We start from the raw sequence: 57,671 nt of genomic DNA on the forward strand, positions 1-57,671 counted from the left end.
GAATGGATAAGAAGACTACCATAGATTGGCAGTTCTCATGCGAGTCTGCCAGAAATACGCTCAATCGGCACTATTCGCACGTTAATCCAAATAATATAAAATATAAAAAAACTAATTAAACAAGGTACTAAGTTTGTATTGCTATTTTTTAGCTTTTCTATAATATTGCCCTTGAAATTGCATAAATCTATGAGCATTGTAAAGTATCTAATGGGCAGCTGGCTACTATGGGGACTGATGAGCTGCCATTTGAATGATGTTACGCCCTCTACTATTGATGAAGAAATTACTGACTACCAAGGTGATTTCAATCAATCCTATGGCTCCGACCCAAGCCAACGATACGATATTTATTATCCTTATAGCACCAATCAACAACCTTCTGAAGTTTTGATATTGCTCCATGGTGGGGCTTGGGGAGCAGGCGACAAATCTTTTTTACTCCCAACGGTCAGGGCTTTGATGGCGCAGAAAAAAAACCTGACAATCGTTAATGCCAACTACCGACTCACCTCTTCCAAGGGAATCCGTTTGGAGCAGCAGCTCAACGATATAAAACTGCTTATAAACCATTTACACCAAAAAGCAACCAATTTTAATATTACGACAGGCGCTTTTGCAATTGGTGGAGTAAGTGCTGGTGGGCATTTAGCCTTAGAATACGCCTATGCGAGAGATACAACACGCCAAATCAAAGGCGTTGTTGGGATTGTGGCTCCTACTGATTTGTCTTCAGAGCCCCTACGTCAAACAGGGCTTGATTTATCAATTCAACAATTATTGGGAACTACATTTGAGCAAAATCCAGACGCCTACTACAAAGCGAGTCCTTTTTATGCGGCTAAAAGCACCGCGCCTACCACTTTGCTTTTTTACGGTGGCAAAGATGCGGTCGTACCCAGAGAGCAAGGCGAACTTCTAAAGTTCAAACTGACTGCTATGGGAGTCAAACACAGATACTATTTCTATCCCGACGAAACCCACGATTTCACCGCCGAGCTGCTCGCTGATAAAATTATCGCCCTTTTTGCGATGTAATTTATTTAACTACGGTCAGTGTGCCTTTAATGGTTTTATCGGTGAATCTTAATCCATAAAAATACGTCCCTGTAGTTACTCCGTCAGCACACCATTTGAATTTTTTATCGGTAGACGAAAACACCAGCTTACCCCAGCGATTGTAGATATCTACTTGCAAAAATTGGGGTCCACAAGCTACATCCGAAATACCGTCAACGGTAAAACAGTCATTTTTACCATCGTTGTTGGGAGTAATTACATTAGGAATCTTGGATTCTACAATTTGTATATCGGGAATATTGGCCATGCGTAGTGTAACGGCCATAGTATCGGTTTTGACGGGTCCACAACTATTGTCTTCACAAATAAAATTAATGACGAGGTCTTTGCCCGCTAAATCCGCAAATTGGCTGCAAGTAAGCGTCCAATCAAAGCGTGATGTCAAGCGAGGTAAGCCATTTTTAGCATCAAATTTTAAGGAATATTGACTCAAGTTAAATCCTTTCCCTTGGGCGTATAGCTTGAGTTGGTCGGCTTTGTCAAGGTCATCCCCATACACTTCAAAACTGATGGTATTGTCTCCTTCGCTGGTCGGATAAGGTACATTGATAAGTTGATTGGCGGGAAGATTGGTCGATACAGATGGTTTATTATTAGCCCGAGCAAAAGCTTGCAATCGCACTGTTACGGTATCTTTTACTTGCCGGTTACAGCCTACATCTGTTACTATAAAATCGACAACATACTCACGGTCAAGGGCATTACAAGGAGGGTTCCAATTAAAAGGTTGAGTAACGGTTCCTTTTCCAGTACCGTTGCTAAACGACATTCCTACCTGATTCAGCTCAAACCCTCTTCCTTTGGCTTCCAATATCAAATCATCGTTATCCTTATCAGCACCTGTGACTTTGAAAGCCAGATTAGTTCCTTGGGGTATACTAGCTCGATTGTTGGCTAAATCTGTAGAAGCTTCGGGGTTATTGTTGGCGTTTCCTTCAATAAACACCCTCAAACTCAGCGTATCCGTACGTGGTTGAGGGCAGCCGTCATCACTCACCACGATAGCTACAACAAGAGGCGTATTGTTTCGACTTTCAAGACATTTTTCGAAGCATATCTGGGCTTTAAGGGTATCTGTGGTAGATTTGGTAGTATAAGTTACGGGATTGACGGTGACACTTTTATCATCAAAATTCACCCCTATCGTTTTGATAGAGAGGCGTTGATTCGCATCACCATCGGTTATCATGATATCCAAGCACTTAGATTGATCGCGTTTGATAGTCAAAAGCTCACCCTTTTTATAAAAGTTTATCTTTCCAGCTTCTCGAAACAATGCCACAGGACTAGCATTTTGGGGACAATCCACCACTTTCAACTGAAACTCTCGCCTCACTGCCCCAATCCGTACTCCTTTGCGGTATTCTTCAATCAGCACCGCAAATACATATAATCCAAGACGCGAGGCCGTGACACCTAGCATTCCCGTTTGGGGATTGATGTACAAAGAGGGGTCTCCAGGAATCATATTTTGATTATTAATCCCTGCCACCCATTCTACCTCAGGGTAAGCACTGCTTCCACGAGCCACTGGCTCAGGATTGCTTGAGCTACTGTAGCCTGCCCAAGGCTTAGTAAGCGAATAAACGAGGCTATCGCCATCGGCATCTTTACCACTAAAATCAAAAGTGAAGGGACGATTGAGACAAATATAATCTCCTTTGAGCTCTTCAAATTTAGGAGAAGAGTTGGTGTAAGGTTGCCCGTTTTGAATCAAAGCCGGAAATTCTGTGTAAAAAGTTTCACCAGTATTTGCAGGATTCTGAATATTGGAAATGACACGATTACGACAACACCTCTCCCAAACAATATAATATCCTCGAGCATCATCAAAATTTTGAGCATTTAATATTACTTCCGACGAATAACGTATTAATAAAGTTTGTAAATCGCCGCTATTGTTACCACATACAGGATTACTGTAACTGATAAGTTTGCGAGTGGTTTTCGGCAATTCGATGCCTCCCATCGCTTGGTTGTCTGATTTTCTAAAAAAGTAAAGGCGAATGGTATTGGTTTCGGCGGCAGCATTGGCATTGGCTTGATCAAAGTAAAGATTAAGCCCTAAATAAAAACGGTTGGTAGAACGGTTGGTGGGATAAAACTCTATTTCCCCTCCTACTATGTGCGAAGCATTACTTATCAAAGGAATCAAAAACAAAATCCATAATACTCCAAGTATAATTTTTTTCATAAGGTTTTAGGGCTAAAGTTCTCGTTGTATTTTTGTCGCTTCACTTATCTTACGCCTCATCTACTTTACGCAACAATCCAGCTTCACGTTGCTTACAGTATGAGAACAAGAGATTGGTTGGGCATGGGATAACGGTATACACAAAATTCGGATGAAAAATTACAAAAAAAATAAACAAGTAGTTGAGAATCTTCTCATAGAAGATTTTGCAGCAGAGGGAAAATGTATCGGACGCCACAATGGCGCGGTGGTTTTTATCGAAGGCAATGCCGCCCCCGGTGACGTAGTAGATGTAGAAATTCTCAATTTTAAAAAGAAGAAATTTTACGAAGCAAAGGTCATTCAAACCCACTCGTATTCAGACAAAAGAGCGGAAGCATTTTGTGATTATTTCGGGACTTGTGGTGGCTGCAAATGGCAGCATATCAAATATGAAGAACAACTTCAATTCAAATGGCAGCAAGTAAGCGATCATTTACACCGTATTGCGAAGGTAGCTCTTCCTCCTATTGAGCCGATTTTACCTTCCGAAAAAACTACTTTTTACCGTAATAAATTAGAGTTTACTTTCTCTAATCTGCGCTGGTTTACGCTTGATGAAATCAATTCGGGAACTGAGCTGGAGCGTAATGCCTTGGGCTTTCATATCCCTAAACGCTTCGACCGCATTCTCGATATTGAAAAATGCTATCTCCAACCCGACCCTTCCAACGAAATCCGTAATCAATTGAGAAATTTTGCCCTCCAAAAGGGATTTCGGTTTTATGACCAAAAAAATAACGTAGGCTTTGTAAGAAACGTAATCTTGCGAACCGCCAATACGGGCGACGTAATGGTAATTGTACAATTTGCCGAACCTAATCAGTCTGATATAGACGCCACAATGGCATTTTTGGCCGAGAATTTTCCACAAATCTCTTCTCTACAATACATCATCAATACCAAAGGAAACGACTCCTATTATGATCAAGAGGTGGTTTTGTACGCTGGCAAACCCTACATTGAGGAGCGTATGGAAGATTTAGTTTTTAGGGTAGGGCCCAAATCATTTTACCAAACCAACTCCGACCAAGCCTACGAATTGTACAAAGTAGCGCGGGAGTTTGCCCAATTGACAGGCCAAGAACACGTATATGACCTTTATACTGGGACGGGGACAATTGCCAATTTTGTGGCCAAACAAGCCAAAGCCGTAGTCGGCGTAGAATACGTTCCTGAAGCGATTGAAGATGCCAAAATCAATTCCGAAATCAACGGCATTCATAATACGAAGTTTTATGCGGGTGATATGAAAAATGTCCTGAATGAAGCATTTATTACCCAAAACGGCCACCCAGATGTCGTGATTACCGACCCGCCACGCGCAGGTATGGATGAGCCTGTAGTGCGTACACTTCTGCGTATGGAACCTACGAAGATTGTATATGTGAGCTGCAATTCGGCCACTCAGGCGCGCGATTTGGCATGGTTAGATGAAAAATACGCCGTGAAGCGTGTGCGTCCAGTAGATATGTTTCCGCATACGCACCACGTCGAAAATGTGGTGATGCTGGAGAAAAAATAAACATAACCCCGGCAACGTTTAGAACGTTGCCGGGGTTGAACGTGGGTTTGGCATGGCTAGATGAAAAATATGCCGTGAAGCGCGTGCGCCCCGTAGATATGTTTCCGCATACGCACCACGTCGAAAATATGGTGGTGCTGGAGAAAAAATAAACTAAACCCCGGCAACGTTCTAAACGTTGCCGGGGTTTAGTTTCCACTACTGATACATCAACCAAGCCGTAGCTTCGCAAGCCTTATTAGCTTTGAAACGAATCCAGCGGGCTTGAAAATCTTTGCCAAAAGTATGCTCAAAGGTTTCACCAGGTTTTACCGTTACTTCTTTGTACGTCATCCAAGGACCATGACCAATCGGCTCTACTTCTATGGTGAAAGTGATTGCGTCGGTAGCTTTATGCGAAAGCTTGAGGCTTTTTTTATCATAAAAACCAATCAAATAAGGATCAGAAGGTGTATTGGCTGTCACTTGGCTATTTTTCCAAGGCCCACCTTGTCCAGTAGGTTTGCCCAATTTCCAAAGATCATCGATAGTTCCTGCCCATACTTTGGCTTTACCATCAGCCGAGGCAATGATATGATTGCTGTTGGGGGTTTGGGCATCCAAACCCGTCAAAACAAACAATCCACGGTAAGAAGCATAATCATGGATAGTCAATGAATGAGAAGCAACAGGTCTCATTTTAGCAAAGCCATCGGCATTTTCGGCGGGAAGTTCATAAAAAGTGCCGTGTACATTCATCAAGTCCCGCTCGGTAGCTACTTCCCGACAAATCCGCAAAGAAGCACTATTTGTCTTAGCCGTGAAAGCGTCGTTTCCTTTGGGTAAACGCCAGCGACGCCCTGCATCATCTACTATCAACACAGAAGCCTCATCTATGGTGACTACGTCTTTGGGAATCGCAAATTCTTTGCGGATAACCTGAGCCGTAGTAGCGTCATCTTTACGGATCAGGTTAAGCGCACTATCCAATTCATAATAGCCGCTTTCGCTAAATTGTCCATTCACAAAATCTCCGGCCAAAACGCCCAATTGACGACGATTTTTTCCCAAACCATACAAAAGCCCCGCTTTATAATTGGTAGTATTGATATTGCTTAGTCCGTCAAATATTTTGTCTTTAGCAGTAGTAAAACGGCTTTCATCCGTGTAATTAAAATTGATAGTAGCCGTGGTAGCTTTGTTGGTTTTTACCCGAATCCACTCCCCTACTTCAGAAGCCGCAAAAGAAACAGAAGCTGCTTGTCCTGCTTTTACGGAAGCTGTTTTTAAAGATTTCCAGCTTCCTTTGCCGTTGGTATCTACTTCAAAAGTAAAAGTCACATCTTCAGCCCCCGCATTGTTTATCCAAGCGATGCGCTGCTTCCAGCCTGCAAACAAAAACGGATCAGAAGCCACATTTGCCTCTACTTTGTCATTGAGCCAAATCGCACCTTGGGCAGTATTAGGACCCAATTGATCAGGCATATTAATAGATGTAAACCAAAGATTTGAATTTGATTGTCCTGGTCCTTCGATATTGCCTTTCGCTTTGCGTTTGTTCAAAAACTCTTTTTGGGCTGAGTCATCACAACCAAATACGAGGCCATTTTGCCAACGAGTGTAGTCGCCGATTACTTTCAAATAAGCCGAACGGGGGCGAATACCAGCGGTATTTTTAGAAGAAAATGTCTGAGGAAAACGCCAAAACATACCGTGCATAGTCATCAAGTAGTCAGGGGCTTGGGCTGTGCCAATATCTCTGATACGTGGCCATTCGGTATTCCACCCATGCGCCCCATCATAGCTATGACTTGCCTTAGGAAGCCTAAAAAATGACCATTTCCCACTATCACGTACCGCTAAAAGTACCGAGCGATGATCCCAGCCTGTAGCCCAAATAGGATCAGTTTCAGGGTTTTTGTTGCCATAAATGCCCCCTGGCCCTGTTACTTCCACAAACTGATTACGACGAACTACCTTCCAATCTTTACCGTTCCATTCGGCCAAAACACCTGCTTCAATGTCAAATTGTTTCAATGCCTGTGGGCCAGATTCACCGTTATTGGAATACACCATTACACCTTGCCCTGAGTACAGCCCCTTTCCATGTGCACCGGGCAAAAGCATGCCGTTGTGATTGTTGGCGACGTCGTTTTCTTTTTTGTTTTTAACGTTTCCGTCTTGGTACAAAAGCTTCGATTCTAAGGTTTTGACATCTACCTCATAAAAACCTTCTTCCATAGTTCCGTAATAAATCTTGGAAGCAGGCGAAAAAAGGTGACGAGCATTGCCAGTATGACGCCCCGGCATCTGAGTATAAGGAATCGTCCTGACATTTCCGTTGCTTCCAATAGCATAAGGGCCAATAAAAAGTTGATTGCTTTCGGCATGAACCATGCGATTGGCAGGCGTCCCGCCGATGCTTTCCGAACGAATGGTTTTGTGCAAATCAGGAGTGATTTCGTAAAGCTTATCCGAAGACCCAAAGGGTAAATGCGGCCCATAGGTAATGACCCAAAGTTTTCCTGCCCAAGGTACTACCGCGCCCGTGCCGCATTCTCCTTCGTTGTTATAATAAGCAAGGTGTGGATAGATGCCGCTGATTTGTTGGTAGGATGATTTGGGCTGGGCTTGGGCCAAGCCACAAGCCAAAACGGCCGTTGCCATTCCTACCGTAAGAGATTTGAAGTCTAATGTGTACATATTAAAGATGAGTTATTTAAAAGTAAAATAAGCGGTCCCAACACAATCTTTATCGGCCACTAATCTTATCCATTTAGGATTAAAGGATTCTGGGAAATCGATACTTTTACTTTCTTTTGGATTGACTGTGATGGTCTGGAATTTTCGATAATTTCCGTCTCCAACGATATCCGCTTCGAGGTCAAATTTGACTGAAATGCTGCTATTGTGCCACAAATTCAGCGATTTGTTGTTGAAGTTAAAAGTAAAAAATGGATCCGAAGGTTGTCCTTTTTTGATTTCCGAATCTAGCCACACACCGCCTTCTCCCTGCAATTTGCCAAAACTCCACAGGTCGTCTGTTTTGCCAAACCATAGACCCGCTTGAGGTTGACCCGCCAAAGGATTGTTGTCGATGCCACTATTAAAACGCATCGGAGTAGCTTGATTTCCCCCTAATACGAGCATTCCACGCCAACTGCAAAAATCAGGAATGATACGAAGGTGGGAAGAAATAGGCTTGATAGCCCAAAGCTGATTGCCGTAAGTGTGGTATCCAATTTCGTAAAACAAACCGTGGCAATCCATCAAGGCGCGTTCGGTCTCTACTTCGCGGATTCGCATCCATTCGGTACAACTCGTTTCGTCAAAAGTACGGCTGCCTTTGGGCAGTCGGTAGCGCTTCCATTCTTTAGTAGAAGGGAAATAGACATTCATCAACACCGAGGCTTTGTCCCAGCCCGTTGCAATCATAGGTTGACCAAAAGAGCCAGCACTCCATACTTCCGTAAAAGCCGTTTTTTCAAGGATTTTCCAAGTGTTTCCGTCCCATTCGGCCAGCCGCCCCGCCGACCAAGAGCCATTGTAGTCTTTTTCGTTGTAGCTATTGTTGGTTACTACCACTCTTCCGTGTTTGGTAAAACCCGACTTAAAATGCGGTTTTGACCCGACAGGTTCGTCCAGTTCTTTCATAAGATTGAAAAGCTGTTTTGTTTCTAAGGTAGTCACATCCGTTTCAAAAAACTCGCCTTCCATCGACAAAAAATAAACCTTTTTGGTGGGTTCTGTCAAGTGGGCCATAGTAGCAGCCAAGCGGTATTTTTTTACTCCTTCAATGAGCCTCACATTGCCGAGCGTATCAACCACATACGGCCCAATAATCAACTGATGCGTAGAAGCATGAATGAAACGATTGGCATACGTCCCTACGATACTCTCGGCTCGTTTTTTCAGCTCCATTTTATCATTGATTTCATACAATCCTGTCCCTGAACCCGTTGGCGTCATGTGGGCTACATAAGTAATAATCCACAATCGATTGGCCCAAGGCATCAGGCCGCCCGTACCTGCCTCAGTACGAGGGCTATGATTGGCAACCATCGCCAAGTTTGGAAAGACTCCACTTACCGAAGGCGCATTTTGGGCGTAAGATTGCAAGGCACAAAACAGCCCCACAACAAAATATTTTAAAAAATTTTGTTTCATTTTCTTAAACGATATGGAGAAGGAATAGATAATTAAAGCGAGCCTGCTAAAAGCAGAGGCAGGCTCGCTAAAAAGCAAAATCAATAGCCGTCGTTTTGCTTCATGTTGGAATTGATTTGAATCTCAGCCGTAGGAATAGGCCATAAATACTGCCGGTCGTTCCAAGTAGTAGGTACTAGATTTTTGATAAGACCCGTTTTTTCCATTTCACTAAAGTCAGGAGTACCGTCTTCATCAATTCTAGGCGTACCCGGAAAAAACCAGAGATTTTTGTCCACCACTTTACTACGTAAATCTACGGGGTCGAGCATGCCATAAATAGGGCGATTGAGGACTTTGCCCGCAATTCGCCAACGCACAATATCCATATAGCGAAGCCCTTCGAAGGCCAACTCCATACGGCGCTCCATGCGCAATTCTCGCCGTAGTTCGGCTTGGTTGGTAGTGGTGATAGCAGGGTAAGATGTAGTAGCCGTAAGCGCCACTTTGTAGGCTCTCGCTCTTACTGAGTTGATAGCATCCAATACTGATTTATCTATTTGATTTTGTTCAATTTTGGCCTCTGCATACATCAACAATACATCGGCATAACGAACGATAATCTGCTCAGGTTCTATCAAACGGCCATTGAGCAACCAAGAATCATCGACTCCTTTTTTCCAAATCAACCCATTGAAAGAAGCAAATTGAGCATTGGCGCGGTTGTCGTTGTTGGTGACTTTGGTATTGGTACTTAGGCGGGTAACTTGCAGTGCATTGGGATGTGGATCATATATAAATCCTAAGTGAGGCTGCCCAAACTCAACAATGGTAGCCGTGCAACGAGGGTCGCGGTTTTTGAAGGGGTTACGTGGTTCATAAAGCGGCGACTTATCAATGGTTTTACCATCGGTACATAGATACGAACAAAACAAATCCCATGAAGGGTTGGCTGCGGCAAAGCCGCCCGAATTACGGCTAATGATATCGGACGTAACTCCTGTAGTTACTTTCAATTCGAGCGAACGAGGCAATGAAAAGATAACCTCTCTTGAATTTTTGGTGCTTTGCAAAAACAAATTGGCATAGTCAGAATGCAAAACGTATTGATTCAAGTCCATGCAAGCTTTGGCGGCGTCGCTAGCTATTGCGTAATCTTTTTCGTAGAGAGCAAAACGCGCTTTCAGAGCCATTGCGACACCTTTGGTAGCACGCTTTACAGCCGAAGCAGCATAACTCGTCGGCAAATTGGCAATAGCATAATCAAAATCTTCGTAGATTTTGGCACTCACCGTTTTCTTATCGGTACGGCCTTTGGTATAGGCATCTTCGATACTGATAACCTCATCACTATACACTACATCGCCAAACTTATTAACCAATTTGGCATATTGACCTGCCCGATGCAGACGAGCTTCAGCTAAGTATACATCCAACTTTGCTTGGTTTACTTTAGCCTTGGTTTCAGCGCTATTCAAAGCCGCAATCGCTCTGTTAGCACGAGCAATGGCCTTATAAGAGTTGCGCCAAAGTGTGGTCGAAAAAGCCCATTGGCTCGTCACTGTGCCAGATTTGATAGGCGTTAGCGTTTGACGATAAAAACCATCATCCGAAAGATAATTGACACCTGTACCGTCTTCGTCCCATTGCCAAAAATCAATGCGATAGAGGTCATTGAGAGCTAGTTGTATTTCGGTTTCGTTGGAATACCACTTTTCAGCCGACGGCTCCGCAAGTGGATAAAGGTCAAGGGAATTTTGGCAGGAAGCTAGCAATAGTAAGCTAAGGGCTGCGATATATATATATTTTTTCATTGCAAATCAAAGGGTTACATTAAAAACCAATCGTAAATCCACCCAATACGGTTGTCACTATCCCAAAACCTTCGGGGTCCCAACCTTTAGGGTATTTGTTGAGGGTAAACACGTCGGTAGCATTGAGATATACCCGAATGTTGTTTGAGAGAATCTTACGCGAAATTCGCTGCGGAATGGTATAGCCTAAGGTGATGTTTTTCAAACGGAAATAACCTCCATTAAACAACCAAAAATCAGACATGGCACGGTTTAGTCCCTTGTTGGTCTCTGTAAATCTTGGGTATTTGGCAGCTAAATTTTGTTCAGTTGTATTGTTAGCACTCCAAGTATTTCCGTCTAAATATACAGGGAATACGCCCCAGTTTTCGGCATTATAATCAGTATAAGGCAATAGCGAGGTGTTTTGGTAACCTATGCCTTGGAAAGTTACTCCCAAATCAAACCCACTATAATCTAGCTTAATATTGCCGCCATACATCCATTGTGGTTGGGAATTACCTAACAATACACGGTCATACTCTGGCGAAATTTTGCCATCAGGTACACCGTTAGGGCCGCTGATGTCGGTGTATTTCATATCACCTACTTTTACGTTGGTGTTGATTTTGGGAGAATTATTGACATCTTCTTGGGTTTGGTAAATTCCTTCTGAACGATAACCGTACCACTCGTCAAATTGACTTCCCAACTTTTTGATACGGTCGCCTAAAAATTCAGTTCCACCCAAATCTCCCATGATAGATTTAAACTGAGACAAGTTGAAAGAAGCCGAGTAACGTAGCTTGCCGATGTTATCGGTCCAACCCAAATCCAAATCAATGCCTTTGGTAGTCATGATTCCCGTATTTTGGTTAGGATTTTCGAATCCTACGAAAATCGGAATCTGTAATGCCAACAACATATCTTTGGTTTGTTTGTAATACACATCGGTGGTGAAGCGCAAACGATTTTTCAAGAAATAAGCATCCAACCCCAAATCGGTAGAGGTGGTTTTTTCCCATGAAATATCCTGAATAGCATACTGCACTTGCGCAGCTGTTTGTTGAGCTACGGCTACGTTGTTTTGGTAAAACAGTGCATTGCTAAAGTTCATGATACCTACCGACGGGTAGTTTCCGATACGTTCGTTGCCAAGATTCCCCCAAGATGCCCGCAGCTTCATAAACGACACCACGTTTTGTCTTTTGAAGAAATCTTCTTCGCTCACTACCCAGCCTGCCGATATCGACGGGAAAGTACCCCAACGGTAGTTGGCATTGAAGCGCGACGAACCGTCGCGGCGTACATTGGCCTGAATCAAGTATTTATCTTTGAAACTATACGTCAAACGTCCAAAATAAGAGCGATAAGCCGTTTCGAAGGCCGACCCAAAGTTGTCTCTAAAAGCAGCGGGGCCTTGGTTGAGATAAGGATAAGTATCAAACAAATATTGGTCGCGCGAAGCCCCCATCGACTCCCCTTTGAAGTAATAGTTTTCGTAACCAAGCAAAGCTGTAAAATCATGATTACCAATGGTTTTTAGGTAATTACCCAAAAACTGCGTGGTAATGCTGTAGTTAGTTGTGCGGTTTTCGTCCAAACGAGTAGTGATACCACCTCCAATCAGCGATACGATGTATTGATTAGGGTCGTTGGCGGCATATACATCTACTTGACGATTGAAGCGTTTTTGAACGTTAAAATCAAAAATAGGTGCAATGATTCCTGAGAACTTCAATCCTTCAATTGGCTTTAAATCAAGGGCTAAACGACCCCCAATTTGATTATAATTGAGGCGATCAGTTCCTCCATATTTAATTTTAGCATACACATTTTCACCCGCTTTGCCGTCGGCAATCCGCCCATCGGCCCAGATAGCAGGATAAATAGGTGATGAAATCAGTATACGTTGTAACGGAGTAGTTGAAGGAGGGTTGTTTCTAGAATCACCACCAATCAGACTCATATCTGTCTGACTATTACTTGCTGTGGGAGACAGTGAGTTGGTTCTCTTAAAGTTAAAATCGACGGTTCCGCCGATGAATTTATTAATAGTAAAATCGTTGTTTGAGCGAACAAAAATCCGATTGTAGTTTTTATTGTCATAGAAGCCACCCACTTTCTCAAAACGAACTGAGGCATTTGATTTTACAAATTTTGAGCCACCCACCACGCTAATACTGTGAGCTTCTCTAGGCGCTATTTTATTGAGGGTCAACGCCATCCAGTCAGTATCGGGATATTTATCAGGGTCTGACAGGTGTTTTTGATTATAGTCTGTCAACAAATCTTGGCTGAAGGTGGGAAAGCGATTGGCACCGTTTCCGGCATCATTCCAACGAAGTTCGTTGACAAGCTCCATATAGCGTTGCGACCGCATATAGTCGGGAAGCTGCGTAGGTGTATCAAAGCCGTTTTCGTAACTATATTGAATAGAAGCTTGGTCGGTTTTGGCGCGCTTGGTCGTAATCAAAATTACCCCTGCTGCTGCTCGCGATCCGTAAATAGAGGCCGAGGCTGCATCTTTCAATACGGTAAGGTTTTCAATATCATTGGGGTTTACTTGGTTAACATCACTCACAGGTACACCATCTACAATCACCAGCGGGTCAGAGCTACCAATCGTCGTAATCCCCCGAATCCGAATCGTGGCGCCGCCCATCGCACCATTGGCACCACTTCGTGACACCATTACGCCCGACATTGCCCCTTGCAGTGCTTGTGCTACCTGCGTTTCTTTGCGCTCCTTAAACATCTCCGCGTTGATGGTGGACACGGCACCCGTGAGGTCTTTTTTTCTTTGAACGCCATAACCTACCACCACCACTTCTTCGAGTGATTTGGTATCGGGCTTGAGCGAAATATTCAGGGAAGTTTGATTGGCGATACTTACTTCTTGACTTAAATATCCCACAAAAGAAAAAACAAGGATGATATTGTCGTCAGGAATCGAAAGGCGGAAGTTTCCATTTCCGTCGGTGTTAGCGCCTCTCTGCGTACCTTTTACCAAAATACTCACTCCAGGCAATCCTACGCCTTTTTCGTCCACAACTGTGCCCGTAATATTTCTATCAACATTTCGGAACAATTCAAGACTTGACGCTTCGCCGTTTGGGAGTACTTCTTTTTCATTTTTTACTTTTTTGAGGAGTATCCGATTTTCTATTACTTCATAAGTGACCTCAATCGGCTTGAGGATTTGGTCCAACACCGTCGAAAGACGGCGATTGTTGAGGCTGACATTGAGGCGTTGGTTAGATTTGATTTTGGTGCTATACACAAACTTAACGTGGGCCTGTTTTTCAATTTCATTGAGAATTTTTGTTAGCTCCATCCCCTCTCCCGATACCGAAATAGGGCGATTAAGTACTTCTTGAGCTTGACTATCGTAAGCCCAAGCAATACTGCTGCACAACACAAACAGGAGCAGTTGTGAAAAAGTAATTTTCATGAGCTTCCACCAGATTTTGGGAATTGGTAACGGTTTTTGCATACATTTACTTGTTTTTTGATTGGACAAATTAGAAAACACTCCCCTCCCACAGATTGGCGTTTGTAGAGGGGTTACTCAATGGCCGAAAATGTTCGCAGCATTTTCGGCTTTTTTTTAGCATCCGTCTCCATTAATGAAGACTACGGTACCGCGTTTTTCGTAGGTAGCATCGATTGACTTACAGATAAGTTCGAGCTGCGTAAACATAGATAACCCGTTGAGGTCGGCCGTGATTTTACAATCCTTGGCGCTAGGATTGGCAATCACAAACTCTACCCCGTACCGTAATGAAAGCGCATCTAGCACCTCTTGCAAACAGGTTTCTTTAAAAACAAAAGGAAGGTTTACTACCTCAGGCGCTACAATAGGAACTGGATTTTCGACAATGCCAGGTACGATATTTTTGGAAACTACATCGTACAAAACTTTTTGATTGGGAGTCAGAATCACCCCATTTTTCTCCGCTTTTTGGTTTGGTTTTTCGGTATAAACTGACACTTTTCCGGTAGTAACGGACACCTCTATGGTATTGGATTTTTCGTGGTGGCTTATCCAAAAGCTAGTCCCTAGCACTTCGGTTGTCAAGTCCCCCGAGTGAACTATAAAGGGCTTCTTTACATCTCGTTTTACTTTGAAGAAGGCCTGTCCTTTGAGATAAACAGTCCGCTTGGTGCGGTTGAAAGTTTTGTCATAAACAATACTGCTATTTTGTTTGAGCAGCACCACCGTGCCATCTTCAAGGCGTACTTCTTGTTCTAGTTCTGTCGTATTTTTTACTTCAATACCTGTGTTTTCTACCTTAACTGGTAGAGAGGGCTCTACTGTGCTTGCCACTTGAGGCGGTGGCTCCAACGAATGCCACCATAGCACTCCTGCTAGTAAACAAGCCGCCGCTCCCGAAACCCACGTCAGAGGCATTTGAATGATATGACCCAAGGGGCGAATTTGGGCATGAATTTGTCGCCATATCCGCTTTTCAAGGTTTTTACGCTGATTTTCGGGTACATTCACAGGATATTGAATGGGTTGGCTTTGAAACCATTCTTCCAAAAAACGCTCTTCTTCCTCGGTCGTTTTTCCTTCCAAGTACCGCTTAGATATATCGTTAAATTCTTGCTGAGTCATTTCTGTATGGGTGTGTTTATAGTCTAGTTGTAAGATTGATAAGACTTCAAGTTTTCTTTTAAAAACTTCAGGGATTTTGTAATATGGTACTCCACGGCTTTTTCGCTAAGATTAAGGCTAGTGGCGATTTCCCTGACCGATTGGTTTTCGAAACGGCTCCGTTTGAAAACCTCCGCGCTTTTTTCGGGCAAAAGATTAAGAATCTTATCTACAGCTTCGGCTAGTTCTACAAAATTGACAATCTCATCGGTCGCATAGTTTTGGTGGATTTCTTGAAATATGAGGTATTCTTGGTACTTACGATAGCTCACTTGCGACTTGATATAATCATACACTTGGTTTTTGATAGCAATGGTAAGATACAAATCCAAATGCCGAATCACGACTTCCGCACGCCGATTCCAGACGTTTAAAAACACCTCCTGCACTAGTTCTTCGGCTTCTTCACGCACGCCTGTTTGATGGTACGCAATACCAAAAAGCTTATACCAATACCTACGGTATATCTCCTCAAAGGCAGAAATTTTCCCTTCTCTCAAAAACTCCACCAAGCGTGCATCATCCCATTGCTTAATACCCATGCGTTTTCGCTATTTACATGTACAGTAGAACAACTACCTCAAATCCCTAAATAATTTTGAAAAATATTTGAATAATATTGTTTTAGAAGAAACAAAACTCATTTGTATAGTATTAGTAAACACAAATAAACAACTAATTTCTAGGAGAATTAGCTAGACAACCTCTTATAAAGAGGTTATAAAAAAGCCACCGGCCGCAAAACCGATGGCTTTTTTTATACCAAAAAGCTACATCATTTTACTGATAAACCCTTACATAATCCACTTCCATTTTGGCAGGAAATACAGTCTCATCAATGCCTTTTGCGCCACCCCAATTGCCCCCTACGGCAATATTGAGCAACAAATAATGCGGCTTATCAAAAGGCCATTCATTCGTTGTTTTATGTTCGTTTGGAATACTTAAATACACCTTACCGTCGAGCAAGAAATCCATTTTTTCGGGAGTCCAGTCGATGGCATAAATGTGAAACTCAGTGTATGGGTTTTTGATAAAAATCTTTTTTGACTTTTGGGTACCCTTCACGTGGTTGTAGGCTTGGGTATGAATCGTCCCCACCAAAGTATCAGGGTCATAGCCTACGTGCTCCATGATGTCGATTTCACCACACTTAGGCCAACCTACCTGCTTGATATCATTGCCAAGCATCCAAATAGCCGGCCAAGTTCCCCGCCCTTTGGGAAGTTTGGCTTTTATCTCAATGCGCCCGTATTTCCATTCGCCTTTGTCGCGCGTGACCAAACGAGCAGAAGTATAGTCTCGATTTTCGTGTTTTTGTTTACGAGCTGTAATAGTCAATATCCCATTTTTCACGACAGCATTGCTCGTATCGGCTTCGGTATAAAACTGTAGTTCATTATTCCCCCAGCCATTACCGCCTACATCATAGCCCCACTTGGCGGCATTGGGCAATCCTGCATAATTAAACTCATCCCCTCCTACCAATTTCCACTTTGTTTTGGCAAAAAGTGCATCATGTTTGAGGGCTTTTTCGGGTTCGTCGGTAGTGATATAGTCTATCCCTCTTGCCAAGAAGTAATCAATAAGCGTAGTATCATTGACCGTCCAAGCATTGGTCGTAATCCCTTCTTGTTGGGCTTTGGTAAGCCATTCTTCATCTTTCTGAAATACACTAAAATGATAATCAGCACCGCCGATATTATCAGCTTTGAGCTGCGCTGCCGAAATATTTCCATTCAAATACTGAAGCTTAGCCTTGGCATCTAGCTCTCTTACTTTTTTCAGAATATCATAATCAAAACTGATATAGACTACCCATTTTTGGACTTTGAGCTTGTGGATGGTTTTTACCACTTTTTCGGCCAAAAGCGCGGCTCGTTCTTTCCCAGCCGGCGAAGGTTTGATTTCGGCCACAAGCATGGTTTTTTTTTGCTTTTTACCTTCTTTCAAATATTCGTCCAAAGTAGGTAGCAATTCGCCATTTTTGAGTGGCTTTTTGCGCAATTCCGCAAAATCGGTCTGCTCAATGTCCATGCCTTCATAATGAGCGTCATGGTTGATGACAAGTACTTCGTCTTTGGTCATTCGGATATCAAACTCCGAGCCTACACAACCAAGCTTAATAGCCTCTCGAAGTGAGGCGAGGGAGTTTTGAGGGGCACCAGTGTGTTTCCATGCTCCTCGATGCGCCACAATTTTGTTGGAATGAAAGGATTGGGTCCAAGCGGTATTGAGGCCCAGCATGCTCCACAAAAGGAAAAGAAAAGAAGTTGTTTGTTTATTCATTGACAAGTATTGTTTTTCAAAAATTAGCTTCGTTACGCAATTGACGTTGTATTGCTTTAAAAGGCACATAGCGGCACTTTTTCCCCCTACAAACTTTCACAAAAGTAATATTCAATTATGTTTATAGTTTTTCCCAAATATTTTCTATCCAAACTATAAAGTAACTTTTAAATAATATCATCTTTGTAATTACAAACAAAATACCTTAATTGCTAGCGAAAGCCACGTGAGTACAATTTACTAATGAATATACCCACAAAATATCTTCTTCTTTGCCAGAGAAATTCTGCCTATCTCTCCCTCAGATGGTAAATGCTCTGACTTATTTGCATTACTAGCTATTCAAATTTTACCTCCTTGAAACCGACAGACATTCAAAATCCCGAGTACTTCCACAAGGTAGTGGATTGTCAGTACGCATGTCCTGCGCATACTCCTGTGCCCGAATACATCCGTCTGATAGCAGCCGAGCGCTACACTGAAGCGTATATGGTAAACTGGGAATCAAACGTATTTCCAGGTGTACTAGGTCGTACTTGCGACCGCCCTTGCGAACCCGCCTGCCGACGTGGCCGCGTAGAAGAAGAGCCGGTGGCTATCTGCCGCCTCAAGCGCGTTGCTGCCGACAACAAAGGCGATGTAAAAAGCATGATGCCCCAAGGCCCTTTTGCGCCCAATGGAAAAAAAATAGCGCTCATTGGTGGAGGCCCTGCTGCGCTCACCGTGGCACGTGATTTAGCACCACTGGGCTATGAGGTTCATCTTTATGACGACCAAACCAAAGGTGGTGGAATGATGCGTAGCCAAATCCCTTCTTTCCGCTTGCCCGACAGCGTGCTTTCGGAAGAAGTAGGCTTTATCCTTGATTTGGGTATTCATACGCATTTCAATACCCGTGTTGAAAGCTTGAAAGACATCCTGAACCAAGGATACGATGCGGTTTTTGTGGGTACAGGAGCCCCTAAAGGTAAAGATTTGGCCGATTTGCCAGGTCGTTGGGACGCCCAAGCCAATATTCACATCGGAATTGAATGGCTTGCCAATGTAGCCTTTGAGCATACTAGCAAAATCGGCAAAAAAGTAATTGTACTAGGTGGTGGAAATACCGCTATGGACTGTTGCCGTACTTCTCGCCGCTTGGGTGGTGAGGAGGTAAAAGTAGTGGTCAGAAGCCCTCGCAAAGAAATGAAAGCTTCGCCGTGGGAAATCGAAGACGCGCTTCATGAAGATATTCCTATTTTAGAAAATCACGTCCCCAAATCGTTTGTATCCGAAAACGGCGTTCTTAAAGGAATGTATTTCGAAAAAGTAGAAGCTATCTACGACAACGGAAAACGGAAACTCGTGCCTACTGGTGAGCCAGATATATTCATAGAAGCGGATGATGTGCTTGTGGCGATTGGTCAAGAAAACTCTTTCCCGTGGATTGAACGTGATTTAGGGCTTGAATTCAACAAATGGGGCTTACCCGTTTTGGATGAAAAAACCTTCCAATCTACCCTTTCTAAGGTATTTTTTGGAGGAGATGCTGCTTTAGGCCCCAAAAACGTTATTACAGCCGTGGCCCAAGGTCATCAAGCTGCGGTATCGATTGATTTGTATTGCAACCAACAATCCCTCTACGAACGTCCTTCGCCGTATACCAACCTGATTAGTCAAAAGATGGGTATCCATGAGTGGATTTATGACAGCGATGTCACGACTGACATTCGTTATAAAGTACCTCATGCCGACAAAAGCCTAACGCTGAAAGACCGTAAAAAAGAGGTTGAGCTAGGTTTTAGTCAAGATACGGGTTTTAAAGAAGCCCAACGCTGCCTCAATTGCGATGTACAGACGGTATTTACCGAAGATAAATGTATTGAGTGCGATGCTTGTGCTGACATCTGCCCTACTACTTGTATCACATTTACGGTCAATGGCGAAGAAGACGACCTCCGCTCCCGACTCAATGCCCCCGCTCATAATGTGGAGCAGGATTTGTACGTATCTGATACCTTGAAAACAGGCCGAGTGATGGTCAAAGACGAAAACGTGTGTCTACACTGTGGACTTTGTGCGGAGCGTTGTCCAACTTCGGCTTGGGATATGCAAAAATATTTGTACTCAGTAACAAAAGCTGGCTGCCAAACCAGTGTATTAGAAACCATTTAATCTCTTTGTTTAGAGCATTTTCAACAAAAAAGAGGTTTAACCAAGTCTATCAATGCAACAACTTACCGCAATTAACGACTTAGTAGTACGATTTGCCAATGTCAACGGAACTGGTTCGGCAAGTGCCAACAATATGTTTGCCATGTCTATTTTTAGAATGGGCATCCCTGTTACTGCCAAAAATATTTTCCCTTCCAATATCCAAGGTTTACCTACGTGGTACGAAGTAAGAGTAAGCGAGAAAGGCTACCTTGGTCGCCGCGAAGGAGTGGACTTACTCGTGTGTGTCAATCCTCAAAGCATGAAGCAAGACATAGCTTCTGTGAAATCAGGAGGGTATTTTATTTATGACAACACCAAAAATCTCCACAAAGACTTTATCCGAGAAGATATCAATTATATCGGCATTCCGATGATTGGTATCTGTATGCGCTTGTATCAAGATGCTCGCCAACGTCAATTGTTCAAAAACATGATTTATGTAGGGGCATTGGCAGCTTTGCTTGATATTGAACTCGAAGTGGTAAAGGGAATCATTGCCGACGAATTCAAGAAAAAACCCAAACTCATCGAGCCCAACGTCCAAGCGATGATGGAAGGGGTCAAATATGTGCAAGAAAACTACGAAAGCCCGCTAGGTCTCCGCGTTGAGCGCCGCGACCTTGTAGGAGATAGTATTGTGATCGACGGCAATACCGCTTGTGGATTAGGAGCGGTATATGCCGGTGCCACCGTAGCTGGATGGTATCCTATTACGCCATCTACATCGCTAGTAGAAGCCTTTGCCAAATACGCCAACCGTCTCCGCACCGACCCCGAAACGGGCCTTAAAAAAGTAGCGATTGTACAAGCAGAAGACGAGCTAGCCGCCCTTGGTATGGTATTAGGCGCAAGCTGGAATGGTGCGCGCGCTTTTACGGCAACCAGTGGTCCGGGGGTATCGCTCATGAATGAGTTTTTGGGATTGGCTTATTTTGCCGAAATCCCGGCGGTACTCGTGGATGTGCAACGAGGTGGCCCTTCGACAGGGATGCCTACCCGCACTCAGCAATCAGATTTGCTGTTGGCAGCTTATGCCTCGCATGGCGATACCAAGCATGTTTTGCTGATTCCGAGCACGCCTACCGAGTGTTTTAATTTTATGGCAGATGCCTTCGATTTAGCCGAGCGTCTCCAAACTCCTGTCATCGTAATGACCGACTTGGACTTAGGCATGAACGACCACCTCTCAGCTCCTCTCAAATGGGATGATTCTCGTCGCTACGACCGAGGTAAGGTCTATACTGCACAAGATTTAGATGCGTTAAGCGCGATGGGCAAACAATTTGGTCGCTATCTTGATGTAGACGGAGATGGGATTCCATACCGTACCCTTCCCGCAACTCACCCTACCAAAGGGTCGTTTTTTACGCGTGGTACATCGCACGACGAATACGCTCGCTATACCGAAGATGGGGTTAAAAACGCTGAAGTACTTAATCGTCTGCTCAAGAAATGGGACACTGCCAAAGACATTACGCCTAAGCCAGAGTTTTACCAAACTGCCAACCAAAGTAATATCGGTGTGGTGTTTTTTGGTACTACCACTTACGCCGCCCTCGAAGCACTAGATTTATTAAAACAAGAGGAAGATATAGTAATCGATGCTATGCGGGCAACGGCCTTTCCGTTTCATGAGTCGGTAGAGCAGTTTATCGAAGCTCACGACCAAGTATTTGTGATTGAGCAAAACCGTGATGCACAGTTCCGTACGTTGTTGATTAATGAATTGGAAATCAACCCAAAAAAATTAATCAAAATCCTCAACTATGACGGAATGCCTATTACAGCCGAAGCGATCCGCCGCCAAATTGTGGGCGTCTTGGCTACGGTTTAAGAATGATTTTGGTTGGTTTGCCCTGAAATATTCAAGTCAAACCAACCAAAAATTTGCTTAACGTGAGATAACAATTTTAACTTTTATAACTCAATGACAAAAAAACAAGTAATCAAATACTCACTTCTTTTTGTAGTTTACATTGTTTTATTTGTTTTGATAGTTGTGGGCGACATAGTACCTTCTCGTATTTCAAGGTTTCTGATACCAATCATGTTTGCAATACCAATGATAAGCGTCATCATACTCACAATCACTGCAAAAAACAAATAAGTCAATACTTTTGTATTTAAGATATGGTGAAAGTAGGATGTAAATTCTTCAATATCAAAAATATCCGTAACCTCCCAACCATAATTTAGACATCACACATTTAAAATGACTTACATAAAACCCAAATTCCGTCACCCCGAAATGCCCAAAAATCGCGTGGGATATGCCAAAAGCGATTATGAAGGGGTGATTTCGACCTTGTGCGCTGGCTGCGGCCACGATTCTATCAGCGGTGCTATTGTGCAAGCTTGTTATGAAATGGATATTGAGCCGCACCGAGTTGCTAAGCTATCGGGTATTGGATGCTCGTCCAAAACGCCCAATTATTTCCTCAACAACTCCCACGGCTTCAACTCCGTGCATGGACGGATGCCTTCAGTAGCTACCGGTGCCAACATGGCCAATCGCGACTTGATTTATTTAGGAGTATCGGGCGATGGCGATACTGCTTCGATTGGGATGGGGCAGTTTGTACACGCGATTCGTCGCAATCTCAATATGCTTTATATTGTGATGAACAACGGCTGTTATGGTCTTACCAAAGGCCAAGACTCCGCCACTGCCGATGCGGGCTCCGTCAGCAAAAGTGGGTCTGTCAACCCTTTTGAAGGCATTGATTTGGTCGGAATGGCACTTGAATTGGGCGCAAGTTTTGTAGCAAGAAGCTTCTCTGGCGACAAAACTCAACTCGTACCACTTATCAAAGCCGCCCTCTCTCACAGTGGGTTTGCCCTGATTGATGTACTTTCACCTTGTGTGACATTCAACAATAATCCGGGTTCTACCAAATCTTATGACTATGTACGCGACCATATCGAAGCACTTGCTCAGATTGGTTATGTACCAGAAAAAGAAGAGATTACTGTATCTTACGAAGAAGGAAGTACCGTAGGCGTCGAACTTCATGATGGCTCAGTGGTACACCTTCAAAAGTTAGCCGATGGCTGGGATCCACGCGACCGCCAAGCAGCAATGCGGCGCTTGCAACAGGCCAAAGCCGAAGGTGAAATCTTAACGGGGCTAGTGTATGTCAACCCAGAAAGCAAAGACCTGCACGAAGTAATCAAATCTGACCTTCGTCCTCTCAATAGTCTTAAAGAAGAAGACCTTTGTCCGGGGGCTAATACATTAGAAATGTTAAACGAAGAGTTTAGATAACGTATTATTCCCTACAAAAAAGCCTTCTAATGTACATTAGAAGGCTTTTTTGTTAGTGACACACTCTCACAAATTTACGCTCGTTGATTTCTCCTTCTTTTCCAAACATAATGCTAAGTATCAATTCTCGGGTAGTGAGGCTACGCACTTTAACATTTTTATACCACGTAGCTCCGCCCAAAATTTGCTCATCCAGTTTGACCTCTTTTCCGTCAAAATTATACCGAGTGGCTAGCTGAGCTGGTGAAGAAGGCGCCACTCCATTGCTTCCCGACAACGCATTTCTAACTTTTACTTCCCCATTAGAAGTAAATTCTACAAAATAAGAATCAGCAGCGGCTTTTTTCCAAGTAGTATCTGTAATAGGTGGGCAACAACCTCCCAAATAACGAAACTCCGTCAATGTCCATTTTCCCACGAGTGTGGGCTGATCTGAAACACAGCTTTCAAGGCTCAACAACTCCTCGCTTGAAGATTTGCATTGCATCCCAATCAGGGCAATTAATCCGTATAAAATCAGCTTTTTCATAAATATCAATCTCTAAACTTACTGATATTATGACGCCCGCTCTTTCCAAAAGGTTGGAAACCTCTACTCCACAATCCACTTATTTTGGGTATTGTATTTGCCTTCAAACACAATTTTGTAAAGTTGAGAAGGAAGCTTACTTACATCAATAGATACCCTTTCTTGTTCGACGGGTACTTCGTCCATCAATAAATAAGAATCTCTTTTTCCCTCTTCAAAGTGATTGGTAGTAGTCAACCAAATTTTGACTTTTCCTTCTTTCTCCAACGCTTTCCAAGTCGCCTCTATGGTGTTGCCACTTTTTTTGACATTGGTATTTATCAACGACAACTTCCCCGTAAGTGCAGTACCATCTATTTCAAAGGCTTGCTCCTTGGGAATATTGATTTGTAAGTGCTGTGCCATGGTAGGCATAATATCTACAATAGCGGGCAAAATTTCCACACCTGTTTTTCCCATAAAATAAGAATTCAGCTGAGGCGTATTGGTGATTATCCATGTGCTTCTTTCTCGATCCGACTGCCCACCGTGGTTTTTACCCATAGAAGCATCTCTGCCGTGATCGGTCGTAATAAAAAGTTGCCATTTTTCGCCAAAATTCTTCTCGCGATATTGAATAGCCTTCCACAATCGCCCCATTTGAGCATCCATCATCTCTACAGCCCGAACGAATTGATCGCTATCGCCATACCGATGCCCCATATCATCGGTATACTCCAGATATACCCACGACAAATCGGGGCTTTCTTCTTGAATATAACGAGCTGCTTCATCCACTACTTTTTCATCAATCTTATGAATATATTCTTTCTCAGCATCGTGCGGAAAATGCAGCGTATCAAGTTCGAAGCCATCAAAAAAATAATCTAGCTTAAGATCTCTTGTTTGAGGCAACCTTTCTCCAATAAGCTTGGTACGGTTGTCGAGCCAAGTCGAAAAAACAGCCGTTCTTTTATGAGGATATTGTTCTGCAAAAAAACGAAAAATGGTCCAATAATGATAATTGGGGTCTTTGATTTTATTGTCCCACACATTGTGCTTATTGACCCAAGTGCCCGTCAAGAGGCTGTTATAGCCTACTGCTGAGATAGTGGGCGTTTGCGAATAAGTATTTTTCTTTCCTCCTACATACGCTCTGGTATAGCCTCCTACTTTAGCAATAGCTTGCAAATTGGGTAGTTTTTGTTTTTCAATCACATCCGAGGCAATACCATCTACAATCACAAACAGTACCTTGTTTTTGTCAGTCTGTGCCCAAATTTCTGTATACTTTCCAAGTATTAGGAGTAACGATAAAAAGCTAATTTTATAATTCCAGCATTTCATTTTTAGGCTTCAGATTCAGAAAGTTGAGAGGTAGATTCATCAGTGGTTTCAGCAGGAAGAGTCAAAAAAAGCCGCGTATTCATTACTTCTTCCATTGTCACATGAAAGAAGCGTTCGTGAATATTAAAAGGTTCTTTGTTTTCTTCTTCTCTACACTTGACATAGTTGCCATCTTCCAACATATCATAAGCATTGACATTGTCGCGAAGATTGTAATCTAGGATATGAATCGCTTCCTGTTTTACTCGAGGGTCGACAAAAGCAAAAACGGACTCAATCCGCCGGTCAAACGAACGTACCATCACATCAGCACTACCGCCATATACTTTGGGATTGTCGTTGTTATGAAAATAAAAAATTCGCGTATGTTCCAGAAAATCGCCCACAATAGAACGTACAGTAATATTTTCACTCAATCCCTTACGAGCTGGCCGCAAACAACAAATCCCCCTGACAATCAACCGAATAGACACACCTGCTTGAGAGGCTTTATACAGTTCTTCGATGGTTGCTTTATCTTCCAATGAGTTGATTTTAATACAAATTCCACTCGGCAAACCAGCCTGAGCATTGGCTGCTTCTTGCTGAATCAGTTTGATGATTTGCTTACGCATATCGCGCGGTGCCGTAATCAAATATTGGTAATCATTGGGTAAAGAATGCCCCGTGATTACATTAAAAAACTCCATAATGTCGCGGTTATAAACCTCGTCGCAAGTCAATAGACCAATATCAGTATACAATTTGGCAGTTTCTTCGTTGTAATTACCACTCGCCAAGTGCGCATAGCTCACTACGCCATGCTCTTCTGCTCTCACTACTTGTAGAAGTTTGGTATGGGTCTTGAAACGACTGATACCATATATCACAAAGCAACCTGCCTTTTGGAGCCGTTGGGCTTCACGCATGTTGTTTTCTTCGTCAAATCTTGCCTTCACTTCAAACAATACCGACACGTGTTTGCCATTTTCAGCGGCTTTGAGCAGGGCTGCGGTCACTCGCGATTTTTTGGCCAATCGATAGATAGTAAGTTTTATGGCCAATACCTTGGGGTCTTCGGCAGCCTCTTCCAATAATTGCAAAACAGGCTCGAAGTTGTTATAAGGATGGTGGAGCATGATATCTCCTTCTTTGATGGTTCCAAAGATATCTTCCACCATTTTTTCATGATCTACTCCCAATGGCGATACTGGTGGTGGGGGCGGCGGTACAAGTTCCGAAAATTCGGGATACTTTATAATTTGCCACAAGCACGTAAAATCTAATAAGTGCTTACATACAAACACATTGTAATCATCTATTTCCCAACGTTTTTTAACCAAATTAAGTAACCATTCGGAGGTATTTGCTTCAATTTCCATGCGTACGACACGCCCTAGTCGCCGCGTTTTGAGTTTTTGTTTTACTTCATCCAAAAAATCATTTTCAACATCATCATTTTCTTCAATCGAAAAATCCCCATTCCTGACGATTCGGAACAGGTGCATATCAATAATCTCTACATTTCGGTAAAGTTTTTTGAGTTCGTAACGAATGATTTCTTCAATAGGAACAAACAGTATCTCACCACTTTTACGCTCTATGGTATAAAACCTTGGCAAATTGGCAGGAATTTGAACAAACGAAATTTTGCGGTTTTCTTCGTCATCTTTTGCTTTTTCGCTAATCTTGGTCACTACCGCAAAAATCAATGTTTTGGCCAATAGGACTGGAAAAGTATGCGTATAATCAAACAGCATCGGGGTAAGCATCGGATAAATAGTCCGATCAAAATACTTCCCTCCTTCTTTTTTTTCGTTTTCGTCCAAATCTGACCAGCGGCCTAATTTTAGATTATGCTGTTCAAACAAAGGCAATAAATCATTTTCAAATACGTCGTCTTGCTCCTGTGCAAATCGATGAATAGCCGACAAAAGAGCTTTACGAAAGGGGATTTCGCGTAAGCCAGAATAATCGACCCTTTCTTTTCCAAAATCCAAGTAATTGTATAAGCTACCGACTCGAATCGTAAAAAACTCATCTAAATTAGAGTCGGAAATAGCCAGAAATTTCATACGTTCAAAAAGCGTACGGCGGGTACTACGGGCTTGGTCGAGCACTCGAAAATTAAACTGTAACCAACTCAAATCACGGCTGATAAAATTACTCTGTTCAATAGTCTGGCTTACCCGTTCGGCAGAGCGCGAAAAACGGTCCGTTTCTTCCAAAGGTTGCCCTTCTTTTGGTTCTCGTCGCTCACGAATGAAAGAAAAGAGAGAGGAAAACCCTCCTTTTCGATTTTCTGAAGATTGGGAATGGTTGGGCATATATTCGTTGGGTATTTAGGGCGATGATATTTTTTCCAAAATTAAAGCATAAAAAAAATATGCCACTCAATCCATCGGATGAGTGGCTCAATTTAATAGTTTCTTAACACTACTTCAACTCGTCTCTACACATCCACGCGAGCATATTTAGCGTTGCGTTCGATAAACTCCCTGCGCGGCGCTACTTCATCTCCCATCAGCATTGAGAATAAGTGATCTGCTTCCGCCGCCGACTCTATGCTCACTTGCTTGAGGCTACGACGCTCAGGGTCCATAGTGGTACTCCAGAGTTGCTCTGGGTTCATTTCTCCCAGACCTTTATAGCGTTGAATATAAACACTGTCTTCCTTCCCACCAGCAATTTCTTTGACCGCTTGCTCGCGCTGCGCTTCGGTCCAGCAATAGCGTTCTTCTTTTCCTTTTTTGACCAAATAGAGCGGTGGCTGTGCGATATAGACATAGCCATTGTCGATGAGGTCTTTCATATAGCGGAAGAAAAACGTCAGGATAAGGGTACGGATGTGGCTACCGTCCACGTCAGCATCGGTCATGATGATGATTTTATGATAGCGGAGCTTATCCATATTGAGCGCGCGTTCGTCTCCTTCTTTCCCAAATGCCACGCCCAACGCCGTAATCATATTCTTGATTTCTTCGTTTTCGTAGATTTTGTACTCTTGGGCTTTTTCGACGTTCAAGATTTTACCTCGAAGCGGCAAAATAGCCTGATACGCGCGATTACGACCTTGTTTGGCCGAGCCACCCGCCGAGTCTCCCTCTACAAGATACAATTCACAACCTGCTGGATCGGTTTCGGAACAGTCTGCCAACTTACCCGGCAATCCTACCCCGCCAAGTACGGTTTTGCGCTGTACCATTTCGCGAGCTTTACGCGCTGCGATACGCGCCTTGGCCGCCAATATCACCTTATCAACAATCGTACGGGCTTCTTTAGGGTTTTCTTGAAGGAAGTTGTCGAGCATTTCGCTTACTACTTGGCTTACCGCTCCCGCTACGTCAGAGTTTCCGAGTTTGGTTTTGGTTTGTCCTTCAAATTGAGGCTCTTGTACTTTCACCGAAATCACCGCCGTAAGTCCTTCGCGGAAGTCGTCGCCACTGATTTCGATTTTTTCTTTGGCCAATATCCCCGTTTTCTCGGCGTAGTTTTTCAGAGTACGAGTAAGGGCCATTCTAAAACCAGATACGTGCGTACCTCCTTCGATGGTATTGATGTTGTTGACATAAGATACCACATTTTCAGAATAAGAAGTGTTATAAATCATCGACACTTCTACTGGCACCGCACCTTTATCATTCTCCATGTAAATAGGAGTCGGAATGAGCTTGTCGCGGGTGCTATCAAGATAGGTCACAAACTCTACCAGGCCCCCTTCCGAATGAAATTCTTCATAGCGAGGCTGACCATTTTCGTCCAAATCACGCATATCTGTTAGCGTCAGCGTGATTCCCTTGTTCAAGAAAGCTAGTTCGCGAATACGGTTGGCAACTGTATCATATTTATATTCGGAAACCGTAAAAATGGTATCGTCAGGTAAAAAATGTACAAATGTACCCGTATCTTCAGCAGTACCGATTTCTCGAACGGGATAAAGCGGCTTCCCGATGCTATATTCTTGCTCAAAGATTTTTCCTTCGCGATGTACTTCCACTCGCAGGTGCTTTGAAAGGGCATTCACACACGACACCCCTACTCCGTGCAAACCACCCGATACCTTATAAGTGTCTTTGTCGAATTTACCACCCGCGTGCAATACCGTCATGACGACCTCCAAGGCCGATTTTTTTTCTTTGGGGTGCATACCCGTCGGAATACCTCGTCCATTATCTCTTACTGTAATCGAATTGTCAGTATTGATTACTACCTGAACTCGATCACAATATCCCGCCAACGCTTCATCTATCGAGTTGTCTACTACTTCCCAAATTAAATGGTGTAAGCCCTTGATACCAATGTCTCCGATGTACATTGCGGGGCGTTTTCTCACGGCTTCGAGACCTTCAAGAACTTGGATGTTTTCGGCTGAATAATTGCTTTTGTCTATTTGTTCGGAAATTTCAATTGTTTCGGTTGCCATATTTTAGTTTTGGTAACAAATAGGGTACTTATTTCTGAAAATATTTCAATTTTTTAACGCGTAAAGATACAATAATTTAGCCAAAAATCCTAAATATTGCGCGTTTAAGGTCGTCGATATACCCCTACCGATTGATTGTATACTCCAAACACTAATAAATCATTGACAACCGCCATTGAGCGCATCTCTCCATTGATATAAAGGCCCGACTGCCATGCCCTCACAGGAGCGAAGATGTGGCTGCCCTTATTGAGAAATAGCTGTCCTTTGCTGGCATCCATTTTACCGAGACGGATTCTGGCTCTTTCTACGTTTCCTCCTATTATCAAATCAAGTTTTTGATCTTTGTCTACATCCATCACCTCCAAGGCATATACAGGGGCGTATTGTGCCTCGGTGGGCAAAGCCTCAAATACCAAAGTACCCTTCTCATTCCACAAAATCCCGGTGCGTAGTTCGTCGGCACTCAGCTGAGAGACGGTTTTCAAAACATCATTTTCCAAAATATCGCTCAGTGTAGCCTTTGAATAACTTACATAATCAGGAAATTTCTTTTTCAAAAAAGGCAACTGATCTAGCAATTCATCACGACTAGCGTAGGGATATTCCTTGCCTTCTTGAAACAACGACACAATCGGTACTATACCGCCATTACCCGTAAAATCTTTATAATACAACTTGAGCTTATCACCCGATGTGACATGGTATTGGGTATTCAGTCCCATATTACCCAGCACAAAATCATCGTCGCCGTCGCCATCGAGGTCAGCGTGGAGTAAGCTATGTGCCAAAGTAGGCAATAAGGCGCTTGTTTTGGTGTCGTCTGCTAACCATTTCTCACCTTGATTGAGATACACCAAGGGCTTCATCCATTCCCCTACAAGCAACAAATCTGGCTTTTTGTCATTGTTGAAATCCGAAAATGCAGCCCCTGTAACGAGCGACGAATGCGCAAAAGATTTGATGACCGAAAAATTGCCTTGTCCTTCGTTTCGCAGCAATACCGACGCCTGCGCTTCAGGAAAACGTCCAGGCACACAATGTGCGCCAATAAACAAATCTTGGTCGCCATCGGCATCAATATCAGCGGCTTTGACTACGGTCGCATTGATGCGTAAAGATGAAAAATCCCCTCCTGCATGGCGTTTTAATTTCCCGTTTTGGTTGAGATACAAACGGGGTTGTAATAAAGAATCATTGGCCGCTAAAGCATAACCTCCACTGACTACCGCCACATCTAAATCTTTGTCGCCATCAGCATCAAATAGCACCGCGCATGAAGATTCAAAGGAAGCATCTTTTTCAAACTCAGGTTGGGGGCTTTTCACAAACCCGTTGGAATTTTGTAGGTATAGCTCATCCGCTTGTCCTTTGGGCGCCCCCACAAAAACATCCAAACGCCCATCTCCGTTGAAATCCCCTTTGGCCAAACAAGGCCCTACGCCCGAAAGCATCTGAGGTAGCAAGGTCTGAATTTTGAAATCATTGATGGCAGTGACAGGCAAAATCGGCATCAAATCTCCCGTGTAGGTCAAAAAAGGAGAAACAGTAGGAAAGCTTTCTTGCCTCAGCCTCGCTTGTGCATAATCCGCCTTGATTGTTTGATTGGCCTGAAGATTTTTCAGAACTTGTGTTTTTTGGTCAGTCCATTTGACAATGAGCGAATCTACCTGCATCACCTCTCCTAACCCAAAGTGCAAAGGCACATACATAGCCGACTGAAAACCTCTAACGGGCTGAAATTCGAGCGTTTGCGTTCCTTTTTTTGTAAAAACTGTTACTTTAGTCCCCATTTTTAAGGCTTCGCTTGGAGCTTTCAAAGCCACGCTGAGATGGTTAGTAGGGCTTTTTTGTTGAGCATTATTTTGATACACAAAAGCCTTTTCGTTGGTATTGTTTGTGACTAAGTCAAGGTCGCCGTCATTGTCCAAATCTGCATATATCGCTCCATTAGATTGACTTGGTTGGTCAAAGCCCCAGTCTTTTACTTTATTGTCAAACCCTCCCTCCCATGTTCCCGATGACGACACACCCCGATTTCGGAACACATAATTAGGCTCATTGATGGGAGGCATTTTGGCAATAACGTCCATTTGGCTTGGCACTTTACCTGTACTGTTTGATTCTACCTGTATATCAGCCGAATACTTTAAAAACTCCATATTGGTATAATCGCGAGCGTAACCGTTGGTCACAAACAAATCTTTGAACCCATCATTGTCAAAATCCGCAAAAAGTGCCGACCAACTCCAATCGGTATTGGAAATTCCTGCTAGTTGCCCTATTTCCGAAAACACAGGTATGGCTGCTTTCTCTTTTCCTGTTTTATTTGGATTCACACCCATGTTCAGTTGCAGCATATTGCGCATGGTTTGGTGATGAAACCCCGCTCTTAGCAATGATTGATATTTGTCGTAGTTATCATCTCCTGCCGTAAGCTTAATACGTTCATTTTGGGCTGGCAACATATCAAGGGTTACAATATCGGCCCAGCCGTCGTTATTAATATCAGCGGCGTCAGTCCCCATAGAATAAAGTGAGGTACTTCCTACCATTTCTCTAATGCTTTCTTTGAACGTTTTACCCTCCTGATTGAGATAAAAATAATCGTTTTCGTTGTAGTCGTTGGAGACATACAAATCTAGCCAGCCGTCGTTGTTGAAATCAGCCACATTGACCCCCAATCCAAAACTCAACACATTGTTAATCAAGCCCATTTCGTGCGACACATCCACGTATTTGCCTCCTTCGTTTCGCATCAATTTACTGCCATATCGGAGGTCGGGTTGCTGTCGATAATTAGCAATCAATTGGCTAAATCCGGCATAGTCTTGAATAGAGTGATTGAGCAAAAAACAATCTAAATCGCCGTCTTTATCATAGTCAAAAAAGGCCGCTTGTGTGGTATAAGAAGGGTCATTTAAGCCATATTCAGCGGCTTTTTCGATAAACTTTACGCCTTTTCCTGTCTTACCTTGATTGATATAGAGTAGATTTTTGCGCAAATTGGGGTCTTCGGCTCCTGAACGACAAACATAAATATCGAGCCAACCGTCGTTGTTAATATCGACCACCGAAACGCCCGTTTTCCAGCCTGAATGCTTGATGCCTGCTGCATCCGTGACATCTTCAAAAGTGATTCCTTTGTCAGGTTTGGAGGTATTGAGGTAGAGTTTATCTGCCACCATGTTGCCCGTAAAATACAAATCCACGAGGCCATCATTGTTAAAATCCCCTGCCCCTACCCCACCGCCGTTGTAGAAGTACCCGTATTTCAAAACGTTGTTTTCGGCATCTTCTTCAACAAAATTGTTGAAAGCTATGCCCGTATCATCGGCATCAAGGCAAGTAAAGAGTGTATCAGCTGAGTTTTTACAGGCCGAAACAAGTAGTGTCCCTAAAAGCAACAAAAACGATTTTGGTCGAAACATGTAAGTTAGTGTTCAAGGTCTCGAATGTCATAAAAACCCCCATTTTGAAATTTTTCGTTGCCGAGAGCTTTATCAATAAAAGTCGCCACACTCTCTGGTGAGCGCAACTTACCTTCGGCATACAAAGCCTTAAAACGCTCCACCTCAGCAAACTGCTCAGGCGTACGCGAACGAATCTCATCTTGCATGGCAGTATTTACTACGCCCGGTGCCAAGTTCCAAACCTTAACGGGATGGTGCAACTGACTGATTTCAAGAGCCAATACCTGCGAAGCCATCAAAAAACCCGCTTTGGTAGAGCAGTATCCACTCCAGCCGTAATATTCGTGCTTGGCCGCTCCCGACGAAATATTGACAACTTCCAAAGGTATATTTTTAGCAACTGCCAAGCTCACAAGGTAATTTTGGAGAATCATCGGTGCCGTCATATTCAGAAAAATGGTTTTGGCCAAATCGGCCGCTGGCACATGAAAAGAGGGTTCTATTTCACCCAAACGCCCCGCGTTGTTAATGAATACAAGAGAGGCAGTGGCGTTGTCTTCTACAATTTGGGTCCAATGTTTCATGGTATTTTCGCAGCCTTCCAAATCACTCAAATCTTCTTGAATGCCGATAAAATTGGCCTTCGCCCATGATTCATCGGGCGCTGTACGGGCAGTACCCACTACTAAGTCTTGGGGTGAATATGTCAAAAAATGCACCGTAACCGCCTTACCAATTCCTCGGCTACTACCTGTTATAAAAATAATGCGCTTACTCATATCTTCAATTGAATGGTTTGATAAAGGAGACAAAATAGGGCAAAAACTCCGTTGAATCAACCAATTTTTATTGAAATAACTCCCACAATCCCAAATCGTTTTTACTGAGCTGTTTGGTAAATTGGGTAGTCTCGTTGACATCTATTACTTTTTTAGTCATTTTAAGGTCTAATATTTTTTTCAAAAAAGTAGTTAAGCGATTGTCAGGGTCATAAGGCTCTCCCGAACCCAGATTTTCGGGCCAAGTTTCAGCTTGATTCAAAAAAAGTTTGGCCTCTTTGTATTTTTTGTTTTTGAACAAATCAGCCGCATACCTGATATTCAATTCTCTAAAAAGTGCATGCGCTCCCGAAGCCCCTTCATTTGGCAGAATGGTAAGTGATTTCATCAAGTCGATGGCTTCTTTGTAGCGTCTTGCGGCCTTGAGAAGTTGGGCGCGTTGTTGTCCCAAAATATATACTTCGTGGTCTTGTTTGGGTAGTTTTGAAAAACTTTCATGAAGAGCCAAAGCCTTTGCTAATTCTCCGTTTGTGGCATAAAAATCTGAGAGTGTTTTTACCGTACGCCAACTATTGGGGGCCAATTCGTAGGCTTTTTCGAGCGCAGCTTTTGCTTGGACTTTGTCAGTTTTGAGTACTTCGGCTTTGTACAAATAGTAGGGGGCAAAATCAAGCATCTCGCCTCCTTCAATTTCAGTAAAATCACTTAAGCTGATATTGGGGCGAACGGCAGCCTCCGAAAGATGTAAGTAATAGCGTAATTTCCAATGAGGTTTTTGCGTCAAAGCCCACCGCAAGGCGGCGGCGGTTTCGTTACGAAACGGGAAAACGCCTTCGGGAGAAGCCGCAATCGCCTCCTCTAGCGCTCGCTCCGATTCAATTTTTTGATTTAGTTTATCCAATAAAAAAGCTTTCCAAATAGCCACTACTGGATGTGAGGACGACGACATCAACACGTCAAGACTTTCATGGTATAGCCCTAGTTTTTCGTAATCAATCGCCATTTCCAAATATGTCTCAAAAGGCAACTCACTACGAATCATTTCCGAGGCGTGTTTCTTGTCTTCGGTCTTTTGTGTAATCTGTGCTATTTCAAAACGTACTCTATGATTGAGCGGGTCGTTTTGTAAAATCTCTTTTGCCTTTTGCAGAGCTAATGCTGGGTTGTTGGTAAGACGCAATACGGTTATCTCTAGCACTTTGGCATCCCAATGATCCGCTTGGCGTTCTAGCACTTGTTGCAATAATTCAGAGGCTTTAGCATAATCTTTTTCATTGACAGCAATTTTTGCCAAGTGATACAGCGCGGCACTACGGTAGGTGGGATCAAGAGAAGCGGTGGCAAAGCGGTCTTTGGCCGCTACCCATTGTTTTTGGCCTTCGTAGGCAATCCCGGCAATAAAATTTGCTTTAGCATCATAGGCATGGTTGGCAAGTGCCAAATCAGCTACTAATCTTGCTTCTCCAAGTTGGCCTCTGACATAGGCCAATTCTGCTTTTAAAACTTGCGCAGGTTTGAAAGAGGGGCTTTTTTGCAATAAATGCTGTAGCAGTGAATCCGAATCTAGGTAGTTACGCTGATTTATTAAGTCTTTGGCGTGCAGATACATGCCATAGTCTGACTTCCAATCAAATGTTTTAGCCGCCTCCAGTGGTCGTTCGGTGTCATTGGAATGCCCGTTGGCGAGTATCTCCGTCCCCACTAAGATTTTTAGAGACTCTATATTCCCCGTCCAACGTACCGAATCACGAAACGTTTGGAGGGGTTTTAGGTTTAATTTTTTAGCAAAAATCGGCGTAGTACCTTGCCATACTTTCAACGTATCTTGCACCAACGCAACCGCACAATAATCTATTTTAAGCCAGTTTTCATTAGTTCTTACATTCATCGAACCGCGCGGCGTAGCGTGGGTCAAACCTCGCGTTTGTTTGACTGGAAACCAGTATTCTGTCCAACTATCATGCGTATAAGGCATAAACGACACATGTTTAAACGGGCTATACATACTACCTTCGGAAGCTTGATTAAACAAGCGCCCCGACTGCAACTCTACGTATTGGCCGTCAGTATCGGTCAGGAGTTTATCCCAAATCATACCTTGTCGAGACAGACCCCAAATCCATATTTTTTTACCAAGCTTCTCATGGTAAGGCGAATAACGAACAAAGCCCATGTTGTCGTTGTGCCAGAAACCGCCATAAAAATCGGTCTGTTTTCCCAGAACATGATAAGACTTATAGGAGCCAAAGTTGTTTTGTTCATAAAAATTCAGATGACGCCCCGCCGAATCGCGAGGCCATGTGCCTACTTCGCCGTTATGCCCTACGTAATGCGTACCCGGAAACACAAATTCCAAGTTTCCAGCAGCTTTAAAGCCCGCATTCATCCAATGATAATAGCTCGTCTCCAAAGGTGTGGCATTGTACCAATGGGACTTAGTAGTGAAATACGCCTTGTCTTTCGGGAGATTGACCTCTACCATCCAGCGCGTTCGAGCCGACCAATCCCAAGCTCCCAAAAAGCAACTAACGCTTCCGTCGGAATTAGTACGGGTAAAATAATCTACGGGTGCCGATACTGTGGGAGCATGTCCGATGTCTCCAAAATTGATTTCTATCCCCCCCGAAGTCCACGCCCCACGCATGGCTACATCCCGAAACTTGACGACATGATTGAAATACACAAAGGGAAAATCGGTAGACTTTTCGTAAGCACCCCAAATTTTTCCACCTATCTCAGGCGTGATATACACTTTGATATAATCGTTTTCGAGTTCGATAAACTTCCAATCTTTCATAACGGGCTTATCCGTAAAACCATCAAACCGAAAATAAGGATAGATTTTTCCGGGTTTAGGCACTGGATTAGGATCAGAAAAAGCATACGTTTTGAGGCGTTGAGTGGTTTCTTTGATGGTGGCTTGCTGAGCTGTAGCGGTCACGTTTGCCACCAATAAAAACCCTATTATTAAAATATATTTTTTCAATAAAAAACGTAATGGATTCATGGATAAGAAGTGATTTTAAAGGATAATTATTGAAATAGACTTTTTAATTTAAAACCCACAAGTATCTCATATGCTGCTTGTCAAAGACATTAGAAAGGAAAATAATTTTAAGTATGGATAAATACCAAGGGCACTTCAAGGGTTTTAACCCTAATTTTTTCAAGTGTAAGAGTTGAAAATCAGGGCTAAAGCCCCTGTGCTATTTTCATATTTCTAGCCCCAGCCTAAAGGCCGATGCGACGTGGGGTTAAAACATAACCCTATATCTCGGCTAATTTTGCTTAGATACTTAAGTAATTGTACAAAAGATGTAGCTATGAATAAAAACGGGCGAAAATTCGCCCGTTTTTATTCATAAATTATCGGTTATTGTTTATCCCACCACAAACGAGTTGTTGATTTATCGGCTCCTCCTAATTTAGAAACCCCCGAATCTACCCCCGCTTTGTTGGTGCTGATTTCGCCAGATACAAAAGGGGCACGGCGTACAATCGTTCCCACGGGTACTTCAGGATCATCGGAGTTGACTTTTGGATAAAGCTTAGGATAACCCGAGCGGCGATACTCCGCCCATGCTTCAAAACCGTAAGGAAACAAAGCCAACCATTTTTGGGTCAAAATTTGCTCACGCTGACGAGCAGACGTAGCTTCCCATTTAACGGGGATATCGGTCATACCAGGGCTTTTTACGACGTCATTGAGAGCAATGGGAGTCGTGGTACCGTTAGTATAAGCTGCAATAGCAGCAGCATCTGTGATACCCCACTGACTCATCGAGAGAGCAATTCCTTTTTCATACAAGTCTTTGGCAGTACCGCCCATATTCCAGCCATTGAGAGCACCTTCAGCGCGGAGGAAATGCGCCTCCGACGCAAACATAATTCCCCAAGGCTGCGTAAAGCGCGCCGCATCTTGGAAAGCGGGAGCTACGTTTGAGTTGGCAGCAGCAGCATTTTCGGGCAATCCTAGCTGTACTTGCGTATAGCCATTACGCAATCCCTTGTAATTGCTAGTACCTTCTACAGGACTAAAAAACTTACCAATACGAGGATCATTGAAACCTTTAAGCGTACTTTCCATCGCAGCACTCATCCGAAACTCATTCCATGCCGTGATTCCTCCCAAAGGATTAGGAGAGTTGGCCGTTACTTTCACCAAAGCATCGTCGGCATTGGTTTGTAAAGTACCTGCTGCTACCGCTGCTTCAGCTTCTGATTTTGCCAAAGTAGGGTCTACTTTCGACATCCGCAGCGCCAAACGCAAACGCATCGTATTGGCAAACAAAATCCATTTATCAATGCTGCCATTGTACACTTGGTCGTTGTTGCCCAATACCGTTTTGCCTTTAGATTTTTCGAGCGTAGCTACTGATGTTTTCAGTGTCGCCAAAAAGTCTTTGTAAATTGATTCTTGGCTATCGTATTCCACGGTTTTGGTACCACCGCCTACTTTAGAATACGGGATAGCGCCCCAGTAGTCGGTCATTGGCAAATACATTTGCACTTTCCAAATCGACGCAATCGCGTAGATGTTGGCATCTTCAGCTTGCCCGCCGGGTTTTGTGGCATCCAAAACCACCAAAAGCGGGGGAATCTGCTGACCATAAAAATTTCCCCAAGCGCCATTGAGCCAGTTGCCTACCATGACGTTACGGTCAGAAGGGAAGTTGATAGCGACGTTGGCATAGTATTGAGCATGAAGGTCGGCAAACAAGCTTTGCATCAACTGAAAAGGCCCTCTATCTCCAAACACCCCGCGCCATTGGGCTGCCGCAAAGGCATTGCCTACGGCCGATTTATCAACGGAAGTAAGCTTGGTTTTATCGGTATTGATTTCTTCAAATTTCCCCGTACAGGCATAGAAGCCTACTGAGGCCGCCACCAACATCACAACCGGGATAGCGATTTTTTTTGATATTTTCATTATTTTCTCCATTTGAATGTTAAAAACAATCTGTATTAAAACGAAAGATTCAAGTTTACCCCAAAAGTGCGAGTAGAAGGCAGAGAGAAAGACTCCAATCCTATTGAGGTATTTTGGGCACCAGATGCAAGCTCAGGATCAAACCCTTTGGCTTTGTTCATAAAGAAAAACAAGTTACGTCCTACCAACGAAACCGCAATTCCTTGGAAAGGTGTTTTCTTAAACAAACTTGAAGGCAAGTTGTAGCTTAGGGCCATCTCACGCATACGGATATTGGAAGCACTGTACGTAAATACTTCTCCCGCCGGGGTATTGCGCCCGCCTACTTTTACCCAGTAGCGTTCGGCAGTAGTAGCGATATTGTTGGCAGAACCATCTGATTTTACGCCCGGAAAAGTATAACTCTCACGACCTGCCAAGGTCTCTTCAGTAACACCATCTGCATAGATAACCGCATTGGTAAACGACGTCACCACGCCGCCCATCCGAGCGCTGATGAGGAAATTGAGGGAGAGATTTTTGTAAGAAATTCGGTTGCTCAAACCTCCCGTCCAATCAGGACGAGCATTGCCTAAATACACGGTTGTACCTGAAGTAATTTGGGGCAAGCCATCGGTTCCTACTAGTATCTGTCCGGCATTGTTACGCACATATCCACGGCTATAGATTTCGCCAAGTGGCCGCCCTTCAATGGCACGAATATTATTCATAAAGTCGTTTGTAAGCTGCAACTCTTTCAAATCAGGCGTAAGCTCCACGAGTTTGTTAACGTTTTTGGCATAGTTCAAATCAATATCCCAACGCAAATTTTCGCTTTGCACCGGGGTGGCATTCAATACTAGCTCCACGCCTTTGTTGTTGACCAATCCCGCATTGATAAACTCCGACGACCATCCTGAAGCAGGCGGAATCGCCACTGGGAACAATTGGTTTTTGGAATCGCTATTGTACCATCCTAAATCAAATCCGAAACGGTTGTTGAGGAATTTCATTTGTAGACCAAACTCCAACGCAGTTGTTAGCTCGGGTTTCAAATTAGGGAAAGGTTTTACAGCATCACGTACAATGAACCCATTAGGTCCCCCTGCTAAGAAGGTATAAGTTTGATTGAGAAGATAGGGACGAGCATCGTTACCAGTTTGAGCATACGAACCACGCACTTTCATAAATGAAATCGCATCTGGCAAGGTGATCATATTTGATAAAACCGCCGAAAAACCTACCCCAGGGAAGAAGTACGATTGACTCTCTTTTGGCAATGTAGAAGACCAGTCATTACGTGCCGTAACGGTTACAGTAAGGGCATTTTTGAAAGTCACATCGGCTGTCGCAAATACACCTTGTTTTTCGGTTTCGTTTACGCCACGTGTGGTTTGAGAGTTGCGGGCATTGCCAGTGATAAACAAGTTTTCGCGATTGAGTCCGTTGTTGACGGTCAATTGGTCAAGCTGACTACGACGTTGGAGGCTTCCCCCTACAGTAGCATTGACGGCAATTGACTCCGAAAACTTCTTATCATACATAGCAAACAAATCATAGTTTTGCTCAGTGACTTGGCGCCAGCTAGTTTGGTATTCACCATTATCAGCGATGGTGTAGGTATTGGTATACCATTTTCCTTCAAATTTATCTACATAACGGTCGATTCCCCCACGTGCCATCACTTTCAATGCGGGTGTAATTTTATAAGTCAAAGATGTAAAACCCGTGATACGATCCCGATTATCAAGTGCAATTACCCGATTTTTAATCCAATAAGGGTTTTGGCCACCATTAGAGCCAGGGTTCCAGTAATTCTGACGAAGGCTACCAGTAACAGGATCAATGTACTCAAAATCTTGCGCTTGTGCCAAACTTATATTACGAGGTATGCGCAAAATATGACGTTGAAGGTTGGCAAAGGCTTCGCCCGTTTGCTGACGATTGTCAATACGCTCACTTAAGTAAGTGATTTTGGTATCCAAAGAAAGCTTTTGGCCAATCTGATTAGAAATTCTAAGGTTAAGAATGTTGCGTTTTAGTTTGTTGTTGTCCACAATTCCCTTGGCACCTACGTTTGTATAGGAGAAGTAAGTTTGTGTTTTTTCGCTACCTCCTGAGAAAGCAACCGAGTTAGAAATCTGCGAACCAGTCGAATAAAAATCCCGATAATTGTTAGGATTAGGCGTCATGTTGTAAGTTTTACTAGCATTGGCAGGGTTAGGTCCCCACATCGCTACGGGCTGTCCTTCCATTTTGGGTCCCCAGCTAAATTCGCTTGCGCGGTTATAGACGCCCGCACTACCTTGCCCATATACGTTTTGGAATTTTTGCAAAATCATCGCTTGTTCGGCTTGGAATGAGCTATTGATAGTAACTCCAAAACCTTTTCTTACCGAACCTTTCTTGGTATTGATAATCAAGGCACCATTGGCAGCACGGCTCCCATAAAGTGCGGTTGCAGACGCACCATTCAATACGTTGATGGACTCGATGTCGTCAGGGTTAACACTCGAAAGGCCGTCACCTCCGTCACGTCCTCCGTTGGCATTGCCTGGACTAAAGTTAGAGTTGTCCATCGGTACACCGTCGATGACAATCAAGGCTTGGTTGTTGCCTGTAATAGAGCGGTCGCCACGCAAAACCACCCTTGAAGAGCCTCCCACGCCCGAAGAAGAACGCGCAATATCGAGGTTTGCTACACGACCAGCAAGGGAATTGGCCACATTGAGCTCACGAGCTTTAGCGATATTACCCGTCTGAATGGTTTGAGTAGCATAACTCAATACTTTTTGGTCTTTGGAAATCCCCAAAGCCGTAACCACTACTTCACCTAAAGTACGTACATCTGGCGCAAGAGAGACTTCAATCGAAGAAGCAGCTCCCAACGCGATTTCTTTGGTTTCGTATCCTACAGAGGATAGAATCAAAGTCCCAGTAGCAGGTACCGAAAGTTTAAAGGCACCCTCCGCGTCCGTATTGGTACCGCGGCTAGTGCCTTTGAGAAGAACATTTACACCAGGCAGCCCTTGCCCAGCTTCATCTTTGACAGTCCCCGACAGCGTTCGGTCTTGGGCCGTCAATTGCCCGATGCCGACGAAAATCGACAACAAGCTGACAAATAGAACTTTAAACATAGATTTGATTGGTTAGTTGGTTATACCAAATGCAAATTATGTTTTATTTTTAAAATAATGTTATTACAAGTATACTATTTTTTAATTTTTTTTAATATGTCACTTATACACTTAAAATTTGCACAAAATCCACATCTACATTCTAATTCACTCGAACAAAACTCAATTCACAAAATATTATTTCACCAAGAAGCATTTAAGTGCCTAAACCAGTTTTTATAAAAGATGTTTTCTATATCCTTATTGGTATATCCTTTGGTTTGGAGCACATTTTGGTATAATTGTAAATCTGAAATGTTATCTAAATCATAGGGAGATTGCTCTCTTCCAAACATGCCATCAAGATCAGTTCCAAAAGCAACATGAAGGCTGTTTCCGGTCAGTTGACAAATATGATCCCAATGGTCTACAAGCTTCGCCATCGTAACCCCAAAAGCTTTGGGGTCTGATTGCCGCTGCAAAAATCCAGGTGCCAACATCCACGCATCCAATGCTCCTCCTATCACGCCTCCCCTTTCTACGATGCGCAAAATCTGCTCGTCTGTCAGTTGACGCTGATGAGGCACTAAAGCACGGCAGTTGTGATGGCTTGCCCAAATCGGCCCCTTAAACAATTCTAAGGCTTCGTCAAAACCCTTGTCGGTAAGATGAGTTACATCCAAAATCATTCCTAAGAAGTCCATTTCGCGCAGAAGGTCCCGCCCAGCGGCAGTGAGGCCATCTGTAGTACCCGTACCAGAAGCATATCGCCCCGACCCATACCACGCAGGCCCGATAGCGCGTAGCCCATAGGCGTATGCTTTTTCGAGGTAAGAAAGATGGATGAGAGAGTCAGCCCCTTCGAGTGATAAGATAAACCCAACCGGCTTACTTTCATTGGCGATAGAGGTATCTTGCCATAGCGCCATGTGAGCTTGTAGCTGCGTAAGGTTGGTAATTTGGGTCATTTCACCCAAATCTACCATAGCTTGATACCACGCCACTTGAGCTTGAGTCATGGCCCAAGCCTGAGCCGGCGAGTACCATCCGTCAAAGGCACTACCTCGCTGAGTCACCCGCGCCAATTGGGTAGCTACTACGAGGCCGATGTTTCCTTTGCGCAAATCAGGCAATGACACCGTTCCTTTGCCACGGTCGCGTTTGTCGGTAAGATGTTTTTCTACTTCACGTTCGCGAAGCTCCTGCACAGAGCAAGTATAGTCTCGGTTCCACTCTATGGCATTCATGGCCATATCTAAGTGGGCATCAATAATAAACATCAGTTAAGGGTTTGGGGGGATAAAAAGAATAAACTACTTACGAAGACCACTTTGCACTTGACTCGGGCAAGTTTGTGAAATATAACTTGCTCAGAAATGTATCCAGTAGAATGTATAGTACTAATCTTCCGGAAAAGGAATAAAGACAAAGCCTGCGAAATCGTTTTGGACTACAAATAAGCAACAAAACTCGTCAGGATGACGGTAATTTTCTTTAAACAACTCTACCGATTCTAAGCCTACCAGCCCTCTTTGAATAAACTCATCAATGTAGGAGGCTCTATAAGCCCATTCGTTTTCAAGTTCGGTCTTATTGATTAATAATATACCCAAATCAATCTCTTTCTGAACAGCCACAAAAATAGGATGCTCAGAAAACCCTCTTTTACGAATTTGATATGACGCTTCTTTGAGTTGGTCAGATACCTTCACAAAATCTTGTGAAATCAAGCCCAGAAGTCGTTTATTAACTTCGGGCGAGTTGGCATCATCCATCAAGGTATTTTCGTTACTATGGTTTATCATAGATTTTGGTGTTGAAGTAAAACTTTACATTCTTGCGGCTAGCAAAAGACTCAAATCTTTGTGACGCATACTGAATTTTTTGGCAATAACGGGGTTGGTCAGTGTACCTCCGTGAGCGTATACCCCCTTGCTAAACCAACGATTGGCATACATCATTTCTTCTACACCTCCCGCAGTACCAGTACGCAAAAGCATCGGCAAAAACACATTGCTCAAGGCAGTGCTAGCCGTGTGAGCTACCCTTGAGGCAATATTTGGCACACAATAATGAATCACATCATATACGCGATAGGTCGGTTCTTTGTGCGTAGTGATGCGAGAAGTTTCGATACAGCCCCCTTGATCGATAGATACATCAATAATGACCGAGTTTGGTCTCATTCGGGCCACCATTTCTTCGGTCACGATACTTGGACTGAATCCGTCGCTTGGACGCAGAGCCCCTATTACCACGTCAGCCCGCTGAATAGCCTCAGCAAGCGTATCTGATTCAATAATCGAAGTATAGATGTTTTGACCAATAGCGTACTTTAGGCGTTGTAGCCGATAAATATGTTGGTCAAAAATCTTGATTTCGGCCCCTAATCCCAAAGCTGTCCGTGCCGCATATTCGGCCACGGTTCCGGCACCTATGATCACTACTTTGGTAGGAGGCACGCCGGTTATCCCCCCTAAAATAATACCTTTTCCTTGGTTGGCACTACTCAAATACTCCGCCGCAATAAGCATAACGGTACTCCCTGCAATCTCGCTCAAAGAGCGTATGATAGGCTGCCCTCCTGCGGGGTCTTCGATGTATTCGTAGCTGACAGCCGTGATTTGCTTTTCGTTGAGATGCTCAAAATACGAACGATTACGGGTAGGTAGGTTTAAAGCTGAAATAACCGTCTGACCATTTTTGAGGTGTACAAATTCTTGCTCAACGATTGGCTCGATTTTCAGAATCAAATCACTTTTAAAAACCTCGTTGGGAGAATACACAATTTGGGCACCTGCTTCGCTGTATTCATTATCAAAAAACTGTGCTCCTTCTCCAGCACCCTTTTCTACTACTACTTGGTGACCATTTCGAACCAAAATTGCCACTGCTTCGGGAGTGAGCGCAATACGGTTTTCTTGCAATGAAACCTCTTTGGGAAGCCCAATCAACAGGCTCCGCTGACTCGTTTTCACGGGTGCTAAAGCTTCTTGTGGATAAAGGGCCGTTTTTTTTGCCAATTCACCAAAACCCATCATTTTTTTAGAATCATTTAAACTTTAGATGTCAACGTTATCAGTAACTGTAATTGCCCTTTTTCCGTTCGCTACTTCCTTAATTGTAATCTTTTTGAAACGCGGGGGCAGCAGCTCAGCAATTTTGTCGGGCCATTCGATCAAACACAACGCGCCCGAATCTAAATACTCTTCTACTCCAATATCAAAGGCTTCGGCAATAGATTTTAATCGATAGCAATCAAAATGGTAAATAGTATCGCCAGCACTGGTAAGGTATTGGTTTACAATCGAAAAAGTGGGGCTTTGAATCGTATTTACAACTCCTAGTTCTTTGCCAATGGCTTTGACAAAGGTAGTTTTTCCGGCGCCCATTTCTCCTTCCAACAACCAAATACTATCTTCTTTACAAAGCGTTATTACTTCACGAGCGGCGCTAGTGATATCGTCCAACTCAAAAGGGGCGATTGAGTACATTTGGTTTGGCATTTCGATTCAGTAATTTACAAAATCAAATGTTTTGTGATAATACTTCTAGGCTATTATTAGCCTTCCAATATACCTTGTTTTTTTAAATCTTTGGTCAACTGCTCCATCAACAAGCGATGAGCTTCTGAGGTAGGGTGTCCATCGTGCTGGAGCTGAAACTCTTTGGAAGGAAATGGAAACAATTTTCGATAATCCAACACTTTAAGCCCTTTCTTTCTCAAAAGCTCTACCATAGGCGAATCTTTGTGCAAAACATCGGGATAAACAATGACATAAAATGGCGCATTATTAAATTGCTTTTTAAACTCTTCCTCGGATTTCTTGATAATATTAGCGGTCAGTTCATAGTCTTTAGGGCGATAAGCAAAGGGAAAATCCATCGCAAAATGCTGGCGTACCTTACTATGAAACAGCATCATTCCCAAGCGATACTTAAGCGGATGCACAAAGCGGTAGACCCCCGTGGTTTGCATCGACGACTCGTCAACATCTGGGAAATACCCATCATACATCCCTATCCACCCTGCTGACGGAATGGCCCGATTGACATGGTCTTCAATATAAGTATAGATGCCAATGCCTTGTTTTTGGGCCACTTGTTTGGTGAGGTCTTGGTGCTGTAAACGGGCCAACATGTGCCGAGGTGAATACCCAAAAAAACCATAGTTATAAGCCTGATAGTTAGGATTATCTTTTTGAAAGAAATAAGTCATGGTTTCGTTGTCGGCTACGGCGTCTCCAAAAGTAAAAGAGCAGCCAAAAAAGATCGCATATTTGCTAGGATTGAGATGGTTACTATCCGCAAAAGGCGTAATCCTTCTTGATAACGAATCGGCGTGCATGGTGATATCCATGACAGGCTTTCCTCCCAAGGTTTTGAGCCACCTGAAACGCATATTGGGAATGGGTTTTCGGCCTAAAAATTCGTCGAAAGCATAGCTAGAATCATAAGCAGGGCCTGCATACTGAGGTGCAGGAGTCCCCGAAGAAGGTGCCTGTGGAGCATCATGTATCCAACCTACTACCTTTTCAACCCCTACAATGACCACGATGACCGTAATCAAAGAAACCAATATGTTTTGTAAAAGAGGGGGGCCATTTTTTATTAATAAATAGGCAGTAATCAATCCTACCGCCCATGCTACTACTCTAAAACCAATGAGCCTTAAATCATAATCAAACCATATTCCGTCTCCATTCCCTACAAAAAACTCTAGACCTATCAACGCTAGAAGAAACAAAATAACATAAGATATGAAGTAGCCGAGACGCGCAAAAAGAGAAGAATTTTTTTGGAAGAAACCCATTCTTTGAAATATTCTAAATTTTAGTCCTCAAAGGTACGACATTTTAGCCATAGTTTAAATCACTTCTAGACGGCCTTGGTGCACAAGTGTGGAAAGAACTTTGGAAAAATCTTCAAAAAAACAACCTTGTAAACAGTAATTTTTACTAGATTGTTTCTTCGCTTTGTAGCTTTGTCTTGCTTCTTTATGTTTTTGGCTAGGAAGTAAGAAATGCTCTTTTTTGCCTATTGGAGGTATAACACAACTTTTATCAATACCCACATTTTATTTATGCAATCAGAACTAGAAAAGGTTTTAAATGTCGGCCTTATTGGTTTCGGACTCTCTGGACGCTACTTCCACGCTCCTTTTTTAAAAGTTAACCCTGGCTTTAAACTTACCAAAGTAGTCACTAGCAACAGTAGCTCAGTGCATGATTTTGATACCACCGTAGAAGTGGTACAAAGCGCAGAAGAGCTTCTGGCTGATGCAAACATTGATGTCGTTTTTATATGTACTCCCAATCATCTTCATTTTCCTTATGCCAAAGCAGCTTTAGAAGCAGGAAAGCACGTAGTGATTGAAAAGCCTTTTGCCAATACAACTACCGAAGCAGATGTGTTGATTGCTTTAGCGAAAGAAAAAAATTTAGTGGTGACAGCCTATCAAAATCGTCGTTGGGATGCTGACTTTTTGACGATTCGGGCACTTCTTAGCGAAGGAAAACTAGGAAATATTGTTGAGTATGAAGGGCATTATGACCGCTATCGGCCCGAAATCGCCCAAGGTACTTGGAAAGAAGTAGCGGCGGCGGGTGCAGGCAATCTTTACAACTTGGGTCCACATATCATCGACCAAGCTCTTGTGCTCTTTGGGACTCCTGAATCAGTAACGGCTACCATTAAAATCATCAGAGAAGGGGGCGAAACTGACGACTATTTTGATATAAGACTAGCTTACGCTGACAAAACGGTAATTTTGAAAGCAAGTTTGATGGTGTTTGAAAACAGCCTTCGGTATGTGATTCATGGAAGTACGGGAAGTTTTATAAAATACGGGCTTGATATTCAAGAAGATACCCTTCGCAAAAATATCTTACCAGATACCCAACCTTGGGGCGAAGAACCTCAAAGTCAGTGGGGAACCTTGTATACCCAAGATGGCCCCGAAACTATTCCTAGCGTGGCAGGCAACTACATGCCTTTTTATGACAACCTTTATGAGGCTATTGCCCAAGGAGAAGCCATAGAAGTAACACCCCAACAAGCCCGTAATACCACTCGCGTGATTGAATTGGCACTGGAAAGCAATCGTCTCAAACAAACGTTGGCTTTCTGAAAGCGAAACCCTGCCGATGTTCGGAACATCGGCAGGGTTGGTTTCAGTTATCCATTGTCCGAAAACTCAGGATAGAGCATCATTCCTCCGTCAACGTAGAGGGTTTCGCCCGTGATATAATCCGAATCGTCAGAGGCAAGCCACACCGCCGCTTTGGCCACATCTTCTGGTTGGCCGATTCGTCGATAAGGAATCAAATTCATCAAATCTTTCATGTTTTGTTCCGACGACCACACACTTTTGTTGATAGGTGTCTGAATCGCCCCTGGGCTGATGGCGTTGACCCTGATTTTGAGCGGGGCCAGTTCTTGGGCTATTGATTTCATAAACATCAAAACACCTCCTTTAGAAGCGGCATAATTGACGTGTCCTGCCCACGGAATCATATCATGCACGGAGCTCATACAAATGATTTTTCCGATAGCTCGTACGGGTGTTTGACCTTTGGCTTGCGCTACAAAATGCTTCGCGGCTTCTCTGGCGCACAAAAACTGCCCTGTCAAGTTGATATTAATCACATTTTCCCACTGTTCGAGCGTCATTTCCATAAATGTAGCATCGTTTTGAATGCCGCTGTTGGCTACCACAATATCTATTTGTCCAAACACAGCAACCGCTTTTTCAAACATTTTGAGAATATCCGCTTCTTTGCCCACATTTGCCTTGACCGCAATGGCATCCCCTCCTGCCGCTTTGATTTGTTTGACTACCTCAAGGGCTTTGTCGCGGCTACTGTTATAATTGACTACAACGTTGGCACCTTCTTGCCCAAACGCAATAGCGATGGCTTTTCCAATGCCCGAACTGGAGCCTGTAATAATTGCAGTTTGATTAGTTAGTTTCATACATATAAAATCTTGGAGAATAAGTTGTTGGTAATGTTAGGTAATTTTATCTTAAAGTAAAAAATCCCTCTCATAATGCGCTAAAAAGTTGTGCCACTTTTAAGGTATTTTAAATTTAATCCCTCACACTCCATTGGTTCGTTAAACTCAGAAATTGCTCAAGTATTATTTTGTACTAAAAAATATTATTTTTGTTACATAAAAATTCTATTCTTCAAGCACATGGAAGCGATTGTTCGATATTTTGAAACCATACCTTCATCGCACCGCTCGGCTATTTTGGTCAGTGGAATTACATTATTTTGGCTTCTTGAAAGCGGTGTACCTCTATTTAGGTTTAGGTATAATAAATGGCGGCACGCAGGAATCAATATTTTTTTTACCATCACTACTATCATCATCAATTTTGCCCTTGCATTTATTTTGCTCAATGCAAGCGATTGGGCGGTCGCGCACCGTTTTGGGTTGTTACAATGGCTTCCTTCACTACCATTATGGGCATTTGCGGTGATTGGATTACTGGTACTTGACTTGATTGGGGCGTGGTTTATTCATTGGACCGAACACAAAGTACGGTGGATGTGGCGTTTTCACCTGATTCACCACACCGACACACAAGTAGATACTACAACTGCCAACCGTCACCACCCCGGTGAAAGCGTTTTTAGATTTGTATTTACCACTATGGCGGTATTTGTAGCAGGAGCGCCGATGTGGTTAGTGATGATGTACCAAGCACTTTCGGTGGCTTTGTCGCAGTTCAATCACGCCAATATCCACCTTCCGCGCTGGGCTGATAATATACTGAGCTGGGTGATTGTGACTCCTAATATGCATCATGTCCACCACCACTATGTATTACCTTATACTGACTCCAATTACGGCAATATTTTTTCTATTTGGGATCGGATTTTTGGGACTTTTACCAAACTAGAGCCTTCTCAACTCACCTATGGCATTGATACCCACATGAAACCCGAAGAAAACGACGAATTGGGCAGTTTACTCAAAATTCCGTTTGAAGAATATCGCCCTCCCGTAGGAGCCAAATTTGACTAGTGCACCTGAATTCATTCACAAAATACTAATTTCCCAAAACCTTTTTGACGTTTTAATCGTACTTAAAGGGTAGGTAGTTTTTTGTATTTTTTCCTAATAATTCGAATGAATCATATCCAAACAATCAATGCCCGCATCGAGCCTCTTAGACAACAAATCGTAAATCATCGGGTGTATTCTGCCATCGAAACGATTGAGGATTTACGCGTTTTTATGCAATATCATGTCTATGCCGTCTGGGATTTTATGTCGTTGTTGAAAGCGCTTCAAAACAATCTTACTTGTACAAGCATACCCTGGTATCCTAAAGGCTCGGCAGCTACTCGTTATCTTATCAATGAGATTGTGGTAGGAGAAGAATCTGATGTAGATATGGACGGCAATCGTAAAAGTCATTTTGAACTTTATCTGGATGCCATGCAACAAGCTGGGGCTAATACTGCCGAAATCACTGCTTTTCTTGAGCATCTTTTGCAAAATCATAATTTGAAAAATGCTTTTGCCGTAGCAAAAACCCCTATCGCTGCCGCTAATTTTGTAGAAAATACATTTGAAGTTATCGATAGCCAAAAACCTTATATACAGGCTGCGGTATTTACTTTTGGACGCGAAGACTTAATCCCGAACATGTTTGTCTCTATCATTAATGATTTGCATGCTCATTTTCCTTCCCAAATTTCCATTTTTAAATATTACCTAGAAAGACACATCGAAGTAGATGGAGATCATCATAGCTACTTAGCCTTAGAAATGACCCAGCAACTTTGCGAAGTCAACGAACAATACTGGAACGAAGCCCAAGAAGCTGTGGTAAAATCATTAGAAAAAAGAATCGAGCTTTGGGACGGTGCTTATGAAGAAATAATGGCCAACAAATCGGTTTTGGATGAACATTGATACGGCCGTCATTTAATTACTTCTGCCGAGCCTAAAAACCTCGACAGGAGTAATACTACCAATTAACTCAAGGCACTACACTAAACTGTTTGGTTGTACTTTTGCCTTGGTGTTCTATTCGGAGCCAATAGCTGCCACCACTTCCTTCAATTTGGAGCTGAGAAGATACTCTTCTAAAACCTACTCGCCTGCCAGCCGAATCATAAACCACCAACTCAGCATTTTTCCAGTCTTCTGGCAGCTCTACTACAAACATCCCACGATTGGGGTTTGGGTACAACTTTATTTCTTTTTCTAGCTCTGCTGCTACACTCAACAGCTGTAGTATCGTAACCTCCAATGGCTCCGAAGTCCGAGAACATCCAAATTTCGTAACCCGAACACTGTAACTCCCACTTTCGCCTACTTCCAAAGACGACGCCGTTGCTCTCCCTATCTCGGTTCCTTGCTTCATCCACTGATAGCTAAGTTCGGTACCTTGATTGGCTTTTAAAAGCACCTTGAAAGGTGCATAGACTATGCCCACTGATTGGGTGCTTATGGAAGCTTCAGGTAAAGGTCGCACATTGATAGCCACGCCTATAGAGCGTTCACTCGCCATACAAGTAGTATCGACAGATTCCACTTGATAGGTACCTGTGCTGGTTATGGTAAGATTGTTTTGAAAACTTCCTTGAAGTGGAAGGCCATTTTTGAGCCATTGGTATTTCAAAGTAGGATTGTATAATGTACTTTTTTATACGGAAATGCAAATAATGTAGAACCATTGGGAGTTTGTAGGCTATAAGGCTGTCCAAATGCAAATTCTCCAACCACATTACTCCCATAGTTTTTTTCCCATACCGTCTGATACCCTAATTGTGCCCAAGAGGGCAAAACAACCGCCCCCATCAGCAAGATGCTATATAGTTTTTTCATGGTTTTGGTAAGGTTTTATGGCATAAGTCCCACACTAATTTTTAGTCCAAAATTGTAAGGATTGACCTTCAGTAAGCCACTATTAGTGGTTTTACTAAGGAGACTATAAGAAGCCGTAGGTTCGAAAGTCATCAGCAAGTGTGGCGTAAGTATTTTCTGAAACCCTATCGAAGCATGTCCCCATACATAAGGTTCTGCATTAAGCATATCTACGGCGGTTTCTGCTCCCAGACCCACAAAATAACGTTTACGACTAAGCACTCCCCAGTTGAATTGCTTATCGATTCTAATACCCAATAAATGTAATTGTTTGTTTTCTACCTCTTCCTCTATTTGACGACTCACCAACGGCTCATTGGGAGTAGTGTTTGTACGAAGAGTGTATTCATTAGTTGCTAGTGCGTAGGCTGTTTGCTGTCGCATTTGGGTATAACTCAACCCCACCCGCCATGCGCTATGATTTCTGAGAAGGGTCAACTCGGTTCCAATCTTCAAACCTGTACGACTTCCATTGAGTGCTTCTCCAGCATATACTTGTTCGATTTTACCGCTTGCCTCAGGCAAAATATACATCCGTTGATATGTAGCCAAGGGCATCACACTTACAGACCAGAGCCAAAGCGATTTAGGAAGTTGGCTTTTTGAGGGCACTGCAATCGGTGTTTTTAGATCAATTTGAGAATCTTCAATACCATGGATAACAAGTGGCTGCAACTCCAATGGTGTTTTTATAGATTCTGATAAAAAGCCCCTCTCAATATCAGACGCATCCGCAGTGGGAGCTTGTACTGTTTCTAGCTCAGGTTCTGAAATAACTTTTCCGTCAACAGGAGCATTCCTTTGATTTCTTGAGCGATTAAAATCTTGATTTTTGGTGTACTGTACAAGCTCCTGCTTGGCGATTGGTGGGATACCTAAATCGCCTTTAAGAGTTTGCTTAGATGTCATAGTTGCCGACCCCACCGCAGCATTGGTAGGTTTCATTTCTGCCCATTTGCTTTGTACAGGAGCATGACAGACACCTGCACAAAATACTCCTACCAATACGCCTATGATTGTTTTTGACCACGGCGAGTGATGTGAATGCTTCGGTAAGGCTTTTTCAATAGTATCCCAAGCATCCGGTCGAGGTTCTGATTCAAAGTTTTTGAATATTCCTCCCAAAAAATCCTTCAACTCATCGTCTTGATTCATACTGGTTTATAGCGTTATTGACCAAAGGCCTACTGCTTTCAATTTTCGTTTTAGAATTTCACGAGCTCTTGCCAATTGTGACTTAGAGGTACCTTCCGCAATCCCCAGGATTTTAGCGATTTCGGGGTGCGTATATCCGTCAATATAATACATATTTGCCACCATTCGATAGCCGTTTGGCATGGCATTTATTATCTCCAAAATTTCCTCTTGCGAAAGCTTATCATATACTTGGGGAGATACGCTCCAATCATCCAATATCGTTTCATAATCGACCTGTTCGTTTTCTCGGCGATGCTGACGATAATAATCAATAGCCGTGCGGATGACCGTAGACTTTACCCAATATTCTACAGACTCTACATTTTTGAGATTTTCAATATTGAGAAAAATCTTAATAAAAGCTTCCTGAAAAATATCTTCTGCCTCTGCTATGGTACGTGCATATCGACGACAAACCCCCATCAAACGCCCCTTGTACAAGTTGTAAAAGGCATTTTGAGCCTGACGGTCGTTGCGCTGACAAGCTTTTACCAATTCTATTTCTTTTGCAGAAGCGGCCAAAATTTTATAATTTGAAATGAGTGGATTTATAGCTATTTTTTAATGAACAAAGAGTATCCAAATGAGTAGGAGGCTGGTAAAAGTCGGTGAACGAATAAACCAAAAATTGCCTCAAATAATAATCACAAGTTCCCAACCCCCACTTACATTTTTTTGTACTGAAATATCCACTGTCCGCCTCCATCAAAAACTACCACATTGTCTTCGCCATTTACCCTTATTTCAGCCACATATTTTGTGGGTTTAGACTCTCCTATTAGTTGCAGTTTACGTCCTTTTGACCATTGCCAATTGCTCCATTTAGCATCTATGTATTGTCGAGCCGAGGCTGGAAGTTCAGCGGCTGTGATATAACTTGCTTTAGTAGTCGATAATTGATTAACTCGCACATCTAAACTCATCCAAAAGGTTTCTTGTAGCGTATTTGTGGCTCGCATTTTCCATTTGTTTATTTTACCAAATTGCTTTTCTCTGACGCTATAGTTCCAAGTCCAGTTGGTTGTTTGCGAGGCTAATCCTTCACTCAGTTGGGATGGTGTTTCGTTTTGGGTGGCTATCTCGTATCCAATTTCTTTTTCGAGCGGCATTATCCATTCTTTTATTTGGCCGTTGACATCAAGCAGGACTTCAGTCGTAATCAATGAGTTTTTGTCGCGTACTGTATTTGTCACAATAATCCTAGTCGTTTTGTCTTCATATACATACACAGACACATTGGCACTTGCATAGTTGTGGGTTTCAAAAAATTGCTTTACAACCGAAGGAATACGAGTATCGTTTTTGAGTTGCTCTACCGTAGTCAGAAAAAGAGCCGTTACCCTACCCGTAATATCAGCAGTAGTGTTACTTTCCAAAACATTATTAGCATTGAAGCGAAGGCGACGACGCAGTCCATCTTTCTGCTCTACTTCCACCAAGTGTCCTATTTTGGTTTGGGAATTTTGTAAAATCACCGCCGCTTCTTCTATAAAACCCTCTGGAACAATACGATACACTTCATCTTTAACGACCTGTGGCAATGTTTGCGGGCTACCTACTAATTTGTTTTCAAAAAGTATCTCGCCCTCATTGTCAATCAACATAAAGCTACGATGAGTAGCGACCGGAAAATCTGCTTGCCAGACATCTTTACTTATACGCGATATCAACACATCAGCCATGCCAGGATTAGATACCCTAATCACCTCTACCACTGCTTGCGGCACACCCTCATCATTGGGAGCTGCAGTGCTTTTATCTACAACCGAATCGCAGGATGCTACTCCTAATAAAAAAAACAGGTATATATATCGCCGAAAAGACATGCCAGATATGAATCTAAAGGTATACATCAACAAAGACGACACAACAGAGAAAGGGGTTGTATCACGATTAAATTTTTATCATTCACCCTCAGTTTTTGGGATATTATCACAAACAAACGGGGCGACTCCGTAGAATCGCCCCGTTACCAAAATCCATATTTTTTAGGATTACCAGCGCTTTTTGAAATCATTGTCACGACGGAATCCACCTCCGCCACCGCCACGGTTTCCACCGTCACGATTTCCACCGCCAAATCCTCCACCAGTGCGAGGACGCTCTTCGCGTGGACGTGCTTCGTTTACGACAAGTACTTTCCCCATAAAATCAAAATCGTTCAATTGTGAAATGGCTTGTTGAGCCTCATCGTCATTAGGCATCTCGACAAATGCGAAACCCCGGCTTTTACCCGTAAATTTGTCCATGATAATACGGGCCGAAGATACTTCTCCAAATTCCTCGAATAACTCGCGTAATTCGTCATCGTTCGCTTTGAACGGGACGTTTGCTACATAAATGTTCATTGTGCTTTGATTTGTAAAACGTTTGGTGCGCTACGTACGGCTTTCGATTTAAACTCCTTCCGAATGGATGACAGATACGCAGCAACGCGGTCGAGAGAAATAGAGAAAGTACCAATAGCGCACAAATATAAAAACTAATTTTTTGATTTTTAACAAGCTAAATAAGGATTTTAGAGTTTTTTTAACCTTGCACGCAACGCAATTCCAACTTTTTACGTACAGGTATACTGAGAATGTAAGGCTATTATTGTCTACATTCTTTATAATTGAGGAACGCACAGGTGGAAGTCGAGGGGGGCAATTGCCCCCCTCGACTTTTTTTAGTCGGATGTTTTGGATTTAGAGCATCAGAATATTAATTTTCCCTCTCTATCAAACATATCATCCATGAAAACTTTTGTATTCTTTGCGCTGTCCATGACCGCGCTATGGTTTCAGTCTCTGGCTCAATCCAAGGCTTATGAATGGCAAACAGCCACAGCCGCAGGTTATGAATATAAGTACGTCAGCAATGACCCACTCCAAGCTCGTTTTTATACCCTTAAAAATGGCCTTACCGTCATTTTGAGTGTCAATAAAAAAGAGCCCCGTATCTTCACTTTTATCGCTACTCGTGCAGGTTCCAACACCGACCCGCGCACCAATACAGGCTTGGCCCACTATTTAGAGCATATGTTGTTTAAAGGGACAAATCGTTTTGGTTCATTGGACTGGGAAAAAGAAAAACCTTTGCTTGACCAAATCGATGCTCTCTATGAGAAATACAACAAAACTACCGACACCACTGAGCGCAAAAAAATCTATGCAGAAATAGACCGCGTGTCAGGACAAGCAGCCAAATTTGCAATAGCCAATGAATACGACAAAATGATGTCGTCCATGGGGGCGCAAGGAACCAACGCCTTCACTTCTCACGAAGTAACCGCCTACATGGAAGATCTTCCAGCCAATGCTATCGACCGCTATTTAGCCGTTCAGGCCGAACGCTTCCGTCAGCCGGTGTTACGGATTTTTCACACGGAGCTAGAAGCTGTTTATGAAGAAAAAAACCGCTCTCTCGACAATGACCCCTGGAAAGTCCAAGAGAAACTCTACGAAGCACTGTTTCCGACTCATAATTATGGACAACAAACTACCATAGGGACTATCGAACACCTCAAAAACCCGTCGTTGGTAGAGATTCGTAATTATTATAACAATTATTATGTACCCAACAACATGGCCGTCATTTTTGCGGGGGATTTCAACCCTGGCGAGGTCATCAAAAAAATAGATGCAGCACTGGGATACATGCAGCCTAAACCTGTCAAAGAATATAATCCTGCTCCCGAAGCTCCACTTACGAGCATCCAAGTACGTGAGGTGTACGGGCCAACTCCCGAAAACATACGTCTTGGCTTTAGATTTCCTTCCATGGTAAATGATTTAAAAGGAATGGCCGTTTCGACAATTTGTGATGAATTGATGTCAAACAGCGGAGCGGGCCTCATCGACCTCAATCTCAACAAACAACAGAAGATTTTAGGAGGTAGCTCTACTATCGATTACCTCAAAGACTATTCGGTATGGATTCTATCGGGGCGCCCTAAACAAGGACAATCTTTAGATGAAGTGAAGAATTTGTTACTAGGAGAAGTCGAAAAGCTCAAAAAAGGAGACTTTGATGAATCGGTCATTCGCTCTATTGTAAACAACTACAAACGTAATGCTATTCAGCAGCTCGAAAGCAATTATAGCCGCGTAAGCCCCTTGCTCGAAGCATTTATTAGCTCGGGAGGGAACAATTGGCTCAACTATTCGAGCCGCTTAGACGCCATGTCGGCCGTAACGAAAGCTGATATCATGACCTTTGCCAATACTTATTTTAAAGACAATTATGCCGTAGTTTATAAACACAAAGGCCCTGACAAAAACATTGTTAAGGTCGACAAACCCAACATCACGCCTGTCGAGGTCAATCGCGAAGCCCAATCTCCTTTTTTACAAAAAGTCAATGCCATGCAAATGGACGAAATCAAACCCGTATGGCTCGATTATCAAAAAGATTTTAAGAAAAGTAAAATAGGAAATGCCGAAGTTTTGTATGTTCAAAATACTGATAATGAGCTTTTCCGCTTAGGATATCGCTTTCCAATGGGTACTTATCATAGTAAATTACTCCCGATTGCCACCCAATATTTACAATTCCTGAGTACCGACAAATACAATGCCGAACAAATCAGTAAGGAGTTTTTTAATCTAGCCTGTAATTACAGCATTTCTTCTTCTGGCGAATACACTACGGTGCGGCTCTCTGGTTTGCAGGAAAATTTTTCTAAGGGAGTAAAATTATTAGAACATCTTATCCGAAATTGTAAATCTAATGACGAGGCACTCGAACAACTAAAAGGGAGATTGGCCAAAGCCCGTGCAGATGCAAAACTCAACAAAGGTGCCATCATGCAAGGGTTGATGAGCTATGCTCAGTATGGTTCTCAAAATCCTTATAACAATCAACTGACAAATGAGGAATTAAAAAATCTTACATCGGCACAGTTGCTTGAAGTACTACATAGCTTGTTTGATTTTCCCCACCAAATCATTTATTATGGGCCTCTA

40 protein-coding genes (1 of these 40 running past the window's edge) are annotated in these 57,671 nt (G+C 43.1%); 10 read left to right on the forward strand and 30 right to left on the reverse strand.

Annotated elements, in window-relative coordinates; translation table 11 throughout:
* Positions 1–189 precede the first annotated feature (189 nt).
* Complete coding sequence (locus tag P1X15_RS07385; RefSeq protein WP_277337508.1) at positions 190–1,038, forward strand: alpha/beta hydrolase; 849 nt, start codon at positions 190–192, stop codon at positions 1,036–1,038.
* 1 nt (position 1,039) lies between these two features.
* Here P1X15_RS07385 and P1X15_RS07390 read toward each other — a convergent pair whose 3' ends face one another.
* Positions 1,040–3,274 carry a gliding motility-associated C-terminal domain-containing protein gene (locus P1X15_RS07390; RefSeq protein ID WP_277337509.1) on the reverse strand — a complete coding sequence of 745 codons (2,235 nt, stop codon included), beginning with the start codon at positions 3,272–3,274 and terminating at the stop codon, positions 1,040–1,042.
* A 151-nt stretch (positions 3,275–3,425) separates the two neighbouring features.
* Between P1X15_RS07390 and rlmD the strand changes: the two genes are divergently transcribed.
* A complete protein-coding gene (gene rlmD, locus P1X15_RS07395) occupies positions 3,426–4,838 on the forward strand; it encodes a 23S rRNA (uracil(1939)-C(5))-methyltransferase RlmD (protein WP_277337510.1) in 1,413 nt (470 codons plus the stop codon).
* A gap of 26 nt (positions 4,839–4,864) precedes the next feature.
* Positions 4,865–4,990 (forward strand): hypothetical protein, encoded by a 126-nt coding sequence (locus P1X15_RS07400; protein ID WP_277337511.1) that lies wholly within the window; start codon positions 4,865–4,867, stop codon positions 4,988–4,990.
* Positions 4,991–5,036: 46 nt separating this feature from the next.
* Here P1X15_RS07400 and P1X15_RS07405 read toward each other — a convergent pair whose 3' ends face one another.
* From P1X15_RS07405 to P1X15_RS07435, 7 genes are all read right to left on the reverse strand, one after another.
* The gene (locus P1X15_RS07405; RefSeq protein ID WP_277337512.1) at positions 5,037–7,520 is read right to left on the reverse strand and encodes a hypothetical protein; all 2,484 of its coding nucleotides are present in this window, start codon (positions 7,518–7,520) and stop codon (positions 5,037–5,039) included.
* 12 nt (positions 7,521–7,532) lie between these two features.
* Positions 7,533–8,984 (reverse strand): hypothetical protein, encoded by a 1,452-nt coding sequence (locus P1X15_RS07410; protein WP_277337513.1) that lies wholly within the window; start codon positions 8,982–8,984, stop codon positions 7,533–7,535.
* An 80-nt stretch (positions 8,985–9,064) separates the two neighbouring features.
* Positions 9,065–10,777, reverse strand: coding sequence for a RagB/SusD family nutrient uptake outer membrane protein (locus P1X15_RS07415; RefSeq protein WP_277337514.1), 1,713 nt, complete (start codon positions 10,775–10,777; stop codon positions 9,065–9,067).
* Between the two features lie 19 nt (positions 10,778–10,796).
* Positions 10,797–14,252, reverse strand: coding sequence for a TonB-dependent receptor (locus P1X15_RS07420; protein ID WP_277337515.1), 3,456 nt, complete (start codon positions 14,250–14,252; stop codon positions 10,797–10,799).
* Positions 14,253–14,366: 114 nt separating this feature from the next.
* The gene (locus P1X15_RS07425) at positions 14,367–15,377 is read right to left on the reverse strand and encodes a FecR family protein (protein WP_277337516.1); all 1,011 of its coding nucleotides are present in this window, start codon (positions 15,375–15,377) and stop codon (positions 14,367–14,369) included.
* Between the two features lie 23 nt (positions 15,378–15,400).
* The gene (locus P1X15_RS07430) at positions 15,401–15,958 is read right to left on the reverse strand and encodes an RNA polymerase sigma factor (RefSeq protein WP_028668139.1); all 558 of its coding nucleotides are present in this window, start codon (positions 15,956–15,958) and stop codon (positions 15,401–15,403) included.
* A 238-nt stretch (positions 15,959–16,196) separates the two neighbouring features.
* Complete coding sequence (locus tag P1X15_RS07435; protein WP_277337517.1) at positions 16,197–17,705, reverse strand: family 16 glycosylhydrolase; 1,509 nt, start codon at positions 17,703–17,705, stop codon at positions 16,197–16,199.
* Between the two features lie 357 nt (positions 17,706–18,062).
* On the opposite strand from P1X15_RS07435, the gene P1X15_RS07440 reads away from it, so the two are divergent.
* The 3 genes from P1X15_RS07440 (at position 18,063) to P1X15_RS07450 (ending at position 23,166) form a co-directional block, all read left to right on the forward strand.
* Positions 18,063–19,859 (forward strand): FAD-dependent oxidoreductase, encoded by a 1,797-nt coding sequence (locus P1X15_RS07440; RefSeq protein ID WP_277337518.1) that lies wholly within the window; start codon positions 18,063–18,065, stop codon positions 19,857–19,859.
* A gap of 52 nt (positions 19,860–19,911) precedes the next feature.
* On the forward strand, positions 19,912–21,735 hold the full coding sequence (locus P1X15_RS07445) for a 2-oxoacid:acceptor oxidoreductase subunit alpha (protein WP_277337519.1): 1,824 nt from the start codon (positions 19,912–19,914) through the stop codon (positions 21,733–21,735).
* A 378-nt stretch (positions 21,736–22,113) separates the two neighbouring features.
* On the forward strand, positions 22,114–23,166 hold the full coding sequence (locus P1X15_RS07450; RefSeq protein WP_277337520.1) for a 2-oxoacid:ferredoxin oxidoreductase subunit beta: 1,053 nt from the start codon (positions 22,114–22,116) through the stop codon (positions 23,164–23,166).
* Positions 23,167–23,218: 52 nt separating this feature from the next.
* Here P1X15_RS07450 and P1X15_RS07455 read toward each other — a convergent pair whose 3' ends face one another.
* From P1X15_RS07455 to P1X15_RS07525, 15 genes are all read right to left on the reverse strand, one after another.
* Positions 23,219–23,695: a hypothetical protein gene (locus P1X15_RS07455; protein ID WP_277337521.1), complete on the reverse strand. Its 477-nt coding sequence runs from the start codon at positions 23,693–23,695 to the stop codon at positions 23,219–23,221.
* Between the two features lie 63 nt (positions 23,696–23,758).
* Positions 23,759–25,021, reverse strand: coding sequence for an alkaline phosphatase family protein (locus tag P1X15_RS07460; protein ID WP_277337522.1), 1,263 nt, complete (start codon positions 25,019–25,021; stop codon positions 23,759–23,761).
* Between the two features lie 2 nt (positions 25,022–25,023).
* Positions 25,024–27,327 (reverse strand): polyphosphate kinase 1, encoded by a 2,304-nt coding sequence (gene ppk1 / locus P1X15_RS07465; protein WP_277337523.1) that lies wholly within the window; start codon positions 27,325–27,327, stop codon positions 25,024–25,026.
* Between the two features lie 125 nt (positions 27,328–27,452).
* Positions 27,453–29,423: a DNA topoisomerase (ATP-hydrolyzing) subunit B gene (gyrB, locus tag P1X15_RS07470; protein WP_277337524.1), complete on the reverse strand. Its 1,971-nt coding sequence runs from the start codon at positions 29,421–29,423 to the stop codon at positions 27,453–27,455.
* Positions 29,424–29,527: 104 nt separating this feature from the next.
* Positions 29,528–32,854: a VCBS repeat-containing protein gene (locus P1X15_RS07475; RefSeq protein WP_277337525.1), complete on the reverse strand. Its 3,327-nt coding sequence runs from the start codon at positions 32,852–32,854 to the stop codon at positions 29,528–29,530.
* Positions 32,855–32,859: 5 nt separating this feature from the next.
* A complete protein-coding gene (locus P1X15_RS07480; protein ID WP_277337526.1) occupies positions 32,860–33,615 on the reverse strand; it encodes an SDR family NAD(P)-dependent oxidoreductase in 756 nt (251 codons plus the stop codon).
* 67 nt (positions 33,616–33,682) lie between these two features.
* On the reverse strand, positions 33,683–36,622 hold the full coding sequence (locus P1X15_RS07485; RefSeq protein WP_277337527.1) for a DUF5107 domain-containing protein: 2,940 nt from the start codon (positions 36,620–36,622) through the stop codon (positions 33,683–33,685).
* Positions 36,623–36,988: 366 nt separating this feature from the next.
* A complete protein-coding gene (locus P1X15_RS07490) occupies positions 36,989–38,545 on the reverse strand; it encodes a SusD/RagB family nutrient-binding outer membrane lipoprotein (protein ID WP_277337528.1) in 1,557 nt (518 codons plus the stop codon).
* Positions 38,546–38,580: 35 nt separating this feature from the next.
* Positions 38,581–41,661: a SusC/RagA family TonB-linked outer membrane protein gene (locus tag P1X15_RS07495; RefSeq protein ID WP_277337529.1), complete on the reverse strand. Its 3,081-nt coding sequence runs from the start codon at positions 41,659–41,661 to the stop codon at positions 38,581–38,583.
* Positions 41,662–41,843: 182 nt separating this feature from the next.
* Positions 41,844–42,920 (reverse strand): dipeptidase, encoded by a 1,077-nt coding sequence (locus P1X15_RS07500; RefSeq protein WP_277337530.1) that lies wholly within the window; start codon positions 42,918–42,920, stop codon positions 41,844–41,846.
* A gap of 120 nt (positions 42,921–43,040) precedes the next feature.
* Positions 43,041–43,445 (reverse strand): hypothetical protein, encoded by a 405-nt coding sequence (locus P1X15_RS07505; RefSeq protein WP_028668127.1) that lies wholly within the window; start codon positions 43,443–43,445, stop codon positions 43,041–43,043.
* A gap of 24 nt (positions 43,446–43,469) precedes the next feature.
* Positions 43,470–44,681, reverse strand: a complete 1,212-nt coding sequence (locus tag P1X15_RS07510) for an alanine dehydrogenase (protein WP_277337531.1) — start codon at positions 44,679–44,681, stop codon at positions 43,470–43,472.
* A gap of 21 nt (positions 44,682–44,702) precedes the next feature.
* Positions 44,703–45,134 (reverse strand): tRNA (adenosine(37)-N6)-threonylcarbamoyltransferase complex ATPase subunit type 1 TsaE, encoded by a 432-nt coding sequence (tsaE, locus tag P1X15_RS07515; RefSeq protein WP_277337532.1) that lies wholly within the window; start codon positions 45,132–45,134, stop codon positions 44,703–44,705.
* 68 nt (positions 45,135–45,202) lie between these two features.
* Positions 45,203–46,453, reverse strand: coding sequence for a hypothetical protein (locus tag P1X15_RS07520; RefSeq protein WP_277337533.1), 1,251 nt, complete (start codon positions 46,451–46,453; stop codon positions 45,203–45,205).
* 54 nt (positions 46,454–46,507) lie between these two features.
* Complete coding sequence (locus P1X15_RS07525; RefSeq protein ID WP_277337534.1) at positions 46,508–46,714, reverse strand: hypothetical protein; 207 nt, start codon at positions 46,712–46,714, stop codon at positions 46,508–46,510.
* A 9-nt stretch (positions 46,715–46,723) separates the two neighbouring features.
* On the opposite strand from P1X15_RS07525, the gene P1X15_RS07530 reads away from it, so the two are divergent.
* Positions 46,724–47,770 carry an oxidoreductase gene (locus tag P1X15_RS07530; protein ID WP_277337535.1) on the forward strand — a complete coding sequence of 349 codons (1,047 nt, stop codon included), beginning with the start codon at positions 46,724–46,726 and terminating at the stop codon, positions 47,768–47,770.
* A gap of 47 nt (positions 47,771–47,817) precedes the next feature.
* Here P1X15_RS07530 and P1X15_RS07535 read toward each other — a convergent pair whose 3' ends face one another.
* Positions 47,818–48,615, reverse strand: coding sequence for an SDR family oxidoreductase (locus P1X15_RS07535; RefSeq protein ID WP_277337536.1), 798 nt, complete (start codon positions 48,613–48,615; stop codon positions 47,818–47,820).
* A gap of 222 nt (positions 48,616–48,837) precedes the next feature.
* On the opposite strand from P1X15_RS07535, the gene P1X15_RS07540 reads away from it, so the two are divergent.
* Both P1X15_RS07540 and P1X15_RS07545 read left to right on the forward strand, forming a co-directional pair.
* Positions 48,838–49,674, forward strand: a complete 837-nt coding sequence (locus P1X15_RS07540) for a sterol desaturase family protein (RefSeq protein WP_277337537.1) — start codon at positions 48,838–48,840, stop codon at positions 49,672–49,674.
* Positions 49,675–49,779: 105 nt separating this feature from the next.
* Complete coding sequence (locus P1X15_RS07545) at positions 49,780–50,571, forward strand: DUF3050 domain-containing protein (RefSeq protein ID WP_277337538.1); 792 nt, start codon at positions 49,780–49,782, stop codon at positions 50,569–50,571.
* Between the two features lie 67 nt (positions 50,572–50,638).
* On the opposite strand, the gene P1X15_RS07550 is transcribed toward P1X15_RS07545, so the two are convergent.
* The 6 genes from P1X15_RS07550 to P1X15_RS07575 all read right to left on the reverse strand — a co-directional run bounded on the left by P1X15_RS07550 (position 50,639) and on the right by P1X15_RS07575 (position 55,073).
* A complete protein-coding gene (locus P1X15_RS07550; protein ID WP_277337539.1) occupies positions 50,639–51,283 on the reverse strand; it encodes a T9SS type A sorting domain-containing protein in 645 nt (214 codons plus the stop codon).
* Positions 51,280–51,489, reverse strand: a complete 210-nt coding sequence (locus tag P1X15_RS07555; RefSeq protein ID WP_277337540.1) for a hypothetical protein — start codon at positions 51,487–51,489, stop codon at positions 51,280–51,282. Before P1X15_RS07555 ends, P1X15_RS07550 begins: the two co-directional genes overlap by 4 nt.
* Positions 51,490–51,504: 15 nt before the next feature.
* The gene (locus P1X15_RS07560; RefSeq protein ID WP_277337541.1) at positions 51,505–52,683 is read right to left on the reverse strand and encodes a hypothetical protein; all 1,179 of its coding nucleotides are present in this window, start codon (positions 52,681–52,683) and stop codon (positions 51,505–51,507) included.
* Positions 52,684–52,689: 6 nt separating this feature from the next.
* The gene (locus P1X15_RS07565; protein WP_277337542.1) at positions 52,690–53,247 is read right to left on the reverse strand and encodes an RNA polymerase sigma factor; all 558 of its coding nucleotides are present in this window, start codon (positions 53,245–53,247) and stop codon (positions 52,690–52,692) included.
* 143 nt (positions 53,248–53,390) lie between these two features.
* On the reverse strand, positions 53,391–54,551 hold the full coding sequence (locus P1X15_RS07570) for a hypothetical protein (protein ID WP_277337543.1): 1,161 nt from the start codon (positions 54,549–54,551) through the stop codon (positions 53,391–53,393).
* A 168-nt stretch (positions 54,552–54,719) separates the two neighbouring features.
* Complete coding sequence (locus P1X15_RS07575; protein ID WP_028668115.1) at positions 54,720–55,073, reverse strand: RNA-binding protein; 354 nt, start codon at positions 55,071–55,073, stop codon at positions 54,720–54,722.
* Between the two features lie 387 nt (positions 55,074–55,460).
* Here P1X15_RS07575 and P1X15_RS07580 point away from each other — a divergent pair, with 387 nt between their 5' ends.
* Positions 55,461–57,671: the 5' portion of a pitrilysin family protein gene (locus tag P1X15_RS07580; protein ID WP_277337544.1), read on the forward strand. Its footprint extends 732 nt past the window's final position; 2,211 of the gene's 2,943 nt are visible here — the first part of the coding sequence; it begins with the start codon at positions 55,461–55,463; the stop codon falls past the right edge of the window.

Origin of the sequence: Runella sp. MFBS21, assembly GCF_029433105.1 — a bacterium.
Lineage (GTDB): Bacteria > Bacteroidota > Bacteroidia > Cytophagales > Spirosomataceae > Runella.

Excerpts from the sequence above, each read along its gene's own strand:
- P1X15_RS07385 (WP_277337508.1), top strand. The coding sequence starts at position 190 with ATGAGCATTGTAAAGTATCTAATGGGCAGCTGGCTACTATGGGGACTG.
- P1X15_RS07390 (WP_277337509.1), bottom strand. The coding sequence starts at position 3,274 with ATGAAAAAAATTATACTTGGAGTATTATGGATTTTGTTTTTGATTCCT.
- rlmD (WP_277337510.1), top strand. The coding sequence starts at position 3,426 with ATGAAAAATTACAAAAAAAATAAACAAGTAGTTGAGAATCTTCTCATA.
- P1X15_RS07405 (WP_277337512.1), bottom strand. The coding sequence starts at position 7,520 with ATGTACACATTAGACTTCAAATCTCTTACGGTAGGAATGGCAACGGCC.
- P1X15_RS07410 (WP_277337513.1), bottom strand. The coding sequence starts at position 8,984 with ATGAAACAAAATTTTTTAAAATATTTTGTTGTGGGGCTGTTTTGTGCC.
- P1X15_RS07415 (WP_277337514.1), bottom strand. The coding sequence starts at position 10,777 with ATGAAAAAATATATATATATCGCAGCCCTTAGCTTACTATTGCTAGCT.
- P1X15_RS07420 (WP_277337515.1), bottom strand. The coding sequence starts at position 14,252 with ATGCAAAAACCGTTACCAATTCCCAAAATCTGGTGGAAGCTCATGAAA.
- P1X15_RS07425 (WP_277337516.1), bottom strand. The coding sequence starts at position 15,377 with ATGACTCAGCAAGAATTTAACGATATATCTAAGCGGTACTTGGAAGGA.
- P1X15_RS07430 (WP_028668139.1), bottom strand. The coding sequence starts at position 15,958 with ATGGGTATTAAGCAATGGGATGATGCACGCTTGGTGGAGTTTTTGAGA.
- P1X15_RS07435 (WP_277337517.1), bottom strand. The coding sequence starts at position 17,705 with ATGAATAAACAAACAACTTCTTTTCTTTTCCTTTTGTGGAGCATGCTG.
- P1X15_RS07445 (WP_277337519.1), top strand. The coding sequence starts at position 19,912 with ATGCAACAACTTACCGCAATTAACGACTTAGTAGTACGATTTGCCAAT.
- P1X15_RS07450 (WP_277337520.1), top strand. The coding sequence starts at position 22,114 with ATGACTTACATAAAACCCAAATTCCGTCACCCCGAAATGCCCAAAAAT.
- P1X15_RS07455 (WP_277337521.1), bottom strand. The coding sequence starts at position 23,695 with ATGAAAAAGCTGATTTTATACGGATTAATTGCCCTGATTGGGATGCAA.
- P1X15_RS07460 (WP_277337522.1), bottom strand. The coding sequence starts at position 25,021 with ATGAAATGCTGGAATTATAAAATTAGCTTTTTATCGTTACTCCTAATA.
- ppk1 (WP_277337523.1), bottom strand. The coding sequence starts at position 27,327 with ATGCCCAACCATTCCCAATCTTCAGAAAATCGAAAAGGAGGGTTTTCC.
- gyrB (WP_277337524.1), bottom strand. The coding sequence starts at position 29,423 with ATGGCAACCGAAACAATTGAAATTTCCGAACAAATAGACAAAAGCAAT.
- P1X15_RS07475 (WP_277337525.1), bottom strand. The coding sequence starts at position 32,854 with ATGTTTCGACCAAAATCGTTTTTGTTGCTTTTAGGGACACTACTTGTT.
- P1X15_RS07480 (WP_277337526.1), bottom strand. The coding sequence starts at position 33,615 with ATGAGTAAGCGCATTATTTTTATAACAGGTAGTAGCCGAGGAATTGGT.
- P1X15_RS07485 (WP_277337527.1), bottom strand. The coding sequence starts at position 36,622 with ATGAATCCATTACGTTTTTTATTGAAAAAATATATTTTAATAATAGGG.
- P1X15_RS07490 (WP_277337528.1), bottom strand. The coding sequence starts at position 38,545 with ATGAAAATATCAAAAAAAATCGCTATCCCGGTTGTGATGTTGGTGGCG.
- P1X15_RS07495 (WP_277337529.1), bottom strand. The coding sequence starts at position 41,661 with ATGTTTAAAGTTCTATTTGTCAGCTTGTTGTCGATTTTCGTCGGCATC.
- P1X15_RS07500 (WP_277337530.1), bottom strand. The coding sequence starts at position 42,920 with ATGTTTATTATTGATGCCCACTTAGATATGGCCATGAATGCCATAGAG.
- P1X15_RS07505 (WP_028668127.1), bottom strand. The coding sequence starts at position 43,445 with ATGATAAACCATAGTAACGAAAATACCTTGATGGATGATGCCAACTCG.
- P1X15_RS07510 (WP_277337531.1), bottom strand. The coding sequence starts at position 44,681 with ATGATGGGTTTTGGTGAATTGGCAAAAAAAACGGCCCTTTATCCACAA.
- tsaE (WP_277337532.1), bottom strand. The coding sequence starts at position 45,134 with ATGTACTCAATCGCCCCTTTTGAGTTGGACGATATCACTAGCGCCGCT.
- P1X15_RS07520 (WP_277337533.1), bottom strand. The coding sequence starts at position 46,453 with ATGGGTTTCTTCCAAAAAAATTCTTCTCTTTTTGCGCGTCTCGGCTAC.
- P1X15_RS07530 (WP_277337535.1), top strand. The coding sequence starts at position 46,724 with ATGCAATCAGAACTAGAAAAGGTTTTAAATGTCGGCCTTATTGGTTTC.
- P1X15_RS07535 (WP_277337536.1), bottom strand. The coding sequence starts at position 48,615 with ATGAAACTAACTAATCAAACTGCAATTATTACAGGCTCCAGTTCGGGC.
- P1X15_RS07540 (WP_277337537.1), top strand. The coding sequence starts at position 48,838 with ATGGAAGCGATTGTTCGATATTTTGAAACCATACCTTCATCGCACCGC.
- P1X15_RS07545 (WP_277337538.1), top strand. The coding sequence starts at position 49,780 with ATGAATCATATCCAAACAATCAATGCCCGCATCGAGCCTCTTAGACAA.
- P1X15_RS07555 (WP_277337540.1), bottom strand. The coding sequence starts at position 51,489 with ATGAAAAAACTATATAGCATCTTGCTGATGGGGGCGGTTGTTTTGCCC.
- P1X15_RS07560 (WP_277337541.1), bottom strand. The coding sequence starts at position 52,683 with ATGAATCAAGACGATGAGTTGAAGGATTTTTTGGGAGGAATATTCAAA.
- P1X15_RS07570 (WP_277337543.1), bottom strand. The coding sequence starts at position 54,551 with ATGTCTTTTCGGCGATATATATACCTGTTTTTTTTATTAGGAGTAGCA.
- P1X15_RS07575 (WP_028668115.1), bottom strand. The coding sequence starts at position 55,073 with ATGAACATTTATGTAGCAAACGTCCCGTTCAAAGCGAACGATGACGAA.